Consider the following 56,222-nt stretch of genomic DNA (forward strand, 5'->3'; position numbering starts at 1 on the left):
GGCCGGAATCCAGGAGACGGGCCCGTGCACGGGCCCGTCGTCATTTTGGGCTGACCTCAGCAGGGTCAGCCCTGGCGGGCCGGAGCAATTGATCAGGCACTCTGGCGGCTATACCGGGGTATCTGCCTTCTCCTTCTTGAGGGCGCCGTAGACCTTGTGAAGCATGTGCTCCAGGGCCATCTTCCGGAACTCTCCGTCGCCCATGAGCCTGCTGAAGATCTCCTCGTTGCCCTCCATGCGGTCGATGACCAAGCCCTCGAAGGCCTTCTCGAAGACGTAGCGGAAATCGTCCTTGGTGTTGGTCGCCGCCGCCTTCTGGAGAGCGTCATTCTCGACGGCCTCCTCCTGGATCTGATCGAAGAACAACTGGTCGGCCAGGGTGAAGTCCGTCCCGAAGCGCTCGTTCAGGATGTCGATGAGTTCCGACAGGCGGATCTTCTGGTCCTGCTGGCCGGTGCCCACATCACTCGGCCCCTTCAAGGGTTTCCCGTCCCCGGTATCCAGGTCGATTCGCCCTTCGCTGATCTTTTGCAGCCGGTAGTATTGCAGCCCGATTTCATCTTCCAGGTGCAGGGCTGGTCCCGCCTCCCGCTTCGGCAGCTTGGTCAGCAGGAACCGGAGGTAGGTGTAGAGGCGCTCCAGATCCGAGTCCAGGTAAGGGATCACCTGGGAGAGGAAGGCATACATGTTGCGGAAGTTGACCAGCAGGGTCTTCGCCTCCTCCCGCTCCTCCTCCGGGCGACCCTTGAATCGCTCCACCGCCTTGTCCAGGATGCCGTTCATCTCGGCGCTGTCCTGGAAGGTCTCCTGGCGGTGCGGCCTGAAGTAAACGTCTGCGAACGTCTTGACCTCCTCCTCGAAGATCAGGTTGGTCTCCTCGATCTGGTGCTGGAGCCGATAGAGATGCTGAGGGTCTGTCAGCGGCTCCGTCGGTGTGTCCTCGTAGTAGGGCTTGAACGCCTTGAAGATCTCCTCGGGCTTGTTCCGGAAGTCCAGGATGAAGGTGTCCTCCTTCCCGGCGCAGGTGCGGTTCAGCCGGGATAGGGTTTGGACGGCCTGAAGGCCCGTCAACTTCTTGTCCACATACATGGTGTGGAGCAGGGGCTGGTCGAAGCCCGTCTGATACTTCTCAGCCACCAGGAGGACTTGATACTCCTGGGTGTCAAACTTCCCCGGAAGTTCGCTCTCCTTGATGCCGCCGTTCATGCCCACTTCTGTGTAGTTCTTCCCGGGGACCTTGGGGTCCACCACCGTGCCCGAGAAGGCCACCAAGGTCTTCACGTCCTGGTAGCCCTTCTTATTGATGTATTTGTCGAAGGCCAGCTTGTAGCGCACGGCATGTAGCCGGGAGTCGGTTACGACCATGGCCTTAGCCCTTCCCCCGATCTTGTGCCGGATGTGGGTCCGGAAATGCTCCACCATCACCTCGGTCTTGGTGGCCAGGTTGTGGGGGTGGAGCGTCAGGACACGGGCCAGGGCCCGGGCGGCCTTCTTCCGCTCAACATGCACGTCTTCCTCGGTGGCCTGGATGATGCGGAAGTAGGCCTCGTAGGTGACGTAGTGCTTGAGAACGTCGTGGATGAACCTCTCTTCGATGGCCTGCCGCATGGTGTAGAGGTGGAAGGGGGATTCCCCCGTGGGGCCGGGCTCGTCGAACACCTTCTTCGTTTTGTATTTAGGGGTGGCGGTGAAGGCGAAGTAGCTCAAGTTCGGCTGCTTCCCCCGCTTCATCATCTCCCGCACGACCCCGGCGAGGCGGTCGGGGTCCTCATCCTCCTCCGGTCCGTGCTCGGCGGCGTAGGCTGCCGCCTCTTCGGCCAGACGATCGGCATTGAGGACCCCCTTCAGCTCCGTGGCGCTCTCGCCGGACTGGGAGCTGTGGGCCTCGTCCACGATGACGGCAAACTGCTTGTCCTTCGTGGCGATGCTCAGGCCGTGGAAGCCTTCCTCCCGGAGTTTCTCCAGGGTCTCGGCGATGAAGGGGAACTTCTGCAAGGTGGTGATGACGATCGGCGTCCCATTGGCGAGCGCCTGCACCAACTGGCGGGTGTCCTCATCGACCTTCTGGACCACGCCGTCCTTGTGATCGAATTGGTGGATCGTGTTCTGAAGCTGCTGGTCCAGCACCCGGCGGTCTGTGACCACCACCACGCTGTCGAAGACCTTCTTGTCCTGGGCGTCGTGGAGGCTCGACAGGCGGTAGGCCAGCCAGGCGATGGAGTTGGACTTGCCGGAACCAGCGGAGTGCTGCACCAGATAGTTCCTGCCGGGGCCATGCTCCTGGGCGTGATGCACCAGACGGCGGACACAGTCGAGCTGGTGGTAGCGGGGGAAGATCATCGTCTCCTTGGTGATCTTCTTGATCCCCTCGTCGGTCAGGATCCGCTTCTCTTCCTCCTGGAGATGCAGGTAGCGGCCCAGGATGTCCATCAGGCTGTCCCGCTGCCACACCTCCCGCCAGAGGTAGGCGGTGCGGAACCCGCCATCGGTAGCAGGGGGGTTCCCCGCATGGCCGTGGTTGCCGAGGTTGAAGGGCAAGAAGAAGGTCTTGTCCCCGCTGAGCCGGGTGGTCATGAAGACCTGATCCGGGTCCACGGCGAAGTGGACCAGGGTGCGCCGCTTGAACTCGAAGATCAGCTCCCGGGGGTCCCGCTCGGTCTTGTATTGCTTCTTGGCGTGGTCCACCGTCTGGCCCGACATGGGGTTCTTCAACTCCGCCGTGGCGATGGGCAGGCCGTTGAGGAAGAGCACAAGGTCCAGGGACTTCGTGTGGGTCTCGCCATAGAAGAGCTGCCGGGTCACGCTCAGGACGTTCTTCCCGAAGAGGGCCAGCATGTCTGGGTTCATCCGGTTGGCGGGGGCAAAGGAGGCCACCCGCAGCTTCTTGCCGTAGCACTTGAACCCCTGCCTCAGCACCTTGAGGATGCCCTTGGTCTCCAGCTCCTTCCCGAGGTGGTCCAGGACGACCTTCTCGGTCTCGGCCTTGTGAATGGCCTTCAGGCTGTCCCAGGCCTTCGCCTGAGTGGACTGGATGAACCCCAGCACGAGAACGGGATCCAGCGCCCGGGCCTTGTCGTAGCGCCCGGGGGCGTTTCCCTTCTCCCGGTAGTCAACGAAGGTGTATCCCCCTTGTGTGGTCAGGTGGTCCACGATGGCGTCTTCGAGACGGGCTTCGGTGTGCTTTTTCATGACTGGGCCGGGGTGGGAATCGCCACATGACGCACATCGATCTGGCCGGTGGTGGCGGCGGTGATCAATGCAGTGCGGTAATCCGTGAGTTTTGTGACGGTCTTTCCGGCGGTCTCAACCAATCGGTCGAGATACTCCAGACGGCCTTCAAGGAACCGGACAATCACTCGTTGCTCAGCAATGGGTGGCACAGGGAAGGCGAATTTCTTGAGCGTGTCTGACTCCACCTTGAGGGTTCCGTGGGCGGACTCTTGGGCGAGGCTTGACAGGATTTTGGAGAATCCGGTCAGGCACCAGAAGAGGAAACGGGCGTCCAACTCGCCCCCGCAACGGAGAGCCTTCATGTCCTGGTTCACCGTCACCGGACGCTCCGTAATGCCCACTGGAAAGGAATGAGCGAGGATCATCCCTCGAACAACTACGAGAACAGCACCGTCCGGGATCAACGCAAGGCCAGTTTCCTCCAGGGCTTTCTCCGTGATGTGATCAATCGAGTCGGAGATCCTCTCTTGCTTCATGTCCTTGGGGGTGACCCATGGAATGTCACCCTCCCAATACTCTGCCTTCGACGTGCTTGGGGTCATACCCCCTGACATCGTCATCAAGAAGCCGAGGGGGACGATGTCCCAATGCCTTGGCACCCAACCAAGCCAATCGATGCAAGAGTCCCTCATGGGGGCGGACAGGTCCAATCCCTTGGTGGCGGCTCGGGTGATGATCGCCGTTCGCTTCTCCTTGAGCTTCTCGACCAGATCCGTCTTCTTGGTGATCAGGGCATCGATCTGACTTGTCTTCCAATCCAAGAAGGCTGCGATCTGCCTTTGCTCATCCAGCTGTGGAATGGGGAGATAGAGATCTTTGTATTTTTCGGCGCTGAAGTTCTCGATGGTGGCTTGGATCGATGTGGAACGAATGCAAGCCCAGTAACACGCTGTCTGACAGTAATAAAAAGCATACCTAGGAAGAATGACCGTCTGATCAGTTCGATATCGGATCAAATAGCCCGCATAGGCCGCTCTTCCCCAACTAGCAAAATACTGAAAACTCTTGCCGACGGTCCCGCTACGTGCAAGAAGGATGTCTCCATCTTGCAGTAAATAAGGTTCTGCAACGTGTTCTTCGAGGGAGCGGAAGGTGTCTTCATGAAGGGTGCCGTCTTCCTTCACATCAGTGATCCGAATGTAGCGAGGAAGTTGAGGATCATCTAGAACTGCGGCTTCATTCGCGCCATACATCAGAGTTTCCGATGCCGTGAACCGTAGCCGCCTAGATGACCAATGTCGAGGTAGGGCTCCCAGCCAGCCCGTCCAGCAGTCGGCGTATTCGGGGTAGGCCGGATACCTCACGCCCCACCTTCCTTCCCCTTCGCCTGCTTCTCAATGGCTTCCAGGGTCTTGATGTCCTCCGTGTCCGCATCAAGCGCCTCGGCTTGGCGGCGGTTCTGGTCGAAGGCCTCGTAGCGGTCGTGGGCGATAGCCTTCATGTCCTCGGTGCTGATGGACCCGGCGTGGGTCAGCACGGGGCGGTCGTTGAAGACCAGCAACCTGTCCACGTTCTCCCGCCAGTAGGCCAGGGTGAGGCTCTTCCGCTCCTTCACCCGGAGTTCGGCCTGCTCCAGGAAGATCACGACCAGGCGGTTCAGGGTGTCGACTTCCTCGGCGGAGAGGTAGTTCTTGGCGACGATGACATCCTGCTTGCGGACCCTGGACCCGCTCCAGGTGGTGAGGGCCATGTTGGGGGCGTCGGGGTTCGCCCGAGTGACCACGATCTCCGCCGCCGTCTTCTGGCACACGGCATAGAGGAGCTTGTTCTGCACCTCCGCGAAGAAGAGGTGGGCGTGGGTGTCGTCGGCCCGGTAGTCGTCGCTGAGGGCGAAGAGGTCCCGGACCTTCTGGTAGAAGCGCTTCTCGGAGGCCCGGATCTCCCGGATGCGGGCCAGCAACTCGTCGAAGTAGTCCCAGCCGCCGGGGTTCTTGAGGCGTTCGTCGTCCATGACGAAGCCCTTCACCAGGTATTCCGTCAGGTGGCTCGTGGCCCACTGGCGGAACTGGGTGCCCCGGGGGGACCGCACCCGGTAGCCGATGGCCAGGATCATCTCGATGCGATAAACCTTGACCTTGTAGTTCTTGCCATCCGAGGCAGTCGTCAAGGATTCCTTTACAACTGCCCCTTCCGGCAGCTCACCCTCCTCCAGGATGTGCTTGGCGTGGATGCTGACGTTCTGCTTGGTGGTATCGAACAGCTCGGCGATCTCCCCCTGGGATAGCCACACGGTGCCGTCCATGGCCCGGAACTGCACCTGGGCTTTGCCGTCCTCGCTCCGGTAGAGCACGACCTCGCCGCTCATGCCGTGACCCCTTCCAGCATGGCCATGATCTCCTTCTCAAGCGTCTTGATGTCGGCCTCGATCGCCTCCAGGGGGCGTGGCGGCTCATATTGGTAGAAGTGGCGGGTAAATGGGATCTCGTAGCCGACCTTCACCTTCTTGTGGTCGATCCAGGCGTCCGCCCGGTAGGGCAGCACCTCGGCCTTGAGGTAGGCCTCGCAGTGGTCCTTCACCAAGGCGATGAGCTTCGTGAGGTCCACCTTCCCCTTGTTCTTCTTGCCCTCGTAGTCCAAGGGGAGGGGCAGGGCGATGCCCGGAGGCAAGGGGACGTTCTCCGTGTCCCGAAGGTCCGCATCCGGCTCCTGGTTCCCCTTGGCGTCCAGGCAGGGCTTCGCCGTGGGGTCCTTCTCTCCGAGGCTCCCAGGGGAAACCAGGGCTGTTTTCAGGGTGCCTTCCAGCTCGGTCTCCGCCTGCTCGAAGGCCAAGGAGAGCTGTTTGAGGAAGGCCTTCCGGTCCTTCACCACGTGGCCATCCGTGAAGTCCGCCTTCATGCCTTCGAGGACCTCCAGGATGGCAGCCTGGGCGGCCTTCCCCTGTAACTCCTCCTCGGCCTTCTTTTTCTTGTTCTTCCGCTTGAGGGAGATCGCCAGATCCATGAAGGCGCTGGTCGCCTTGAACCGGGCGATGCGCTCATCGGTCACGGCGAAGTTCAGGCGCAGGGGGCGTTCGACGGTGATTCTCAGGAACCCGAGGTCCCGGTTGTCGAGCACTTTGCTGACGATCAGACCCTTGGTCTGGTCTCGCTTGGGATCGATGTTGGTCTGAATCTCTCCAACGGTCATTTGCACGTCGTGCTGGAAATCCCCGTAGAGCTTGGTGATCACCCCGATGTGATCGGGAGAACCATCCTGGCCATCCCCGATCTTCTTCCGCTTGTCGCCCAGGCTCTTCTTCATCTTCCAGGCGAAGTCCGTAGCATTGATGAGCTGGACCTTGCCCTTCCGGTGCTCCGGCTTTCGGTTGGTCACGAGCCAGATGTAGGTCGAGATGCCCGTGTTGTAGAAGAGCTGGTCCGGCAGGCCGACCACTGCTTCAAGCATGTCGTTCTCGATGATCCACCTGCGGATGTTGCTCTCCCCGCCTCCAGCGTCTCCGGTGAACAGAGGCGAGCCGTTGAAGACGATGGCGATGCGGGAGCCCTCGTCGTCCCCGGCGGGCCGCATCTTGGAGATCATGTGGAGCAGGAACAGGAGGGCTCCGTCGTTGATACGGGGCAGACCGGGGCCAAAGCGTCCGTTGAATCCGAACTCGTTGTGCTCCCGGGTGACGTGGTCCTTCTCCGGCTTCCACTCCACGCCGAAGGGAGGGTTCGCCAGCATGTAATGGAACTGCTCGTTGGGATGGCCGTCGCCATCCACGAAGCCTTCCTTGGTCTTCCCCGTGCCCAGGGTGTCCCCGAAGGCAATGTTCTGGGCATCTTCGCCCTTGATCATGAGGTCGGAGCCGCAGATGGCGAACGACTCGGGGTTGTATTCCTGGCCGTAGAGCCCAAGGGTGGCGCTGGGGTTCAGCCCCTTCTCCGGATCTTTGATCAGCTTCTCGGACTCTGAGAGCATCCCGCCCGTGCCACAGGTCGGGTCGTAGATCTTGATGACCTTCCCCTGGGTGTAGACCAGATCGTCGTGGGTGAAGAGGAGCTTCACCATGAGGTTGATGACTTCACGGGGAGTGAAGTGGTCCCCGGCCTCCTCGTTGGCCTGCTCGTTGAACCGCCGGACCAGGTCCTCGAACAAATAGCCCATGGCGATGTTTGGGATGGTGTCCGGATGCAGGTCCACAGCCGCCACCTGCTTGACGACCTCGAAGAGGCGGTTGGCCTCCTCCAGCTTCTCGATCTCCTCCTCGAACTTGAACTTTTCGATGATCTTCCGGGCCCGGGAGGAAAACCCGGCCATGAAGTTCACCAGGTTGGCGGCGAGCTTGTCCGGGTCCCCCAGGAGCTTCTGGAACGTGAAGTCGCTGGTGTTGTGGAAGGTCAGCTTGAACCTGTGGTTGATGGTCTTCTCGATGGTGTCCGGGTCCGACTTGCCGTCCGCCTGCAACTTCTTGTGCAGGGCGATGACGGCCTCCTTGCTGCTCTCCAGGACGCAGTCCAGGCGCCGGAGGACGACCAGGGGGATCATCACCCGTCGGTATTGGGGTGGCCGGTAGGGGCCCCGAAGGAGGTTGGCGATGTTCCAGATGACATCGCCCTGCTGCTTGATGGTGTCGAGGTTGGCCATGGATTTGTTTTCCGTGCGGCCTATGGCCGAAACTGGAGAGGATGAGGTCGGCGGAATGTATTTGAGCCTGGGCGGGGCAAGCCTGGAGACGCTGCATGACCCTTTAGGTAGATGACCTTCAGGTTAACGCAGGGCCTTGGGCATTCCTTGGCCGGAATCCCGGAGGGGGCGTTCTCGGCGGGGCAGTTTTGGTGGCGGGTGCATTACTTCCCTCCGATCCCCCTACTAGGCCCAGGGGCCCTGCCTGACGGCGAAGGTGACGAGCACGAGGCCCCTACCAAGCGGGGGGTCGTTGCGAGAGGGCTTCTGGATCCACGCCAAGACAGGTTCGTTCAAGCTCGTCGATGAACATGCCCGCTGGATCCAGCGACCCGAAAACGCCCAGGAGTTCGAGCTTCCCGACGAAGTCGTCCTGGCTCTTGGGGATCTGCGCTGGGACTTCAACGGGAAGGGTCGCCGGGACATCCTGCTGCTCGCCATGGACCAGGGGCTGATCCGCACCCGGGGGCACGGACCCGGGGCGGTGACGTTCGAGGCCACCTTGCCCATCGAGGAGATCATCCGGGGCAGCGCGAAGTTCATGCAGCTGAACTGCGGTCCGGCCACCCGGTGCACCGTCTCAGACCTCCGCCGGGGCGAGACCGTCGTCTTCACCTACGGCGACGCCAAGCCGGTCATCGAGGCCAGGGACTACCGGTTCCTCCTGCCGGTCTGGATGCGCCCGACCCAGGTCCTGCCCATGCCGCGCCCTTTTGTTCTGCTGGATGGGTGGGTAGCCAACGGGATCTGGACTTGCTCCGCGTTGCCGGGCGCTACCACCCCCAGCCAGCTCGTGGTCCTCCTGGGCGAGATGGGCATCGAGGGGTCCGGGTGGCTGGCCCTGAAGGACGGGCGGACCTGGAAGATGTCCCCATCGGCCCCGCCCTTGACCCCGGTTGACCCTGAGCGCTTGCCCAAGCACGTCCGGGTCTGTTCGGACTGCGGCTGGCCTACCACGGGACCGTCGTCCCCCTGCCAGTGCGGGAACACCCTCCACTGTCGTGCCTGCGGGCTGCCCAGGTTCTGGCCGGTGCCAGGGAAAGACATGGTGACCCTCGGTGGAGACTCTCTCCACGTCCCTCTCGTGGCCGGATATGGGCATCGGTGCCTCCGCTGGGGCTCTGTGAGTGTGATGCCTTTGGACGAGCTGATCCGGCGGGGGCGTTGAAGCCTATCTGGTTCGCGGTGGTCGCCCTCTGGGCTCTCGCCTGCCTTGGCATCCGGCTTCGACTCCATGGCCGTCTCCTTGTCGCCGGAACCTCGCTGAGGACCTCGGACTGGGTGCTTCGGGCCCTGGGCGCCCGGTGGCTGCCCAGGGTCAGCCTTGGCCTGCTGATCGTTCAGGGGATCCGGGAGCCCGGCGCCGTCGTCCACGCTCTCCGGGGCCTCGATGGGCGCAATGTAATTGCCGTTGTGGTGGGCGGGGCGTTCCGCTTGTTCGCAACGGCCACGCTCTGGGCCGAGTTCCGGGTTGTGGAAGAGCATCGGCTTCACCGCCTTGATCTTCGGGCCTCCCTGGTCTGGGAAGCTGCGTTCTGGGCCCATGCCTGGTTGACACTCCTTCCGACCGCGCTGTGGAGCTGACGTGGGCATCAACCTGATCCAGAACGACGAGCAGCACCCCGAAGGGAACCCCCCGTCCGCGACCATGCGGATCGAGGAGACCATCCTGCTCGACGAGCGCGTCCAGACCCTCCAGGGGCCTTTGGTCGACGCGGGCTTCGAGGTCACGCTCCTCCCGGTCTCCCAGAGGGGCACAATCCCCCAGCGTCGCCCAGGCATGGCCCCGCGCCCGCCGATCCTGATCACTGGGAAGGTCCGGGACTGGCTGGACCGGAACCCCGACCCGATGACCCTCGGGGTCAGCCTGATCAACGTGGCGGCCATCGTGGGCCATCCGGAGGGGTGCGCCGCCGTCCTGCTCCGGGCCCTGGCCGACCCGACCGTTCCCACCTACACCCTCTTCTGGATGGACTTCTCCCCGGACGGTCGGCGCCACCTGATGCTCTTCGTGCGGGAGTAGACCCTGATCCGCGTGACCGTGGACTACGGATTCGACCTGCACTCCATCAGCCTCATGGAGCCCGTCTTCGCCCAGATCCAGGTGGGTCTACCCGTGGTCGTCGAGGGGCAGGGTTTCCCGGTCGAAGGCGTCCTGGAGCAGGACCTGTGGGCCTTCAACTACGGCGCCGTAGGGGCCGTCCACGTGACGACCGACACGGGCCGCGAGGTGTTCGAGGGGGGTCTCGGGGACGCCGAGGTGGCAGTTCACTGGGACTGAAGGGGTGACCGTGGACGCCTCCACCTCGTCCAGGCCCACCACTGCCGCACCACCCCGGGTGGTGCGCTGCCCGGAACCGCCCCACAAATACACCACAACGGGTGGGTCTCGGGGGCCAAACAAAGGACTTACGAGCACCCGGGAGCACCGAACTGCACCCAGTTGCACTGGTGGTCCCGGACGCGAAAAAGCCCCGGAGATGCAGCATCCACGGGGCTTTCGATCTGGGGCGGCTGATGGGACTCGAACCCACGACACCTGGAATCACAATCCAGTACTCTAACCAACTGAGCTACAGCCGCCGTCGGACCATTCAGATTATCCGGGGCGGTCCCGGATGGCCAGCGGGAACCTTCGGGGGAGTGCGGTCATCGAAAGAAGCAGGCCGGAATTCGGCAAAGCGAGGAGTCTATGAATCGTCAGATGAAGCAGGTCCTGGGGTTGTCCGCGTTCGCGGCCGGCTGCATGGCCCTGGGGATGGGCCTCAGCTACGGTTGGCAGGCCCAGGCGCAGGAGGAAAAGCCGGTGACGGTGGAAGCGCGGGGTGCGGATCGCCTCCCGCCCATCGCGGAGGTGGCCGAGAAGCTGAACCCCACCGTGGTGGCCATCACCAACACCAGTTTCGTGAAGAATCAGCGCTTCCAGCACCCCCAGATCGGGGGCGATGACTTCTTCGACTTCTTCTTCGGCCCCGGCGGGCCGCAGCAGCGGCGGTCCCCGCGGGGCGGCGAGGACGAACAGCGTGCCGTTTCCGGCGGCTCAGGCGTGATCATCAGCCCCCAGGGCGAGATCCTCACCAACTACCACGTCATCGCCAGCATGGGCGGCGCCGCGGACAATTCCCTGGAGGTGAAGACCAGCGACGGGAAGAGCTACAAGGCCACGGTCCTGGGCAAGGACAAGGAGCTGGACATCGCCCTCATCAAGATCGACGCGGCCCACCTGCCCTTCGCCAAGCTGGGCGAATCGGATTCCCTCAAGATCGGCGAGTGGGTGGTGGCCATCGGCAACCCCTTCGGCCTCGAGCACACCGTCACCCAGGGCATCATCAGCGCCAAGGGCCGCAAGCTCGACACCGGCGTCAGCTCCTTCCTCCAGACCGACGCCGCCATCAACCGCGGCAACTCCGGCGGGCCCCTGCTGAATCTCAAGGGCGAGGTCATCGGCATCAACACCGCCATCAACCCCGCGGGCCAGAACATCGGCTTCGCCGTGCCCATCAGCCAGGTGAACCGCATCATCAAGGACCTCCGCAGCGGCAAGCCGGTGAGCCGGGGCTACCTTGGCGTGGGGCCGCAGGATCTGGACCAGGCCTACCAGGACGCCCTGGGCGCCAAGGAAGGCGTGGTGGTGAGCACCGTGGAGAAGGGCCAGGCGGCGGACAAGGCGGGCGTTCAGCGCCTGGATGTCATCACCGCGGTGGACGGCCAGCCCGTGCGCAGCCAGGACGAGCTGGTGAGCGCGATCTCCAGCCGCCGGGCGGGCGATTCCGTGAAGCTCAGCATCTGGCGTGACGGCAAGACCCTCACCCTGACCGCCACGCTGGGGGATCGGAAGGCCCTGGAAGAGCAGCGCCGACGCGATTCCGGCGAGGAATCCGACGAGGAAGGCGGCCAGGGCGCCCAGGGTGAGGTGAAGGGCGTGAACCTGGAGAAGCTCTACGGGTTCACGGTCGAGCCCCTCGACGTGAAGCGACGGCTCAAGGGCGTGGTGGTGACCTCCGTGGACCCCCGTTCCCCGGCGGCCGAGCGCGGCCTGGCCCCCGGCCTGGTCATTACCGAGGTGGGCCGGCAGCCCGTGAACAACCTGGCCGAGTTCAACGCCCAGGTGAAGAAGGCCGGCGGCAAGACCCTGCTGCTCTTCATCCAGAGCCCCAACGGGGCCCAGAAGATCACCCTGGCCATTCCGCCCCGCTGAACCTGGCCATGACCCGATCCGGAGCCCCGGTCCCCCCGGGGCTCCGGCCGTTCAGGGTAAACTCGAAGGTTCAACCAGGGTAAGGATCAATCATGGGCCTGCGCCTCCTTCTTGTGGACAGCGACCGGAGCTTCCTCAAGGAGCACAAGGTCAGCCTGGAGGCGGCCTTCGATCTGGAGGTGGCCAGCTCGCCGGACGGCGTGGTGGAGCGCCTGGAGCGGGGCGACTACGCGGCCGCGCTCATCTGCGTCGAGGTGGCGGACAACAAGGGCTACGCGCTCTGCTCGACCCTCCGGAGGCAGCCGGCCCTGGCCGCGCTGAAGATCGCCCTCATCAGCGCCAAGGCCACGGAAGAGGAGTACCGCAGGCACCAGAGCCTCAAGGGCCGGGCGGACCTCTATCTGCGAAAGCCCATCGCCCCCAGCGCCCTGGTGGCGGCCCTCTCGCCCCTGGTGCCCGCCCGCGCGGTGGATCCGGATAATCCCCTGGGCGACCTGGCGGACGTGGAGGGGGGTGACGACTGGCTGGACAACCTGCGGGGCGCGATGGCCCCGCCCGCCCCGGCACCAGCCCCGGCACCAACCAATGCGCCAACCCCGGCACCGACGTCTGTGTCGACGCCCAGCCCCGAACCGCCGCCGACCCCTCCCGTCCCCGCCGCCGCGAAACAAGGCCGGTCCACGCGGCCGCCGGACACCACCCGCGCCCATCTGCTGGAGGAGCAGGTCGTCGCCCTCCGGGAGGAGCTGCGGGTGAGGGACCAGCAGCTCCGGGAGGCCGAGGATTATCTCCACGAGCGCATCGGGGCCGCCACCCTGAACCTCGATGAAATCGCGGCCAGGGATCGCGATCTCGCCGCGGCCCGGCAGGAGGCCGAGGATGCCCGGGCGGTTTCGGACCGGCTCGAGAAGGACCTGGCAGCGCTGAAGTCCGCCATGCAGGTCCAGGAACGGGAACAGGCTGATCTCAAGGCCCGGCTGAAGCAGGCGGAGGCCAAGCTCGCCGCCAGCGTCGCCGGCGCCCAGGAGCGGGAGCAGGAGCTGCAGTCCAGCCAGGAGACGCTCCAGCAGCGCGAGAAGGAGGCCCTCCGGCTCACGTCCCAGGTGGCAGCGCTGCGTCAGCAGCTCGACGAGGCCCTCGTCCAGCACGATGGCGAGCGGTTGGAGCTGATGAACGGGATGGACCAGAAGGAGACGGAACTGGCCCGCCTGAAGCAGGAGCTGGCGGAACAGCGGGAGGCCCACGCGGTGCTCGAACGCGAGAAGCAGGCTGCCTATGGGCAGCTCTCCGAGCACCGGGACCGCCTCCGGAACCTGGATAACCTCCTCCGGGAGGTCCAGGATCACCTGCGGCGGGGATCCGACCTCGCCAAGGGCTGAGGATCCCGATGTCCCTCCTCGCAGCCCTCGTCTGCGTCGCCCTCCTCCTGCTCAGCGCGTTTTTCGTGATGGCGGAGTTCGCGGCCGTGCGCGTGCGCCCCACCCAGCTGGAGGCCCTGGCGGACACCGACTCCCGCGCCGCCTCCGCGCTGGAGGTCCATCGCGCGCTGGGCCACCATCTGTCCTCGATCCAGGCTGGCATCGTGCTTTGCGCTTTGGCCCTGGGCGCCGTCGGGGAGGAACTGTTCAGCCACCTCTTCCGGGCCTTGTTCGGCCACCTGCCCTGGCCCGCACTGGTGGCGCCCGTGAGTTCCGGTTTCGCCCTGCTGGTGATGACCACCCTGGACGTGGTGCTGGCGGAGCTGGTGCCCCGAAGCCTGGCCATCCGCGCCGCCCTGCCCTGGGCCCTCCGCACCGCCGCCCCCCTGCTGGCCTGGTCGCGCCTGGTGCGTCCCCTGACCTGGGTCCTCATCCGCCTGAGCCATCTGGTGCTGCGGGCCGTGGGCCTCCATCCCGAATCCAGCGCGGAGGATCTGGTGCCTTCCGAGGCCGAGTTCCGGCGCATGCTCGAGCGCAGCCAGGCGGAAGGCCGCCTGGACCTCGACCGCAAGGAGCTCATCGAGAACCTCTTCGACTTCAGTCGCCGCACCGTGAAGGAGATTGCCGTGCCCCGGGCGCAGGTCGTGTCCTTCGACCTCCACCAGGACCTGGAGGCCAACCTGGCCCTGGCCCGCACCACCGTCCACACCCGCATCCCGCTGGTGGAGGGCGACCTGGATCGGGTGGTGGGGGTCGTGCACCTCAAGGAGCTGCTCTGGGCCATGCAGGATGGGCCGGCGCCCGTGGATCTGCGGGCCCTGGCGCGGCCTGCCTTCTTCGTGCCGGAGATGAAGCCCATCCAGGGTCTGCTGCTGGAGTTCCAGCAGCGCAAGCAGCACCTGGCCCTGGTGGTGAACGAGCACGGCGGCGTGGACGGCCTGGTGACGCTGGAGGACGTGCTGGAGGAGCTGGTGGGCGAGATCCAGGACGAGTTCGACCGCGAGGCGATCCAGCTTCGGAAGACCCGGGGCGGGGCCTGGCTGGCCCAGGGCGACGTCATGCTGGAGCAGCTGGTGGATCACCTGGGGCTGGACCTCCAGGCCGAGGCGGGCTCCGTGAGCCTGGGCGGCTACTTCCAGGAACGCCTGGGCCGGGTGCTGCGTCCGGGCGACGAGCTGCGGCTCGAGGGCTGGCGCATCCGCGTGCTGTCCATGCGCGGCCTGGCTCCCGGCCAGTTCCTCCTGAAGCCCCTGCCGGCGGAGTCCGGCGCCACGGAAGACACTGATGCTTGAGCCCCTTGATGGGTTCCTCCTGGCCGCGGGCCTGGGCACGCGCATGGGGCCCCTGAGCGCCTGCCTGCCCAAGCCGGCTTGGACCCTGCGGGGGAGGGCGCTCCTGCAATGGGGGGCCGAGGCCTTGCGCCGATCCGGGGTCGCCCGGATCGCCTGCAACGCGCACCTGCACCCGGAACGCCTGCGCGCCGTGGCCGACGGGATCGAAGTCTGCGACGAGCCAGAGCTGCTGGGCAGCGCCGGCGGCCTGCGCCATGCCCTGGGGCGCGTGGCGGCCGAGCTGCTGGTGTGGAACGCCGACATCTGGGCTGATGAGGTGCCTTTCGACCTCTTGCGGACCCGGCATCGCGAAGCCAGGGCCACCCTCAGCTGGCTGCTGGTACCCCATCCCGGCGGCGACTGGAACCCCGTATGGATGGACCACGAGGGCCGGGTATTGCCGAAGGGCGTGACCGGCCCCTGGGGTCCCTACCACTTCACGGGGGCCGCCGCCTGGTCGCCGGAGGCGCTGGACCTCCTGCCCGAGGGCCCCAGCGAGATGAACGACCTGCGCCCTCGCCTGGCTTTCCACCAGGGGGTGGTGGCGGAGCCCTTCCCCTGGCGGGAGGTGGGGACTCCCGGCGCCCTCATCGAGGCCGCAGCGGACCTGGCGCCCGCCCAGGAGGGCCGCCTCCCCGGCTGCTACCTCCATGCCACCGCCCGGGTCTCCACCCAGGCCGAAGGCCGGCTCGCCCGGTGCATCCTGGGTCCCGGCGCTGCCCCGCCCTCCTCCATCACCGATGCGGACGCCCTCTGGTTCGAGGAGGGCGGCAACCAGGTGCGGCTGGGATTACCCTGAAGGGATGGACCCTCGTCTCGCCCGCGCCCTGGCGCGCTGGAACCTGTCGGATCCGCACTCCTTGGCGGGGGACGCGGGCGCGCGGCAGTACACGCGCGTGGCCCATCCCCAGCTGGGCACGGCGCTGGTGGTGCTGCATCCCCTGGACACCCCCGACAAGCCCGACGACAGCTACTTCGAGTTCCGGGCCCTGCAGGCCTACCTGGATCCGGTGCTGCGGGTGCCCACCATCCTCCAGTGCGACGATGGGGACCGCTGCCTGCTGGTGGAGGACCTGGGCGACACCTCCCTGGAGCGCCGCCTGATGGAGCATCCCGAGGAGGAGCTGCGCTGGGCCGAGCAGGCGGGCTGGCTGCTGGCCACCCTGGCGGGCCCCCTCACCCTGGGGGCGCCGGCCCATGCCTTCTTCATGGGGCGCTCCTTCGATCAGGCCAAGTTCGCCTTCGAGTGGGAGTACTGCCGGGTCAACTTCTTCCGCGACTTCCTCCAGAAGGATCCCCCCCGCTGGCTGGACCGCATGATGGAGGAGGCCCACGCCAGCCTGGAGACCCGGGCCCACTTCTTCGCCCACCGCGACTTCCACGTGCGCAACCTCATGGTCCACGGGGACCGGCTGGTGGTCATCGACTTCCAGGACGCCCGCCGGGGCGCCGCCACCTACGACCTGGCCAGCATCCTCTACGACGGCTACTGGGACTGGTCCCGGGAGGCCGGACGCGCCCTGGTGGGGCCCCTCCAGACCGAGCTGGGCTGGAACCACGAGGCCCTTCTGGAGGAGCTGAACCTCAGTGCCCTCCAGCGGAACCTCAAGGCCCTGGGCACCTTCGGCCACCAGCTCGTGCACCGCCACAAGTGCCACTTCGCCCCGGCCATCCCGCGCACGCTGCGCCACCTGCGCGGCCACTTCCAGCGCATGAACCACCAGGATGGCGTCCTGGCCGCCGAACACATGCTGCGCCTGGCCGAGGACCGGCTGCTGAAAGGTTAGGTCACAAGCCGCCGCCGGCGCGCTGGGAGGCTGGTGAAGCGGGTTATGCTCTTGGCCATGTCCTCCGTGGAGCGCGAGTCCAACCCCCTGATGCAGGCCCGGAAACTGGTCAGGGGCAAGGCGCTCTCCCAGCAGGATCTCCAGCTGCTGAAGGAGATCCTCCAGTTCACCGAAGGGGAGCTGGGCCCCCTGCTCGACTCGGGGCCCAGCCAGGCGGCGCCCGCGCTGGCAGCGCCCCAGCAGGCGAAGCTCCAGCGCTCCCTGGGCCTGTTCCTGGTCTTCCTCAACCAGCTCTCCGGCCCGAAGCAGGGGAAGGATCGCGTGGCCATGGGGCTGGTCCTGTCCCATGCCCTGAACGAGCTGAAGGCCCTGGCCCAGGAGGCCCACCTCGAGGTCCTCCAGACCCACAAGGAACCGGGCTGGGTGGTCTACCTCCTCGACCTGGTCGCCTCCCTCCGGACCATGGCCACCTCCTTCGGGCCGGAGGATCCCTACCAGCTCCTGGACGACTGGGCCGCCTTCCTGCAGGAGCGCCGGGACAGCTTCAAGGAGCTGCTGGTGGTCCTCGTGGATGGGCCCCGGGGTGAGGAGCGGGTATCCCAGCTCAACAGCCGCATGAAGGCCCTCAACCGGGCCCTCCAGGGTGCGGAGGGCCGGCCCATCGAGGCCATCCACCGGCTGGTGGACCTCCTGGAGACCTTCGTGCCCCGGGAGACCCTCTCGCGGGTCGAGCCCCTGCTGCTGGTCCAGCATGTGCTCGACACCCTCCGCCTGATCCTCCTGTGGCCCCTGGACCAGGGGATCAACTGGGGGGCCCTGGAGCAGATCCGCGGCAGCCTCACCTGGCTCTGGAACCACCTTGGCTGGTCGCTGCCCCGCTATGACAGCGGGCGCCTGGAATCCATGCTGACCCAGGAGGTCCGGGCCACCCTCAAGGGGGTGCGGGGTTCCCAGCCCAAGGCCTTCCGTGTGCTCGCCCACAGCCTGGCCTCCCATCTGACCATCCTGGGCCTCGTGGACCCGATCCCCCCCGCGGGGAACATGACGGAGCAGGAGCGCTACGCGGCGGTGCCCATCTATTTCGTCGTGGAACGGGAGCTGGCGCGGCTCGGAGATCAGCTTGGCCGGAGCAAGATCCTAGAGGGCCTCCCGAAGGGGACGGAAGAGACCCTGCTGCTGTCGGCCTTCCTCCAGCAGGCGGTGTTCACCCTGAGCCAGGACCTGACCAGCATCCACGAGCTGCTGCACGAGGCCCTGGCCCAGGCGGACGCCGACCACCTCGCGCTCACCCTGGACCACCTGAAGAGCGGGCTCATCAACCACCAGCGGCAGCTGATGGCCGATCTGGTGAGGACCTTCTCGGCGGAACTGCGGCAGAGCATGTTCCCGAATTCCCCCACGCTGAAGGACGAGGGCGACCAGCTGCGCCAGCGCCTCTACCGCTTGTGGGAGCAGCTCGCCCGGCTCCTGCCCAGGCTCCGGACCCAGGTCCGCGAGAAGGACTACCTGCGGCTTTCGCTCACCCTCTTCCAGGCCCACAACCACGTGAACGCCTTTCGCCGGAGCCCGGAGTTCTTCCTCATCCGGGCCCGGGACCGCTCGGAGATGGACCGGCTGACCGCGGCCTTCGGCCGCATCCTGGACGCCCAGAGCGACCTGGAGTTCGCCCTGGTGAGCGGGACCGAGCTGGTGGAGGAGCTGTTCGGCTACCTGGAGGAGTTCCTGGGCCGGATCAACGCCCGGATGCCCCTCATCAGCCATGACCTCATGGTGGCGAAGGAGGCCTTCCGGCTCAGCCAGCAGCTGCAGGAATCCCAGGGAGCGGGCCCGGGCCGGACGCGGCTGACCAAGATCCTCATCCAGTCCACCAAGAAGCTGGGCGTCCGCGACCCCCAGACCCTGTCCCTGCTGCGACGCTGGGTGCGCTCGGAGCGGGGCCGGCGGGAGACGCCGGATCCCATCGACGCCCTCAGCTCCCACCTGGAGCGCCTGGTCACACGCCTGGAAGCGGCGATGGGCTGAATGCCCCCTCGGGAGCGATAGGGCCAGGCTTCCTGACCGGTCAATCATTGACCGCCATGGACAGATTCTGATCTAAGGCCGGGATTCCGGATTCACCGACCCTTAATGTATAAACTCCATTATATGTGTTGATATATGTATGGGCCGGGATTGGCCGCCGATTTGCAATCCCGGCTGTAGTAGATGCCGGTTTTCGAACAGCACCGGGACGCGCTGACGCCCCGGTCCTTCTCGTGTTGAGGGCCCCCATGACCCAAAGGAAAAAAATCCTGCTCGTCGACGACTCCAGCACGGTGCTCATGGTCGAGCAGATGATCCTCAAGAACAGCCCCTTCGACATCCTGATCGCGCGGGACGGGGAGGCCGGGTTCGAGACGGCGCTGAAGGAGCGGCCCGACCTGATCCTCATGGACGTGATGATGCCGCGCATGGACGGCTTCGACGCCCTGCGGGAGATCCGCGCCCATGAGGAGATCAAGGACATCCCCGTGATCATGGTGACCACCCGCGGCGAGGGCGTGAACATCGAGACCGGCTACACGGTCGGCTGCAACGACTATGTCACCAAGCCGATCAACGGATCCGAGCTGCTGAGCAAGATCAACAACCTCATCGGTTCCTGACGCCTGGTGTCTTCCCGGTCCCGAACAACCGCAGCCGATAGCTGGAGCCTTCCGTGGCCAACGAACCCAATCAAGAATCCTACGTCCGCCGCGTTCTGGAGGAGACGCGCGAGTACGAGCGCCGCCTCCGCGAGGACAACGAGGGGCTGAGGGAGCTCGTCGCCACCCTCGAATGCGAGCGGGTGGCGCTCCAGAAGCGGGTCGAGGAGCTGGAGGCCGGCGCCAACCAGCAGATGAGTGAGCTGAGTGCCCTGCGGGAGCGGCTGACCGCCCAGGTGAACGCGAACCAGAAGTCCACCGAGCAGCAGCTGGCCATCGAGCAGCAGAACACCAACCTGGCGAACCTCTACGTGGCGAGCTACCGGCTCAACAGCGCCCTGGACCGGGCGGAGCTCGTGGACGCCATCCGGGAGATCGTCATCAACCTGGTGGGCTGCGAGGAGTTCGCGCTGCTCGAGCCGAACGGTGGCGGCGGATGGCAGGTCTGCGATTCCATGGGGCTGCCCGATGACTTCCTGGCCAGCATGACCCGTCCCGACGGGGTTCTGGCCGGCCACCTGAAGTCCCGGAAGATGCACGTGACGGATCCGGCGGTCCTCAGCATGGACGAACTGGACGTCTCCAGGCCCTCGGCCAGCATCGTGATGAGCGTCGGGGACGAAACGGTGGGCGCCGTCGCCATGTACCGCCTGCTGCCCCAGAAGTCCGGGCTCGAGCCCCTCGACCGGGAACTCTTCGACCTGCTGGCCGCGAACGCAGCCATGGCCCTCTACCGGCTGAAGCTTCAGGAATTCGTGAAGGGCGGGAAGTAGCCACCCGCCGGCGCTTGACCGCACCAAGGAGACCCATGCCCCACTTGCCCGCCCCTGGCTGGATCCCGGCTGATGCCGCCAGCGGTGGTGTATCGGTCTACCTGCATCCCGGGCACCTGCACGTGTCCCTCGTGCCCTGCACCATGACCACGATCCTGGGTTCCTGCGTGGCGGTCTGCCTCTGGGACCCCGTCTCGCGGGTCGGAGGCATGAACCACTTCCTGCTCGCCCATCATCCAGCGGGAGAGCCCGATTCCGCGCGCTACGGCGACTCGGCCACGGACCTGCTGATCAGCGCCGCGGCCCGGGCGGGCGGGTCCCTCGGGCGCCTCCAGGCCAAACTCTTCGGCGGGGCCTGCGTGCTGGGATCGGCGGCCCCCGGCGCCAACCACCTCGGGCTCAAGAACGTGCAGGTGGCCCGGGAACGGCTCGCTGCCCACGGCATTCGCGTGGTGAGCGAGGACGTGGAGGGCGCCCGCGGCCGGAAGATCCACTTCCAGACCCTGGATGGCGCGGTGTTGGTGAGGACGCTCTAGGAGGCCGCATGGACATCGATCTCAATGCCATCCGTGCGACGTTCTTCGCCGAGACCGGCGAACACCTGAACGAGTTCGAGGGGGCTCTGATCGAGTTGGAGCGTCAGCCCGGGGACAAGGCCCTGGCCAAGACCATCTTCCGGATCGCGCACACCATCAAGGGGGACGCCTCCATGGTGGGCTACACCGCCATGACGGAATTCGCCCATGGGCTGGAGAGCCTGCTGGAGAAGATCTCCGGGGGGGTGCAGCCCTTCACGCCCGCCCTGGCCACCATTCTCCTGCGCTCGGTGGACGCCCTTCGGGCCCTGGCGGGAGCCGAGGATCCGAGCCTGATGCCGGCCGGCATCCGGGAACTCCTGAACGAACTGGAAGGCGCTTCGCAGGGGGGCGGAACGCCGCAGCAGGAGCCCCAGGCCGGAGCCGAGCGGCGATCCCGGGCCCGCGACACGGCCAAGACCCTCCGGGTGAAGGTGGCCAAGCTGGACCGGATGCTGGACCTGGTCGGGGAGCTGGCCATCAGCCGCGGCCGCCTGGACACCCAGATCGCCACGCTCGCCGGCGCCAGGGCTTCCGCCATCCAGGACGCCCACCGTGACATGGACCGCCTCTTCATCGAGCTCCAGGAGCATGTGATGCAGGCCCGGCTCGTGCCGGTCGGCACCCTCTTCCAGGGGTACACGCGGGCGGTCAGGGACCTGGCTCTGCACACGGGCAAGGAGATCGACCTCGCCATCGAGGGAAGCGATGTGGAAGTGGACAACGCTGTGGTCGAGCAGCTGCGGGAGCCCCTCATCCACCTCCTCAGGAACGCCATCGACCACGGCATCGAGAACGGGGTGGAACGGCGCGCCGCGGGCAAGTCCCCCTGCGGGCACGTGAACCTGAGGGCCCGGCACGAGTCGGCTTTCGTGATCATCGAAGTCGCCGACGACGGCGGCGGGATGGCGCGGGAGAAGCTGTTGGCGCAGGCCCGGAAGTGGGGCGGCGTGGAAGACGTCGACCGGCTCAGCGACGCCGACCTCCAGGCCCTGATCTTCGAGCCTGGGTTCTCCACGGCCACCCGGGTGACGGACCTCTCCGGCCGGGGCATCGGCATGGACATCGTGCGGCGCGCCGTGGAGCGGCTGCGGGGGACCATCTCGGTGAAGAGCCTTCCGGGCCAGGGCACCACGTTCACGCTCCGGTTCCCGCTGACGCTCGCCATCATCGAGGGGTTCGGGGTCACCGCCGGGGATGAGTCCTACGTCATCCCGCTGGATGCGGTGGTCGAATGCGTCGACCTCCCCGCCGAGCAGCGCAGCGAGGTGGAAGGTTCCGGCGTGCTCAGCCTGAGGGGCGAACCGCTGCCCTACCTGGGCCTCCAGGAGCTCTTCCGCTTCGGGACGGGCGGCGAGGGCCGCCGGAAGATCGTCGTGGTCCACCATGGCGAGGGCCGCGCGGGGATCGCCGTGGACGACCTCCAGGGCGAGTGCCAGGCGGTGATCAAGCCGCTGGGCAACCTGTTCAAGCAGACCATCGGCATCTCGGGCTCCACCATACTGGGCAGCGGCCGGGTCGCCATGATCCTCGACGTCCCGGCCCTCCTGCGCGAGGCGGTGGCCCGCACCGCAGCCCGCGGCGAGGCGCCCTGAGCCGGCTCCGGCCGGAAGTCCCCCCATTTCCGCTTCAGACCCTGACCGTTTCATCCGTTTGTTAAGTAGAAAGGAGTCCCCATGTTCTCGATCCGAGACCTGAAGATCAGGACGAAGCTGTTCCTGGCGTTCGGGATCATCGCCGCCCTCCTCGTGGCCGTGGCCCTGGTGGGCAACAACGCCGTCGACCAGCTCAGCCGGGAAGCCAACAACATCCTGAGCCACGAGTACGTCCTCGCCGAGGCCTTCACGAACATCGGCACCGATACCCTCAACCTCCGCCGCTACGAGAAGGATGTGTTCCTCAACTTCGAGGACGCGGCCAAGCGGGAGGGCTATGTCCGGAAGTGGAAGGAGACCCACGCCTCCCTGGTCGAGAACCTCGATCAGATCGAGAAGCGGCTCGAGACCAGCGAGGACAAGGATGCCGTCCGGGCGATCCGCCTGGACCTCGGCACCTACAGCACGGAGTTCGAACGAGTCCTCCCCCAGATCGACATGGGCCTGTTCAAGACCTCGCAGGAGCTGAACAAGGCGGAGGATCCCTTCAAGGACGCCGTCCATCGCCTCGAGGCCACCGCGGAAAAGGCCATGGTCAGGCACGAGAAGGAGATGACCGCGAAGGCCCAGCAGATGCAGGGCTTCTCCCAGACCGTGCTCCGGATGGTCATGGTGGTCACGATCGCCTCGGTGGTCGCGGCGCTGGTGGTGGCGTGGCGGATCTCCCGGGGCATCTCCGTGCCCCTGCTCCGGGTGGCCGAGGGCATGCGGAAGATGGCCGACGGCGACCTGAGGGACAAGGTCGATGTGTCGGGCAAGGACGAGCTGGCCGAGATGGGCGCCGCGTTCAACCGCATGGTGGAGAACCTGTCCCAGACCATCGGGGAGGTGAGGACGGGCGCCAACGCGCTGGCCTCGGCGGCCCAGCAGGTGTCCTCCACCTCGCAGGGGCTCTCCCAGGGGACCAGCGAGCAGGCCTCTTCCGTGGAGGAGACCACCGCCAGCCTGGAGGAGCTGAGCAGCTCCATCGAGCAGAACGCCGACAACAGCCGCCAGACCGAGCAGATGGCCATGCAGAGCGCCCGGGACGCGGACGAGAGCGGCCAGAGTGTGGAAAAGACCGTCGAGGCCATGAAGATGATCGCCGAGCGCATCTCGATCATCGAGGAGATCGCCTACCAGACCAACCTGCTGGCCCTGAACGCGGCCATCGAGGCGGCGCGGGCCGGCGAGCACGGCCGGGGCTTCGCCGTGGTGGCCACCGAGGTCCGCAAGCTGGCGGAGCGGAGCCAGGGCGCGGCCAAGGAGATCAACGAAGTGGCTGGTGGCAGCGTGGGGGTGGCCATAAAGTCGGGCGAGCAGCTCAAGGAGCTCGTCCCCGCCATCCGCAAGACCGCCGAGCTGGTCCAGGAGGTCGCGGCCACATCGCGCGAGCAGGCCAGCGGCGTGAAGCAGATGAACAAGGCCATGACCCAGGTGGACCAGGTCACCCAGCGGAACGCCTCGGCGGCGGAGGAGCTCTCCTCCACGGCGGAGGAGCTCGCCTCCCAGGCGGAGGCCCTCCAGCAGCTGGTGGCCTTCTTCAAGGTGACGGGGGACGAGGCGGTTGCACGGCATGCCCCCGCCGTCCCCTTCATGCGTCCGGAACCCGCCCCGCTGGCGGGCAGGGCCATGAAGCCCGCGGTCGGCCTCGGCCAAGACCAGCACTTCAAGCGGTTCTGAGGGAGGCGGCGATGGACACGAGCGTTCTGGCCGACCTGGCCAACCACGACCAAAGCCAGTACCTGTCGTTCTTCATCGCGGACGAGGAGTTCGCGGTGAGGATTTTGAAGGCCCGGGAGATTCTGGAGTACGGGACGGTCACCAAGGTGCCCGGGGCCCCTCCGACGGTGCGCGGGGTGATCAACCTGCGCGGCGCGGTGGTGCCCGTGGTGGACCTGGCGCTGAAGTTCGGGCTTCCTGAGCGGGAAGTCACGAAGCGGACCTGTGTCGTGATCGTCGAAGTGGGCGCGGGCGAGGACAAGACGACCATGGGGGTGATCGTGGATTCGATCAGCCAGGTGGTCGACCTTCCGGAGGAGCAGATCGAGCCTGCGCCGGACTTCGGGACCAAGGTCAAGCTGGAGTACCTGCTCGGGATGGGGCGCTCCGGCAAGAAGTTCGTGATGGTCCTGGACATCGACAAGGCCCTCTCCCCGTCCGAGCTCTCTTCGGTCGCCGCCATCGCCGGGCAGGCCGCGGAGGCGCCGCAGGGCGCGGAACCCGGGTCGGGCGACTGAAAGGCCACCCTCAGCTATGGACCGACCGCGGCGTCCCGCCTCCCCCGCGTCTGAGGCCGTGGGGGACTACGCGATCCGGAAGGAGGAGTTCCGGGCCTTCCAGGACCTGATCCACCGGGAATCCGGGATCTTCCTCGCGGACCACAAGCTGGCCCTCCTGGGGGGCCGCCTCCACGCGCGGCTTCGCGCCCTGGGCCTGACGAGCTACGGGGAGTACTTCCAGGCCGTCCAGAAGGACGAGGCCGAGCGCATCGAGATGCTCGACCGGATCTCGACCAACGAGACCCACTTCTTCCGGGAGCCCCACCAGTTCGAATTCCTGAAGACCCAGGTGCTGCCCAGGTGGGTGGAGGATGCGCGGGCCGGAAGGCGGTCCAAGTCCATCCGGGTCTGGAGCGCCGCCTGCTCGACGGGAGAGGAGCCCTACTCCATCGCCATGCTCCTGCTGGACCAGCTGCCGTCGGCGGAGGGCTGGTCCATCGAGATCCTGGGCACCGACATCTCCACCCGGGTGCTGCAGAAGGCCAAGGATGCGCTGTGGCGCATCGAGAAGGCCGAAGAGATCCCCACGCCCTACCTCAAGGCCTTCATGCTCGAAGGGACGGGCCCCGAAAAAGGCAAAATGAAGGCCGGGCCCGAGATCCGATCGCTGGTGTCCTTCTCCCGGATGAACCTGAACAGCCGGCCCTACCCCGTGCCTGGCGGGTTCGACATCATCTTCTGCCGGAATGTCCTGATCTACTTCAACACGGCCACCAAGGCGGGGGTGGTGGAGGAGCTGCTGGCGCATCTGGCGCCGAGCGGCCTGCTGCTCCTGGGTCACGCCGAAAGCCTCCACGGCCTCACCGAACAGGCGCGCAGCGTGGGACCCACCATCTACGCGCCGCTCCAGTCCACCTACTTCAGCGGGCAGAAGCTGCCACGGCTGCGCTGACCGTGATTTCAAGGGCCGGGTCCGGCCGCCGATAAGATCCCTGACGTACGTATTCTCTTGTCTCGCGGCATCGGGCCACGTACTTCTTTAGCCAGGCCAGGACCACGCAGGCAGGTGGAGCGCGATGCCAGAACTCCAGCGGAACCCCGGACAGCCCCCGATCCAGGTCCTGGTCGTGGACGATTCGGCCGTGGTCCGGCAGGCGCTTACGGCCGTCCTGGGCCAGGAGCGGGACATGCGGGTGGTGACCGCGCAGGATCCCATCTTCGCCCTCCAGAAGATGCAGACGCTGAGACCGGACGTCATCGTCCTGGACCTCGAGATGCCCCGCATGGACGGCATCACCTTCCTGCGCCGGCTGATGAAGGACGATCCCCTGCCCGTGGTGATCTGCTCGAGCCTCGCCGCGCGGGGAGCGGAAGCGGCCATGCTGGCCCTCGAGGAAGGGGCCCTCTCGGTCATCACCAAGCCCCAGCTCGGGGTCCGGGACTTCCTGCACGAGTCGGCCATGCAGATCATCGACACGGTGCGCGCCGCCGCCCACTCCCGCCTGCGCCGGAGGCGGGCCGCGCCCCTTCACCGGCCCCCCATCGAAACCGGCGCGCCGGTGCTGGGGACCACCACGGACCAAGTGGTGGTGGTGGGGGCGTCCACGGGGGGAACGGAGGCGCTCCGGGAGCTGCTGTCGGCCATGCCAGTGGATTGCGCGGGCATCGTGGTCGTCCAGCACATGCCAGAGCTGTTCACCGCGGCCTTCGCCAAGCGGCTCAACGAGGTCTGCCGGATCGAGGTGAAGGAGGCCGAGGACGGGGACGGGATCCTCGTGGGACGCGCCCTGATCGCGCCTGGGAACCGCCACACGGAGGTGGCGCGGTCGGGCGGCCGCTACGTGGTCCGCGTGAGCGACGGGCCCCTGGTCTCCCGCCACCGCCCGAGCGTGGACGTCCTGTTCCACTCCGCCGCCCGCGCCGCCGGGTCCAACGGGGTGGGCGTGATCATGACGGGGATGGGGGATGACGGCGCCAATGGCATGCTGGAGATGAGGCGGGCCGGCGCCTACAACCTGGCCCAGGACGAAGCCTCCTGCGTGGTGTACGGCATGCCCAAGGAGGCGGTGGAGCGGGGCGGAGTGGATGCCGTGGTGCCGCTCCAGGCGCTGCCGAAGGCCATCCTCGACGCCGTGCGGCGGGGGCGGCGGGGCTGATACGCCCCTTCGGCCCCTATTCAGCTTTGATGCGCACCGAGAAGGAATACATCTTCGAGTTGGAGTACCGCGTGACCACGCGGAAGTTCCGCAGCAGGTACCAGCACCGGGCCTTCACGTTGCCGTCCGGGGTGGAGGACCAGAGGTTGGATTCGTCGTCCGGATTCAGGAAGTCGCCGTACGGGTTCCGGTGACCCACGAAGGGGATCTGGAGGATGGCCTGGCCGTTCGCCAGGCGGCTGTTGTCGCTCAGCCCCGGGATGGCTTCGAAGATCGTGCCCCACTCGTCGTCCGAGGGGATGCGGGATCCGAACAGCTTCATGGCGGCGTGCCAGGTGAACAGGATGTTCCCGTTGAACTCGTAGATGCCCTCGCGGTGGTCCGGAGCGGCGGCTTCGTTGTGGCGCCGGAGCCTGATGCCCCCCACCTCGACGGAATCCGGGTGGACGGTGATGGCATGGACCTTGGCCAGCTCTTCCGGGGTGCTGGCGTAGCGCTCCTCCAGCTCCTGGAGGAACTGGACCACGGGGTCGTCCGCCGGGGCGGTGTGGCGCGCGGGAGAGGGCGCCGAGGCGGGCCTGTCCGGCTGGAGGCGGACGGTCCCCAGCAGGAGGTCCGCCTCCTGCTGGAAAGTGGACAGGGGCACCTGGATGCCCGCCTCGATCAGCTTGGCGGCCCGGGCGATGCGTTCGGTCAGCACGCCGTGGATCAGGAGCGCCTCCTCGTGGAGGCGAAGGATCTCCGGGGTGTCCAGGGGGGGCGGAGGGCTGGGGGCCGGGTGGAACAGGAGCTGGGCGCCTGCGGGGGTCAGCTCCCTCTCCCTGGATGGCTCGACGCTGGGGTGCGTGTCTTCGTGGAGCAGCTCTGGCGGGAAGGTCCTGGGGGGCGGTTGGATGACGGGGGGGATCCGGCCGGAAGTCAGGGAAGGGGCCGAGCCCTCGACCGGCGAGCGCAGGGCCTCATCCCGCAGCCTCAGGCCCTCCAGGAGCACCATGGCCGTGCTCTCCCGGATGGAGTGCATGGGAGCCTCGATGCCCTCCTGCATGTCGAAGTTGCCGCCCTTCCAGGCGATGAGGTCGTAGACCGCCTGGGCCCCCGTGATCTGGTCCCGGACCGCGTGGACCACCTGGCCGTCCTTGAGCCAGACGCGGCCCGTCTGCCGGCCCAGCCGCACGGTCAGGCAGCCCGTGTTCCGGGTGGCGGAGTACAGCTGGACGAGGTCCACGAACCCCAGGCTCAGGGAACCGGTGAAGCCGCCCTGGTTGGACTGGATGGCGAGGTCGACCTCTTCGATGAGGGCCTTGGGGGCGAACGGCTTCTCGACGAAGCCGAAGGCGCCCCGCTGATCGATCTCCTTGCGCATCTGGGGGCTGCCGAAGGCCGTGATGAAGATGATGGAGAGGTCCGGCTGGATCTTCTGGGCCTGGATCATCAGGTCGATGCCGTTCACCACGGGCATCTGGAAATCGGTGATCAGGACATCGACCTTCTCCCGATGGAGGAGGGACAGGGCCTCCATCGGGTTGGAGCAGATCTTGAAATCCACGGTCGGGCGCTCGCGCGCGAAGTGCTGAGACACCGACCAGAGGAGATCCTCTTCGTCATCCACCATCAGGACACTGGCCATGGTCGAATGGAATGCAACGGGGACGCCAAGTGTTTGCATGCTGCTAATCGAATATATAATTTGGCTTAATGGTTGGATAGGTCGGGCCTGGGACGGCGATCCGGATCATTTATTAACCAGGTGATCAGTCTTTGACCGGGTAGGCGCCGGCCTTCCGGAGCCAGGACCGGAGGGTCACCCGGGTCACGCCCAGGGTCCTCGCGGTCTGGCTGAGGTTGCGTCCGGAGGCCTCCCAGGCGTCCACCATCCGGCTCCGCATCGTGTCCTCCAGGCGCTCCTGGGGCGCGGGCGGCAGGGGACCGGCGGAGGAGCCCGCGATCTCGGGGGGCAGGTCCGCCAGCTGGATCTCGGCCCTGGGCGTGAGGATGGTGGCGCGCTCGAGGACATTGCGCAGCTCGCGGATGTTCCCGGGCCACCGGTAGCGAGTCAGGGCCGCCATGGCCTCGGCGGAGCAGCCCGAAGGAGCGGTGCCCATGCTCTCCCGGAACTTCGCCAGGAAGCAGTCCACCAGGAGCGGAATGTCCTCCAGCCGCTCCCGCAGCGGTGGCAGGTGGACGGCCAGGACCTTCAGGCGGAAGTAGAGATCCTCCCGGAACCGGCCGGCCTCCACGAAGGCGGAGAGCTCCCGGTGGGTCGCGGCCACGATGCGGACGTCCACCTGGATCTCCCGCTCGCCGCCCACCCGGCGGAAGGGGTGCCCTTCCAGCACCCGCAGCAGCTTGGGCTGGAGGTCGAGGGGAAGCTCCCCGATTTCATCCAGGAAGAGCGTGCCCCGGGAGGCCAGCTCGAACAGGCCCCGGCGGGCCGACTTGGCGCCGGTGAAGGCGCCGGCCTCGTGCCCGAACAGCTCGGATTCCACCAGCTCCTTGGGCATGCAGGCCGCGTTGACCACCACGAAGGGGCCATCCTTCCGGGGACTGGCGCGGTGGACGAAGCGGGCGGCCAGCTCCTTGCCGGTGCCCGTTTCTCCCGTGATGAGCACGGGGGCATGCACGGCCCCGGCCGCCTGGGTGAGGGCCCGCATGGCCCGCTGGAAGGCCGGGGCCGAGCCCACGATCCCCTCGCCCGCCATGGACTGGCGCCGCATGGCCTCGAGGCTCCGACGGAGGGTGCTCTGCTCGAGGGCGGCCGAGAGGCTCGAGAAGAGCGTCTCGGCTCCCACCGGCTTGGTGAGGTAGTCCGCGGCGCCGAGGCGGAGGGCCCGGATGGCGGAAGCTGCTTCGTCGCGGGCGGTGAGGACGAGGACGGGCGTGGTGGGGTCCTGGGCCAGGAGGCCCTTGAGCAGGTCGTGACCGTCCTCGTCGGGCAGGCCGAGGTCCATCACCACCAGGTCGTGGAGGGCCCGGGCGGCCAGGCTCCGCGCCTGGGCGGCCGTGGCGGCGCGCTCGACTTCGTACCCCTGGCGGCTCAGCAGCCCGCCGAGGGCGAAGGCCAGGTCATCGTCATCTTCCGTCAGCAGCACCCTGGGCACGAGGGGCCTCCCGTGGGAGCGAGAGCAGGAGGCAGGTCTCCTGCTGGGGGATGGAGGTGGCCACCAGGCTGCCCTGGTTCTCCAGGGCCAGGCGATGGGCGATGGCCAGCCCGATCCCGGTCCCCTTGGGCTTGGTGGAGAAGAAGGGCGAGAAGATCTTGGTCAGCAGCTGGGGCGGGATGCCGGGGCCGTCGTCGCAGATGCGAATGTGGGTCATGGTCTGGCCCCGGAGGGTTCCCGCGGAGGCCGCCTCGATCCGGATGCGGGTGGGATCCTTCACGGCGTCCAGGGCGTTCTCCAGGAGCGCCACGAGGATGCTCACGGTCTGCACCTCGTCCGCGTAGACCGTGAGGCCACCGGGCGGAACGGAGAGGGTGGGGCTGGTGCCGAAGGGGCGCAGGCGGCCCTCGAGGCTCTCCATGGAGCGGAGCACCATGGACTTCACGTCGAGCACCTTGGGGGTGGGCACGGATGGGCGGCTGAAGTCGAGGAAGACCTTCATGAGCGATTCGATGCGCAGGGCCAGCTTCTGGAGGCGCTCCACGCACTCCAGCTGGGGGCCGGGCTGGAGGTCCTGGTTCAGGAGCTCGCAGAGGGTCCGGATGGAGGCGAGGGGGTTCCGGACTTCGTGGGCGAAGGAGGCCGCCAGCTGCCCCAGGTCCGAGTAGCGTTGGCGCTGGCGCTCGTTCTCCTGGAGGTTCCAGAACTCCGCCTTCTGCCGGATGGCGGCCGAGAGCCCTTCAAAGAGGACATCGGGCGTGACGGGCTTGGTGAGGTAGTCCGTGGCGCCATACCGGAGGCCCCGGATGGCGGAAGCCGCGTCGTCGCGGGTGGTCATGACGAGGATGGGCAGGCTGGGGTGCTGGTAGGACAGCCCGCGCAGCAGCTCGAACCCGTCCTCGTCCGGGAGGCCCAGGTCCATGATCAGCGCATCGTAGGCCGTCCGCGAGAGGCAGTCCCTCGTCTCCGAGGCGTTGGCGGCCCACTGGACCGAACAGCCGCGGGTCCTCAGGATCTCCTCGGCCATCATCGCCGTGACCGGATCGTCTTCGGTGAGCAGAATCGAGTACATGGGATCCAAGAGTGGGCCGGGCGGGCCGATGGCGCGCGTGGCCTGACGCGGGTTTCTCCAGGGTACCGCAAAGGCGGGGCCGGGCCCCGGGTTTCCGGGCCGGGGAAAACAGGGGATCATGTCTTTCGGCCACCGCCATGCAACCGCCCTCCCTGCCTCCCGATGAAGCCTTCCGTCTGGAGGTGGTGCGGAGCCTCGGCCTCCTGGACACCCCGGCGGAAGCGCGCTTCGACCGCATCGCCCGGGCGGCGGCCCGGTTCTTCCGGATGCCCGTCGCCTTCGTGGGCCTGGTGGACGCCACCCGCCTGTGGCTCAAAGCCAGGCAGGGGCTCGACCAGGCCGAGGCGCCGCGGGACCTGTCCTTCTGCGGCCACGCCATCCTGGCCTGGGAGCCCTTCGTCGTGGAGGATGCCCGCCTGGATGAACGGTTCGCCGACAACCCCCTGGTCGTCGGCCCTCCCTACATCCGGTTCTACGCGGGCATGCCCCTGCGAGGCCCCGGGAACGCCCTGGTGGGAACCCTCTGCGTGATCGATCGGCTTCCCCGCACCTTCTCGCGCTCGGATCGGGAGTACCTGCTGGATCTGGCTGCCTGGGCGGAGCTGGAGCTGATCCATCCCCCCGCGGGGGCCGGGAATGCCGTGGCACCCGCGGGAGCGGCCGCCCATGCCCCGCAGGCGCTGGACCGGGACGCCCACCTGAAGCTCATGCTCCAGGCCCTGCCGGACTTCCTGTTCCGCCAGGATCGCCAGGGGACGTACCTGGAGGTCGTGGCGCGCTCCACGGGTGACCTGGTCAAGCCTCCCGAGCAGCTCCTGGGTCACACCATTTCAGAGGTCCTGCCTCCGGAGGAGGCCATGGCCTTCCTTCAGGGCATCGGCGAGGTGCTCGACACCGGGGAGACGCGCACCATCGAATACCACCTCACCATCGATGGGCGCGGGGAGGATTTCGAGGCGCGCATCGTGCCCTGCGAACCCGGCCAGGTCCTCAGCATCGTCCGCAACATCTCGGCCCGGCGCGATCACGAGCGCATGCAGGAACGGTTCCTGCGCACGGTCATCCACGAGCTGCGGACGCCCCTCTCCAGCATCAGGAGCAGCCTGGAGCTGATGCTCGAACAGGAACGCGTCGACGGCCTGTCCGGGAAGGCCCGGGATTTCGCAGCCATGGCCCACACCAACACCGTGCGCCTCGCCCGCATCGTGGACGAGATCCTCGGGCAGGCGAAGCGAGGCTACCTGTCCGTCTCCCTGCGGCGCTGCGACCTCCGGGACCTCGCCCGCCAGGCCGTGGAGATGGTCCAGGCCTACAGCGATTCCTTCGGCGTGCGCCTGCCCTTGCAGCTCTGCCCGCAGGAGGCCGACGTCCGCGCGGACCCCGACCGGGTGATCCAGATCCTGGTGAACCTGCTGTCGAACGCGGTGAAGTACAGCCCTCCGGGGGAATCCGTGGTCACGCGCGTCGTGTCTTCCGGGTCCGGCTGGGCGGTGGAGGTGGAGGACCACGGTCCCGGCATCCCGGCGGCCTTCCAGCCCAGGGTCTTCCAGGAGTTCTCCCAGGCCGGCGGTCCCCACCAGCAGCCTGGAAGCGGGCTCGGCCTATCCATCTCCCGGTCCTTCGCCCAGTCCATGGGGGGCGCCATGGCCTTCGAGTCCGAGCCCGGGCGCACCATCTTCCGCCTGGAGCTTCCGGTGCCGCTCCGCCCCTCCGTACCGGACGATGGTGGGCCCGAGGGGCCCACTGCCATCCTGCATGTGGAGGACGACGATGTGGTGAGCGAGCTTCTGGCCAGCGCCCTGGAAGGCGTGGCGAGCGTCGATCACGTCAGCACGCTGGAGGCGGCCCGGCGGCGGATCCCGGAGGGCCGCTGGGGCCTGGCGGTCCTGGACGGCATGCTGCCCGACGGGGCCGGCGTCGACCTGCTGCCCTTCTTGCGCGAAGCCTATGGCGCCGACTTTCCGGTGGTCCTCTACACCGGGGACAGCCAGTCGGTGGAATCGGACGGGGAGTTCGTCCATGTGCTCATGAAAGGGCGTTGCGGGCCCGACGAGATCCGTCGGGTCGTCCAGGGAGCCCTGGAAAGCCGCCAGCGGCGCTGAGGGAGCCGGCCCGCCCGGGTCCCCGGATCACTGCGGCGCGTGGGCCCTGAGGTGGTCGCGGAAGGCCTGGATGGAAGCGGCGCCGACCTCCTGGAATCCTGCCAGGGCTGACCGGCAGGCCGTCGGATCGCCGCCCTTCGCGGCTGTTTCGATGGCCGCGGCGCGGGACCGGAGCGTCGCCAGTCCGATGCTCCCCGAGGAGCCCTTCAGGCGGTGGGCGGAGGCGCGCACCCGCCCAAAATCAGCGGCCTCGAGGGCCTCCCGCAGGTGGCGGCCCTCCTCGGCGAAGCGGCACTCGAACAGATCGACCATCTGGAGGAGGCGCGCCTCGGGGATCCCGTGCTGGAGGCAGGTGTCCAGGTAGGCGCAGTCCAGGAGGGGGGACCGGGGACGAGCCCCTTCCGCCTCCTGACCTGAAGGGCGCTGTCGATCGGACATGCCCGCCTCCTCAAGGAATAGTCTAGGCCGTTCAAGCCATTTCCCGGCGGCACGATCAGATGACTCAGGAATCTTCTATATTCAATGAACCGCCTCGAGATCTGCGCACCCGGTGCGGCGTCCGACCCCGGGGGCCGACGGATGTCGCACCCGGCAAAAAATGTCGCAACTGCTTCCCCCACCCTGCGGGTTCCGCCCAGGCTAGACTGGCCGATCTCCTTCCACCGCCGACCCGCTCCTCCGCGCCTTCGCGCCGGGCCCCCGGCGACGGCGGGAGGCGCTGGAGGCATCCATGTCCATCACGCGATCCCTGGGGTCATCGGCCCTCACGCCGGCCCTCAGGCTGGCCCTCACGCTGGCTCCGGCCGCGGGGCTCATGGCCCAAGGCCCGGGCCTGCCGAGCGAGATGCCGGCCGAATTCAAGGAGGCCTCGGGGAGCTGGGACCACACGCGCCGGGAGGTGATGATCCCCATGCGGGACGGGGTGAAGCTGAAGACCATCATCCTGATCCCCAAGGGCGCCAAGGACGCGCCCATCCTCCTGACCCGCACGCCCTACAGCGCCGCCGTGCAGACCAGCCACGCCGCCAGCGCCCACCTGGGGCCGGTGCTCCAGGGCTATGACAACGTGACGGACCTCATCGTGGAAGGCGGCTACATCCGCGTGATCCAGGACATCCGCGGCAAGTACGGCTCCGAAGGCGACTACGTCATGAACCGGCCCCTGCGCGGGCCCCTCAACCCCTCGGAGGTGGACCACAGCACGGACACCTGGGACACCATCGACTGGCTGGTGAAGCACCTGCCGGAGAGCAATGGCCGCGTGGGCATCCTGGGCATCTCGTACGACGGCTTCCTGCCCCTCATGGCGCTGGTGGACCCGCACCCGGCCCTGAAGGCGGTCGTGCCCATGAATCCCATGGTGGACGGCTGGCGGGGGGACGACTGGTTCCACCACGGCGCCTTCCGCGCCCAGAACCTCAGCTACATCTACGAGCAGCAGGCCACCCGCGGGAACGACCTGAAGTGGTGGACCGACGTCTTCGACGACTACGACCTGTTCCTGCGGGCGGGCTCCACGGGGGCCCTGGCCGCCAGCCGGGGCATGGAGCAGCTGGGCTTCTGGCGCAAGATCACCGAGCATCCGGCCTACGACGCCTTCTGGCAGCAGCAGGCCATGGACAAGGTGCTGGCGAGCCGGCCCCTCCGAGTGCCCACGCTCCTGGTGCACAGCCTCTACGACGCCGAGGACATCTACGGCGCGCTGGCGGTGTGGAAGGCGCTCAAGCCCAAGGACACGACGGGCGACCGCCTCTTCCTGGCCATGGGCCCCTGGAGCCACGGCGGCGAGATCGGGGAGGGCAGCAGCCTGGGCCCCCTGAAGTTCGGCCAGGACACGGCCCTGCAGTTCCGTCGCGAGGTCCTGAAGCCCTTCCTCGACCAGCACCTGAAGGGCGCCGCGAAGGCGGACCTACCTCCCGTGAGCGCCTTCGAGACGGGCACCAACACGTGGCGGAAGCTCCCGGCCTGGCCCGTGGCCGGCGAGGGCAGCGCGGTGCGCGGAACGCCCTTCTACCTCGAGGCGGGGCTGAAGGTGTCCACCACTGCCCCGAAGGCCGGCGGCGCCTCGTACGAAGCCTATGTATCCGACCCGGCCAAGCCCGTGCCCTTCCGGGCCCGGCCCATCCAGCCCGTGGGCTACGATCCGGCGCACACCTGGTCCCAGTGGCTCACGGACGACCAGCGGGAGGCCTCCGGCCGGCCCGATGTGCTGGCCTTCGTGTCCGAGCCCCTGAAGGAGCCCCTCCGCATCGCCGGCGAGCCCGTGGCGAACCTGGTGGCTTCCACCACCGGCACCGACGCGGACTGGGTGGTGAAGGTCATCGACGTCTACCCGGACGAGGTCGCGGGCCAGCCGCAGATGGGCGGCTACCAGCTCATGGTGTCGGCAGACATCTTCCGGGGCCGCTACCGCGAGGGCTGGGACAGCCCGAAGGCCCTGAAGCCCGACGAGCCGCTGACCTACCGCTTCGCCCTGCCGGCGGCGAACCACGTGTTTCTGCCGGGGCACCGCGTCATGGTGCAGGTGCAGTCCACCTGGTTCCCCCTCTACGAGCGCAATCCTCAGACCTTCGTGCCCAACATCTTCTTCGCGAACCCCGGAGACTACCGGAAGGCCACCCAGCGCGTCTGGCACACGCCAGGCCGGGCCAGCTTCGTGGAGCTGCCGGTGGCGAAGTAGGAGGGAATTTTTGCCCTGCCCGGGAGTAGGATGGGCGCAGGATCCCCTCCTGAACCAGGCCCTTGGACGGAGACGCCCCGTGTCGTTTCGATCGCTGCTGAGTCGACTGCTGCCCCGGAAGCCCGCGCCCACCGCCGGCACCTGGGAGCGGCCGAGGGCCCTGGACCGGGGCCGGGTGGGTCGGCCGCAGATCGCCATGGACGACCAGGGGAACGCCCTGGCGGCCTGGCATCACCGGAGCGCGGACCACGAAGGCGTCTACATCTGCCGCTACCACGCGGACCAGCGGAGCTGGGACGTGGTGCCCCGGCGCCTCGACAGCGCCCGCACCCAGGCCCAGGCGCCGGAGATCGCCATGAACTGCCGCAGCGAACTGGCGGTGGTCTGGCACGAGCAGGAGGGGGACCAAGTCCGGGTCTGCGCCCGCCACATGCTGGGGAGCCAGGAAACCTGGGTGCCCTACCCCATGACCCTCCAGGCCGCCCCCGGCGAGGTGCACAGCCTGCACACGGCCATGGACCTCCAGGGGAACATCCACGTCGTCTGGTGCCATGGGACCCCCGGGGCCTACCGCGTCTACACCAGCGGGTACCGGGCCGATGACGGGGGATGGGACCCGCAGCCCATCCCGCTGGGAGATCCCTCCTCCGAGCCCATGTTCCCCCAGCTGGCGGTCAATGACGCGGGCCAGGGCCTGGTGGCCTGGGATGCTGGCGGGAACCGCATCGTGGCCTGCCACTACGATCCCGGAGGCCGCTGCTGGAGCGATCGCCCCACGCGAGTGGCCGAGGGCCGCTCCATCTACCTCCGGATGGCCGTGGACGCGCGGGGAAACGCCATCGTGCTGTGGGTGGAGGAGGGGGATGCCGGCATCCGCACCCTGCAGGCCAGCCACCTGGACGCCCGCCGGATCGAGTGGACGCGGGCCCCGCGCCTCAGCTCGGGCCGCGCCATCCTCTGGCCCCAGGTGGGCATGGATGCCCGGGGCGGCGCCCACCTGGTGTGGCGACAGGAGGCGGCGGGCCTGATGAAGCTCTACGCCAAGCGCTTTGCCGAGGGGCGCTGGGACGAGCAGCGCACCCTGCTGGTGGAGGATGCCGGCCACAGCCAGGCCCACGCCCTGGCCGTCAATCCCGAGGGTCACGCCGTGGTCCTCTGGCTCCAGCGCCAGGCCGCCCAGGCCATGGTCTGCGTCCGGCGCTTCGATGGCCGGGCCTGGAGCGCCCGGCCCCTCCTCCTGGGCACGCCCAGCCGCAAGGACATCCAGAACCCCGGCGCCGTGCTGGCTCCCGGCGGCCACGTGGCCGTCATCTGGCGCCAGGGCGACCCCCAGGACGGATTCATCCTGAGCGCCATGGGCCAGGCCTAGGTCCGCAGGAGCTCCTCCACGAAGGCCGGCACGAGGTCCGTGGCCCGGCCCGCGCGATGCTCCCGGAAGGCGTCCACCACGCGGCTGGGCTCGAGGTTGAGCTCCACCGTGCGGGCCCCGGGACGCACGGCCGCCACGAAACCCGCGGCGGGGTAGACGTGGCCGCTGGTGCCGATGGCCGCGAAGAGGTCGCAGCGCTCCAGGGCGCCGAAGATGCGGTCCATTTCCAGCGGCACCTCGCCGAACCAGACGATGTGGGGGCGCATCCCTCCGCGCCGGCAGACGGGGCAGCGGCTGTCGGCATCCATGTCGCCGGGCCAGTCCAGGACCGCCCGGCAGGCCAGGCAGCGGCCCTTGAGCAGCTCGCCGTGCATGTGGAGCAGGTTCCTCGATCCGGCGCGATCGTGGAGGTCGTCCACGTTCTGCGTGACCACCAGCACCTCGCCGGGCCACTCGCGCTCCAGGCGCGCCAGGGCCGCGTGGGCCGCATTGGGCCGAACGCCCGGCAGGCTCCGCCGCCGCTCGTTGTAAAAGCGGTGCACCAGGGCGGGGTTGCGCTGGAAGGCCTCGGGGGTGGCCACGTCCTCCACCCGGTGGTTCTCCCAGAGGCCGTCGGCGTCCCGGAAGGTGCGCAGGCCGCTCTCCGCGGAGATCCCCGCGCCGGTGAGGATCACGAGGGAGGCATCGCGGGTGAGGGCCATGCCGGAATCCTAGCGCCTCGGCAGCAGGTCCAGCGCCCGGCCGTCCACGGGGCCGGGCTTCAGGCCCAGTTCCCGGGCGAGGGTGGGGGCGAGGTCGACGGTGCGGACGGGCTCGGGTCGCTCGCCGGCCTTCCAGGGGCCCCAGAAGATCAGCGGGACCCGCCGGTCATAGGCATAGGGGGTCCCATGGCCCGTGGGCCATTCCGTGGGGGGCACGCCGAAGACCGTCCAGGGCTTGAAGGCCACGAGCACGTCGCCGCTGCGCCCGGCGGCGAAGCTGCGACGCAGGAGGACGCGGAGGCTGGAGTCCCGCGGGCTGCCCGTGGCAGCAGGATCCGTGACGGCCAGCTCCTCGGCGGTGAAGGCGTCGGCCACCTCGGGCCGGGCACGCAGCCAGGCCTGGACCTTCGCAATCACGGCCTTCCGGTCCAGCCCGGCGGCCTTGAGGGCAGCCTCCCGCAGGTAGAGATCGTTCGGCTCGGGCGAGTCCTCCACGAGGTCGGCGTCCACCTTGAAGGCGGCCTTCAGCGCCTCCCGGAGTTCCTTCAGGAAGGCGGGCACATCGATGCGCCGGGCGGGGAACCCGTTGTCGGACAGGGCCTCGGGAATGTCCATGCCGCCGTGATCGGCGCAGAGCACCACCCAGGCGCCCGGGTCCCGGCGCCGCACGGCCTCCAGCAGCCGGGCCAGGGTGCGGTCCAGGCGATGGATCTGGTCGCGCATCTCCGTGCCCAGGATCCCGTAGCTGTGGCCGATGTAGTCCGTGGCCGAGAAGCTCACGGTCAGCAGGTCCGTGGCCGGGCCCCGGCCCAGGTGCTCCGCCTCCATCAGGGTTTCCGCAGCCTCCAGGGTGACCTCATCGAGGAAGGGCGACTTGCGGAACCGGGTCTCGAAGCGCTTGTCGAGGGGCATGCCCGCGCCCTGGACGAGGCGGGGCAGGGCGCCATTGCGGATGACCTGGCCGGGGAAGGTCCAGGTGGCCACGCGGCCTTCGGGGGTCGACGGCTCCTTCCTCCAAAGCCAGCTGCGCGTGGCGAAGCGCTCCTTCAGGCCAGCGTCGAAGGTCATCATCCACGCGGGGAGCCGCTCGGCGTAGGCCGGAGACGTGATGAAGCCGGCGGTTCCGGAGAACCAGTAGACCGCCGTGGGCCGGCGGCCCGCCATGAGGATGGCCGCGCGGTCCTTGCCCGACACCGAGAAGGCGCGGCTGCCGGGGGCCTGGGCCTGGAGCCAGTCGCCCAGCGTCTCGCCCAGGAAGCGCGCGTTGGTGGAGGTGGCGGAGCCGCCGCCCTCCCCGTTCTCCACGCAGTAGACGAAGCGGCCGGACGCGCGCTCGAACCAGCGGTTCTCGACGATGCCCGTGTGCGCCGGGAACCGGCCCGACAGCAGCACGGAGTGGCCCGGACCGGTCTCGGTGAAACCGTGGTCGTGGTAGGCCTCGGTGAAATAAGTCCCTTCGCGCATGAGGCGGGCCAGGCCGCCGGTCAGCTCGGGCCCGTAGGTCTGCATCAGCTCGGCGGAGAGCTGGTCCACGGAGACGGCCACCACCAGCCGGGGGCGCTCGGCGGCGGTGAGCGTAAGGGTGAGGGTCGCGGCCAGGATGCCGGCGAGATTGGGCAGTCGCCGCATCAGAAGGTCACTCCCACGCCGAAGGTCCACATCCGCTCGAACTCCTGGCCGCTGCCCTGGGCGGTGAAGTAGGCGCCCAGGTCCGAGGCGCTGCCGAGCTGCACCGGATGATCCTTGCTGACCGGCTGCTGGTAGCTGGCGGCCAGATAGGGATGGACCAGCACGCTGGGAATGCGCCAGCGGGCCCCCACCCGCAGCCAGGTGCGGCTTAGGTCCTTGGCGCTGGAAGCCCCCGCCGTGTCCACGGTGTAGCGCTGGAAGCGCTGGATGAGGCCAATCTCGCCGGCCAGGCCCACGAAGGGCACCCACACCTGAGCGTTGAGACCCACCCCCACGCCCTGCTGCTTCAGGGCGGTGCCCTGGGCGGTGGTGCCCGTGGCCAGGCTGCCGTCCGCCTTGAACTGCGAGTATTCCAGGCCGCCCTCCAGCTTCAGCAGGGGGCCCACCTGGAAGATCTGGTGGTTCACGGTGGCGATGAAGCCCTTGCCCGTGTCGAAGTCCCCGGCCACCAGCTGGCCCGTGCCCGAGATCAGGGTCTGGGGCAGGTTCTGGCCCGAGGGCCGCGGCAACTCCAGGCGCAGGTCCCACTGGGCCGAGAGGGGCAGGGCGGTGGCAAGCAGGGCGGGCAGGACGGCAAGGCGCATCGGGGCTCCGGCAAAACCTCGATCATACCGTCCGCAGATTCCAGGCCCGCAGGGGCGTGTAACTTCCCTGCGGGCCGCTCTCGAAAAGCACCAGCCGATCCGCCGTGAAGCTGACGGGAGGTGGCGCGTCGACCCCCCCCAGGGGCCGGGGCCGCCGGAGCCGCGCCAGCGTGAGGTGCGCCCGGAAGGGTTTGGCGTCGAAGGCCTCGCCCGCCGCCGCCAGGGCTCCGCGCAGGTCCGCGGCCAGGGCCTCGAGGGCGGGGCTGGGAGCCAGCGCCAGCCAGAGCACCCGCGCCCGGGGGCCTGCCATGAAAGGGGGGACCGCCCGCTCGCCAAGGCTCACTCTGCGTCCCCCCTTTGACCCCCACGTGATGCCTGAGCCAAGCCCAGGCATCACGTCTGCAGGGAAGGTGCCCAGCCCGGCCGTGGCCAGGAGGAAGGCCCGATGGCGGCCGGCGACCTCGGCGCCAAGGGCTTCCAGAGCGGACAGGCCTTCCATCGGGCGCTCGCCCAGGAAGGCCAGGGTCAGGTGCAGGCCCTCCGGTCGGGACCAGCGGTCGATCCCCGGGTGTGCGGCCTGCCAGCGCCCCAGGGATGCCTGCAGCACTGGCGGGAGCGGCAGGGCGAAGAAGAGCCTCAGCGATGATTCCGCCATTTGATGCTGCACCCCATGCTCGGATGCTGGACCTCCAGGGGCTCCTGGCCCGCCAGCACGCGGTCGATGGCGGCCTTCAGCTCCCGCCGGGTCACGTGGGCCGCGTCCTTCCAGTTGTCGTCCAGGCGGCCGCGGTAGACCAGGTGGCGGTGCTGGTCGTAGAGGAAGAAGTCCGGCGTGCACACGGCGCCGAAGCTGCGTGCCACCGCCTGCTCCTCGTCCCAGAGGTAGGGGAAGACGTAGCCCTTGGCCGCCGACCGGGCCCGCATGGCCTCGAAGCTGTCCTCCGGGTAGGTCTCCGCGTCGTTGGCATTGATCCCCACCACCGCGCAGCGCCCCTGGTAGGCCTTCGCCAGCGCGTTGAGGCGGTCGTCCACGGCCTGGACGTAGGGGCAGTGGTTGCACATGACCACCACCAGCAGGGCGGGGCAGTGGAAGTCGCGCAGCGACCAGAGCCGCCCGTCCACCCCGGGCAGCGTGAAGTCCGGACAGGTTGTGCCGAGCGGGACCATGGTGGATTCCGTCAGGGCCATGGGGACCTCCGGGGTGCTCCTCCAATGTACGCCCAGGGGCAAGCAGACCATGCCGAGGTCATTTTTTTGACTTGACCCGGCGTTCCCTGCCTCTAGGCTGAATCCAACCCAGGAGCCCATGACCCAGCTGCCGCGCCTTCACTGGTCCACCCTCGGCGAAGACACGGGGGGGCTGGAGCATCGGTGGGCGGGCCTTTGGGATGTGACGGTGGACCACAGCTCCTCGCCGGCCCTGCCGCCCAGGGATACGGACCTGTGGGTGATCAGCGCCAAGGGCGCCTGGCCGCCGCCGGAGATGACGCGCCTCATGGCCGAGGTGATGGCCCTGCCCATCCTCCTCGGCTTGAAGCCGGATGCGCCGCCCATGGATTCCAAGGCCCTCGCCGAGTGGGGCGCCCTGGGCAGCGTGCGCTGGGGCCTGCTGGGCCCCGAGCCGCCCATGCCGGGCCTGCGGCCGCGCTCGGGCAACACCACGCAGCTCAGTGCCTCCCAGGCCCTGGCCTTCGGCCTCATCGGCACCAGCCCCGCCATGCAGGAGGTGCTGGCCCGGGCCCGCAACGCCGCCGCCACGCGGGCCACGGTCCTTCTGCTGGGGGAGAGCGGCACGGGCAAGGAGGTCATCGCCCGGGCCATCCACCGCATGAGCGCCGATGCCGCGGAGCCCTTCGTGGCCGTGCACTGCGGCGCCATCCCCGAGAACCTCCTGGAGTCGGAGCTCTTCGGCTACAACAAGGGCGCCTTCACGGATGCCCGAAAGGACACGCCCGGCAAGTTCCGCGAAGCCCAGGGCGGGACCATTTTTCTCGATGAAGTCGGGACCATGCCCCTGGCGGCCCAGGTGCGCCTCCTGCGGGTGCTCCAGGAACGCGAGGTGCAACCCCTGGGCGGCGGCGCACCCGTGAAGGTGGACCTGCGGGTGGTGACGGCCTCCAACGTGGACCTGTGGAAGAAGGTGCAGGACGGCAGCTTCCGCGAGGACCTGTTCTATCGCCTGGAAGTGGTGCCCATCCTCATGCCGCCCCTGCGGACGAGGGTGGAGGAGATCCCCTTCCTGGCCCAGCACTTCCTCAACCGCAAGGCCCGCGAGCACCGCCTCTATCCCAAAGCATTGCATCCCAGCGTGGATCCCCTGCTGATGTCCCTGCCCTGGCCCGGCAACGTGCGTCAGCTGGAGAACGCCATCGAGCGGGCCATCGTGCTCTCGGGCACCCGGCCGGTGCTCACGCGGGAGGACTTCACCTTCCTCGCGGACCGGATGGGGCTGCCTTCGAATGGCGCCGAACCGCCGGCCCCGAACGTGGTGCCGGCCACCTTCGTACCTCCGGCCTTCGTGCCCCCAGCCTTCGTACCTCCGGCCTCGGCCTCGTTCCCGCCCCCGGCGGCGGCCTTCGGGGTGGACCTGCCGCCCGAGGGCATGGACCTGAACCAGGTGGTGTCGGACATGGAGAAGACCCTCATGCTCCAGAGCCTCGCCATCACCCGGGGCAACAAGAAGCGCGCGGCCGACCTGCTGGGCCTGAAGCGCACGACCTTCCTGGAAAAGATGAAGCGGCTGGATCTGGAGGATGCGGACGGGGCCGAAGCGGAGGCCTGAGGCGCCCCTGTTAACCTGAGGGCATGACGGACGCGACGCATCTGAGGTGGAAGCTGGAGGTGCCCGACCCCCAGGAAGAGGCGCTCTGCGCCTGGCTGGAGGAGCGGGGATCCTCTGCCTTCTACCGCGAGGCCGATCCGCCGCGGGCCTGCTTCGCCTATTTCCCCCCGGACCAGAAGCCGCCGGATGCGGCGGGCCTGGCGGCCTTCCCCGGTGTGCGCCTGCTGGAGGCCGAGGCCTTCGGCGACGAGGACTGGCTGGCCAAGAGCCGGGAGGGCTTCGGCGCCTTCGAGGTGGGCACGCGCTTCCACGTGCGGCCCCTCTGGGACGCGGCGCCCGGTCCGGCGGATCGCCTGGACCTGGTGGTGAACCCGGGCCTCGCCTTCGGCACCGGCGGGCACGAGACCACGCGCCTCTGCATGGAGCTGCTGGAGGAGCTGGCCGCCGCGGGCCGCCTGAAGGGGCCGGTGCTCGACATCGGCGCGGGCACGGGCATCCTCTCCCTGGCGGCCTTCCTGCTGGGCGGGCGCGGCCTCACGGCCTTCGACATCGATCCCGACTGCGGTCCCGCCATGACCGAGCTGATGGAGCTGAACGCCCACCTGCTGAAGGGGATGGCAGCCGGAATCCGGCCCTACGAGAGCTTCGTAGGCACCCTGGACCACCCGCAGGTGCAGGGCCCCTACGCGGGCCTCCTGGCCAACATCCTGCTGGAGACCATCCAGGAGCTGCTGCCCCGCATGGCGGAGGTGGCCGCCCCCGGCGGCTGGCTCGTGGCCAGCGGCATCCTGGCCGAGCGCACGGACGAGGCCCTGGTGAGCCTCGTCTCGCACGGCTTCAAGCCGGAGAAGGTGCTGAAGGAAGGCGAGTGGATCGCGGTGCTGGCGACGCGGGAACCTTCATGAGCCGTGCGGATCGCCCGATTGGCGTCTTCGACTCGGGCATCGGGGGCCTGACGGTCATCCACGCCCTCCGCCAGCTCGTGCCCCAGGAGGAGCTGATCTACCTGGGCGACACGGCGCGGCTGCCCTACGGCAGCAAGAGCCACCACACCATCGAGCGCTACACGCTCCAAATGGGCGAGCTGCTCCAGCGCCACGACCCCAAGCTCATCGTCATCGCCTGCAACACGGCCAGCGCCCATGGCCTGCCCGCCCTCCAGGCCGTGAGCCCCTGCCCGGTCATCGGGGTCATCGAGCCCGGCGCGGAGGCCGCGGCGGAGGCACCCGGCGCTGTGGGCGTCATCGGCACCCTGGCCACCGTGGGCAGCGGGGCCTACGAGGCGGCCATCCGCCGCCGGGACCCGGTAAAAATCATCCACAGCGTGGCCTGCCCCCTGCTGGTGCCCCTGGCGGAAGAGGGCTGGTTCGACGATCCCGTCACCGACAGCGTCTGCCGCCGCTACCTGGACCTGCTGCCATCCGATGTGAAGACCGTGGTGCTGGGCTGCACCCACTACCCCACCCTGCTGCCCAGCCTGGAGCGCTGCCGCCCTGGCACCCACTGGATCGACAGCGGCCGGGTCACCGCCAAGGTGGTGGACCGCCTGCTCCAGGGCAGCCTGGGCTACCGCACGCAAAGCGCCCGAGGCAGCCTCCGCGTCCAGCTCACGGACGCCAGCAGCCGCCTGAAGGAGGTGGGAAGCCGCTTCCTGGAAGAGGCGCTGGGGGACGTGGAAGTGGTGGACATCTGACGGCGGGGAGGGCGGGGATGGACCAGGACCTGTGCATCCGTGAGCTCCGGGAAGACGAGTCCGAACGGCTCGGCCGGCTGATGGTCGAGGTCTATTCGGGCCTGGCGGGCTTCCCCACGCCGGAAGAGCAGCCCGGCTACTACGCGATGCTGGCCCGGATTGGAGAATTCGCGGACAGGAAGGACGCCAAGGTGCTCGTGGCCGTCTCGTCCTCGGGCGAGCTGTTGGGCGGTGTCGTCTATTTCGGGGACATGGCTGAGTACGGCTCCGGCGGAACCGCCACGGCGGTCACGAACGCCTCTGGCATCCGCCTGCTCGGCGTGGGCCCGAAGTTCCGGGGCATGGGGATCGGCCGGGCCCTCACCCAGGCCTGCATCGGGTTGGCGAGAGAGCGGGGGCACGCCGAGGTGGTCCTGCACACGACCGAGGCCATGGGGATCGCGTGGGGGCTCTACGAGCGGATGGGATTCGAGCGCTCGCAGGACCTCGACTTCATGCAGGGCGCGCTGCCGGTCTTCGGGTTCAGGCTCCGTCTGAACGCTTAGGCCGCGCCCGGAAGGGTAAACACCACGCAGGTGCCCTTCCCCTCCACGCTGTCGATGCGGATGTCGCCGCCGTGGCCGCGGACGATCTCGCGGCAGATGCTGAGTCCCAGGCCCGTGCCCTTGCCTTCGGGCTTGGTGGTGAACATGGGGCGGAAGACCTGGCTCAGGAGCTCGGCGGGGATCCCCTGGCCCGTGTCCTGGAAGCGGATCTCCCACCACAGGCCGTTGGGCGTGCTCTCTTCGGCGGGCCTGGCGGACACCCTGATCGCGCCGCCCCCGGGCATCGCGTCCACGGCGTTTTTCATGAGGTTCAGGAAGAGCTGCTCCATCTGCTTGCGGTCCACATTCAGGCGGCAGCCGGCGGGCAGGTCGACGTCCAAGGTGATGCCATGCGAGGTGAGGGTAGGCGCCCAAAGCTGATGGAGGTCCTCCAGCAGCTCCCCGAACGCCTGGGCCACCTGGTGCAGCTGGGGCCGGCGGGTGAGGTCGAGCATGCGGCGGACGATGCCGCTCACGCGCTGGATCTGGGCCTGGATGACGCCGAGGCGCTCGCGCACCTTGTCGGGCAGGTCCTTCTGGCCCTCCATGAGCTGCAGGTGGCCATTCACCAGGTTGAGCGGGGTGCCCACCTCATGCGCGAAGGTGGCCGCCAGCTGGCCCGCCACCGCCAGGCGCTCCTGGCCGCCCAGCTCCTCCCGCAGGAGGGCGTTGCGCTCGGCCATGGCGGCCAGCTCGACGTTCTTGGCCTGGAGCTCTGACAGGGCGGCGTCGATGCGGTCCTGGAGGTTGGCGTTGAGGCCGCGGATCTCGCGGATGAGGGATTCGCGTTCCTCGCCGGCCCGCTGGAGCTGGACCGCCATGCCGTTGAACTGGGCCGCGATCAGGCCCAGCTCGTCGCTGCGCCGGATCGGGATGCGGGCCCCGGACTCGCCCCGCTCCAGCTGCTCCATGGCCAGGACGGTGGCCTCGATGGGATCGCTGATGAGCACCCGCAGGATGAGCCAGAGGAGGATGAATTCGCCGAGCAGGACCCCCGGAAGGGTGCGGTAGGTCCGCTTGAGGTTGGCGTCCCAGACCACCTCCCAGCGCTCCAGGTCGCAGTAGACCCGGATGAGGCCCAGGGTTGGCTGGCCGGGCCGGTGAAGGCGGATGGGCTGGTAGACCTTCCAGGCCCGCCCGCCGGTGTTCAGGTCCACCAGCTCCGCCTGGGGTTTGGTGAGCGTCAGATAGGAGCCGATTTCCGGCCCCCATTCCACGGTCGCCTCGTCCCCGGAGGAGCGCACCAGCTCCACCTCGTTGCTCCTGCCCACCCGCCTGAAGACATCAATCTGGAAGATGCTGCGGTCGGGGCCCGCGATGCTCTCCAGCAGCTGGTCGAGCTTGTCCGCGTCCCGGAAGGAGGGATCCCGCTCCACGATGTCCGTCTCCACCGTGCCCGCGGTGTCGATGGTGAGCTGGCGGGAATAGCTCTCCAGCTCGCGGCGACTGTTGCGGGTGATGGAGTAGGCCACCGCCACGGTGAGCACGCTGGTGACGAGGCCCAGCAGCAGGAACAGCTTGGCGTGCACACTGCGCAGCCAGGCCAGGGGGCGGATCCTCACGCGCCAGAAGCTCATGGGTGCGTTCCCTCCAGCCCAGGCAGGCCCAGGGCCGGGCGCACGGCCCCAGCGAAGGCGGCGGGGCCCTGGCTTCCGGCGAAGGCCTTGAAGCGGTCAAAGGCGGCCTCCCGCAGGCGGCCGGTCTCCTCCAGCAGGGCCCTCACGCCACTCGCCAGGAGGTGACGGCCTCGGGTCTGAAGCTGTTCCTCCTCCGCCCTCAGCAGGGTCTCCAGGGCCGCGAGGTCGTGGTACTCCCCCAGGATGGTCTGGAGCGCCCGCAGATCCTTGAGCACGGACTCGGGCAGGGCCGAGAAGGCCCCCTCCAGGGCTTCCACGGTGTAGCGCAGCTTCTTGATGCGGATGCGGGCCTTGTGGAGGGCGGGGGCGTCCTCGAGGGCGGCCAGGGCTGTCAGGCCTCCGAGGGCGGTTTCGGCGCGGGGCGCGAGGCAGGCCCAGGCGGCCTCCTGCAGGGAGGCCCGCTGGAAGGGGGCCGGAAGGCTCGGCACCTCCAGGAGCCGGTCCAGATCCGGCAGGCGCAAGTCCTCCAGCTCCCGGTGCATGGTCCGCCGGGCTCGGGTCCGGGCCCGGTCCACCCGCTCCTGCAGGTGCTCGATCACGGCAACCTGGACGGGGTCCGAGGCGGTGTGCCGGCGCGTCTCCAGCCAGGCGGCGTGGACATCCAGCTCCCGGGGGAGGCCCAGGGTGTCCACGAGCCGCTTCAGGGCCCGCCGCTGCCGCTTGTGGCCGGGGTAGGCCTCGGGGTCCAGCAGGTCGAGCACGGCCCCCAGGCGCCGGGTCGCCACGCGCACCTGGTGCAGGGGCTCTTCCTCCGAGGCCCACCCCTCGACGGCCAGGAGCGCCTGGAGCGCCGCCAGCCGCACCTCCAGGGCGCGGTGGAGCAGGATCGCCAGCTCGGCCGGATGCATCAGACGATTCTAGACGCACTCCGCGAAAGCGAAAAAATGGCGTAAACTGGGAGGCCTATGGAACACATCCACATCAAGGGCGCCAGGGAGCACAACCTCAAGAACCTCGATTTGTCCCTGCCGCGCAATCAGCTGGTGGTGATCACGGGCCTGTCGGGCTCGGGCAAGTCCAGCCTGGCCTTCGACACCCTCTATGCCGAAGGCCAGCGCCGCTACGTGGAGAGCCTCTCGGCCTACGCGCGGCAGTTCCTGGACCGAGGCTCCGTCTCTGCGATCGCGCCCTAGGGCGCGGGAGCAGGAGGACAGCGCGGGGCGCTGTCCGATAGACGGAGTGGAGAAGCCCAACGATTGATCATTCAGGAAGTCAGGTTGCTGCCATGGAACACATTCACATCAAGGGCGCGAGGGAGCACAACCTCAAGAACTTGGATCTCTCGCTGCCGCGCAACCAGCTGGTGGTGATCACGGGCCTGTCGGGCTCGGGCAAGTCCAGCCTGGCCTTCGACACCCTGTACGCGGAAGGCCAGCGCCGCTACGTCGAGAGCCTCTCGGCCTACGCGCGGCAGTTTCTCGACCAGATGGAAAAGCCCGATGTGGACAGCATCGACGGCCTCTCCCCGGCCATCTCCATCGAGCAGAAGACCACCAGCAAGAACCCCCGCTCCACCGTGGCCACGGTGACGGAGATCTACGACTACCTGCGCCTGCTCTTCGCCCGCACGGGCCGGCCCACCTGCGTGGCCTGCGGCGAGGCCATCGCCAGCCAGACCATCCAGGAGATGGCGGACCAGATCCTGGCGAAGCCCGAGGGGACGAAGCTGCAGATCCTGGCCCCCGTCGTGCGGGGCCGGAAGGGCGAGTACAAGAAGCTGCTCCAGGACCTCATGAAGCGCGGTTACATCCGGGCCCGCGTCAACGGCCAGATGCTCGACCTCACCGAGGGCATCCCCGACCTGGACAAGCAGAAGAAGCACACGCTGGAGGTGGTCATCGACCGCCTGAAGGTGAGCCCCGCCATCCAGTCGCGGCTGGCGGACAGCCTGGAGATCGCCTGCAACCTCGCCGAGGGATCGGCCCTGGTGGACCTGGACGGCACCGAGCGGCTCTTCTCCAGCAAGCTGGCCTGCAACAACGCGAAGTGCGCGAAGTTCGGGCTGGGGCTGCCGGAGCTGGAGCCGCGCTCCTTCTCCTTCAACACGCCCTACGGCGCCTGCCCCACCTGCGACGGCCTGGGCTTCAAGCGCCAGTTCGCCGAGGAGCTGATCGTCCCCAACCCGGCCCTCTCCATCAACGCGGGCGCCATCCAGGCCAGCGGCTGGAAGAGCGTGAGCGACGACGGCTGGCGCTCCCAGATGCTGGACCAGCTGGCCCGGAAGCTGAAGTTCAGCCTCGACACCCCCTGGAAGAAGCTGCCCGCGGACATCCGCCGCCTGCTCCTCCACGGCACCGAGAAGGAGATGCGGTTCACCTACGAGGGCAAGAAGAGCCGCTACGACTTCGTGCACCACTTCGAGGGCATCATCGGCAACCTGGAGCGCCGCTACCGGGAGACCACCAGCGAGGAGATCCAGGCGGAGCTCGAGGAGTCCATGCAGGTCATCCCCTGCGAGGCCTGCGAAGGGCAGCGCCTCCGGCCGGAGGTTCTGGCGGTCTACGTGAGCGGCCTGAACATCGCCCAGGTCGTGACCCAGAGCGTGCGCGAGGCCCGGACCTGGTTCGCCGACCTGGCCCTGGAGGGCAAGGACGCTGTCATCGCCGAGAAGGTGCTGAAGGAGATCCGCGAGCGTCTGGGCTTCCTGGACGACGTGGGCCTGGGCTACCTCACCCTGGACCGCAGCGCGGCCACGCTTTCGGGCGGCGAGGGCCAGCGCATCCGCCTGGCCACGCAGATCGGCAGCAAGCTCCAGGGCGTGCTCTACGTGCTGGATGAGCCCAGCATCGGCCTCCACCAACGGGACAACCTGCAGCTCATCCGCACCCTCAAGGAGATGCGGGACCTGGGCAACACGGTCCTGGTGGTGGAGCACGACCTGGAGACCATCCTCGCGGCCGATCACGTGGTGGACATGGGCCCCGGCGCCGGCGAGCACGGCGGCCTCGTGGTGGCCCAGGGCACGCCGGAGGACATCAGCCGCACGCCGGGATCCATCACGGGCGACTTCCTGTCGGGCCGCGACACCATCCCCGTGCCCAGGACCCGCCGCAAGGCCAAGCGCGGCCAGCTCTCCGTGGTGGGGGCCGAGGAGAACAACCTCAAGCAGGTGGACGCGGACTTCCCCATCGGCCTCTTCACCTGCGTCACGGGCGTCTCGGGATCGGGCAAGAGCACCCTGGTGAACGAGATCCTCTACAAGGCCCTGGCCAACCAGCTGCACCAGGGCGTCCACATCGTCGGCAAGCACAAGGCCATCAAGGGCCTCGAGGCCGTGGACAAGGTCATCGACATCGACCAGGCGCCCATCGGCCGCACGCCTAGAAGCAACCCCGCCACCTACACCGGGCTCTTTACGCCGCTGCGCGAGCTGTTCGCCCAGCTGCCGGAGAGCAAGGCCCGCGGCTACGCGCCGGGCCGCTACAGCTTCAACGTGAAGGGCGGCCGCTGCGAGAAGTGCGAGGGCGCCGGCGTCCTCAAGATCGAGATGCACTTCCTCCCGGACGTCTACGTCACCTGCGAGCAGTGCAAGGGCAAGCGCTACAACCGCGAGACCCTGGAGATCCACTACAAGGGCAAGAGCATCTCCGAGGTGCTGGACATGACCGTGGAGGAGGCGCTGGAGCTCTTCGCGCCCATTCCCGTGCTGGCCAACAAGCTGCAGACCCTCGTGGACGTGGGCCTGGGCTACGTGCGCCTGGGCCAGAGCGCCACCACGCTCTCGGGCGGCGAGGCCCAGCGCGTGAAGCTGGCCAAGGAACTGAGCAAGCGCCCCACGGGCCGCACGGTCTACATCCTGGACGAGCCCACCACGGGCCTGCACCTCAAGGACATCCAGAAGCTGCTGGAGGTGGTCAACCGCCTCGTGGAGACGGGCAACACCGTCATCGTCATCGAGCACAACCTCGACGTCATCAAGACCGCCGACTGGGTCCTGGACCTGGGCCCCGAGGGCGGCGGCGAGGGCGGCCGCGTCATCGCCGTGGGCACCCCCGAGGACATCGCCAAGCGGAAGGTCAGCGTGACGGGGAAGTACCTGGCGCCGTATCTGAAGTAGACGCCGGCCTCAGCGCCGCCCGCTCGCCCAGATGATCTCGTCGGAGGCGTCGCCGTTCTCCACCGCCTGGTGGGCGCCCTCCTCGAACACGGCCCAGAGGGCGTCCAGCCGCTTGCGGCGGAAGCGCGGGTTGGGAATGGTGCGCTCCAGGGCTTCCTTGGTGGCGGGCGGGTGCTCCAGGCGGGCCATGAGCCATCGGTTGCCAAGCTCCATGACGGCGGCCACGTCCCCTTCGTTGCCCCAGGCCCAGCGCAGGGCCGTGAGCTTCCGGGCGCGTTCCACCGCCAGGTCGCCCAGGTGCTTCACCTTCTCCACCACCGGGTCGTGCTTGGGGGGGGCATAGGCCCGCACCCGCTTCAGCAGGTGGCGCATCTCCTTGGGCAGGGCCGCCAGGCGCGGTCCGATCTCCGGGTGATCCCGCTTGGCGTCGGCCTCGTCGGCCAGGATGCGCAGCAGGGGCAGCAGCAGGGCCGCGTCCCGGCTGGCGTAGCTGATCTGCGTGTCCCGCAGGGGGCGCAGCATCCAGTTGGAATCCTGCTCCTCCTTGGGGATGTCCAGGCCGAGCTTGAGCTTGGCCATGGTCTTGAGGCCGGGCTGGGGGTAGCCCAGGGCGCGGGAGAGCAGCATGGTGTCGAAGATGCTGGCGGGCACCACGTCGTAGAGGCGCTTGAACACGATGCCGTCCCCGGAGAAGTCGTGGACGATCCAGGGCACCTGGGCCATGGCCTGCAGGGCCGGTCGCATGAGGCCACCGAGGGGGATCGGATCCACCAGCCAGGCCTGATCGTGGGTGGCCACCTGCAGCAGCGCGAGCAGGCAGTGGTGCATGCCCGTGAGGCTGCACTCGATGTCCACCGACAGCACACCCGCCGCGTGCCACAGGGGCAGCGCCTCCTGGAGCTTCTCGGGCGTATCCACGTAGGTCGTGGGAAGGTCGAAGTGGTCGAGCACCATCCGATCAGTATGGCAGTCCGGTACCATGATCCTTCGTCACGATCTGCGAGGACTCATGAACCGCTCCCTCTTCTGGACCACCTTCGCCACCGTCTTCCTCGCCGAGGTGGGCGACAAGACGCAGCTCGCGGCCATGACGGCGACGGTGCGCAGTGGGCAGATCTGGACCGTGTTCCTGGCCGCCAGCGCCGCCCTTGTCTGCGCCACGGCCATCGGCGTGGCCCTGGGTGGCGTGCTGTTCAAGTACATTCCCGAGGCCGCCATCAGGTGGGTGGCGGGGGCGGCCTTCATCGGGGTGGGCCTGTGGGTGCTGATCAAGGGCTGAGCCCGGGCCAGAACCCGGGCCAGAACCCGGGCCAGAACCCGGGGCCGGCCCGTGTCTTCTACGACGGTGGCTGCGGCCTCTGCCAGGGGGCGGTGCGCTTCGCGGCCCGGCGCGACACCTTCGGGCGCCTCCGCTTCGCCCCCCTGGACGGCCCGACCTTCCGGCGGACCGTGCCCGCCGAGGCGCGCCGGGATCTGCCGGACAGCCTGGTGGTCCTCACGGTCGAGGGCGCGGTGCTGTCCCGCTCGGGAGCCATCCTCCACCTGCTGGGGCGGCTGGGATCGCCTTGGCCCGCGGTGGCCGCCGCCCTGGCTTGGGTGCCCGTTCCGCTGCGGGACGGGATCTATCGCCTGGCGGCCCGCCTCCGGCGTCGCCGGACTGCCTGTGATCTCGCCCCGGCCGGAGATGACCGGTTCGAGCCATAGAAATTTTTAAGTGTCACAAAGCCCCCCGGACAGGCACTCCAAAGGCTGACGACAGCACCACAGTCCCAATCCCCCAAAACCGGGGGAGGGACTTCGTCCCACCAGCGGGGCCGCTCGGCCCCAGGCGCGGCCCTGGCCGCAAGGAGGATTCATGATCACCAAACTCATCGGGGCGGCCACCCTGTTCGCAGCGGGCTCCCTGGTCGCCGGCGCGCCGGCCACCCTGGGCGCCGCGTCCGTCGAACCTTTCGGCGCGGACGCCGCCCTCAGCACCGCCGCCGGTTGCGGCGCCAAGGACGCCAAGGACGCGGGCAAGGCCCCCGCCAAGGATGCGAAGGCCAAGGAGGGCTCCTGCGGCAAGGGCTCCTGCGGCAGCAAGGACGCCAAGGCGAAGAAGGGGTCGAAGGACGGCTCCTGCGGCAAGGGCTCCTGCGGCAGCAAGGACCCCAAGAAGGACGCCCCCGCGGACAAGAAGTAGCGGGGCGACGCGTGGCTCAGGGCAGATCTCCCGGATCCTTCCAGGGCGTGGGCCTGGGACTCCGGCGCGCCCACCTCGAGGAGGTGGCGGGCCAGGAGGGCCACGGCGTCCCCTTCTGGGAGACCTGCCCGGAGAACCTGATCGGGGATGGCGGCCGCCACCACCGGCTGGCTTCCGCCATCCTCGACCGGGATCCGGTCCTCACCCACGGCCTGGCCATCTCTCTCGGCGGCTTCGATCCCTGGGATGGGGACTACCTGCGGGAACTGGACCGCTTCCTGGTCCGCACGGGGACGCCCTGGCACTCCGAGCACCTCTGTTTCACGGGCGTGGACGGCAGCTGCCTCCACGAGCTGCTGCCCCTGCCCTTCACCCGCGAGGCGGCCCGGCACGCCATCGCCCGGGCCAGGGACCTCCAGGGCCGGCTGTCCGTTCCGCTCCTGCTGGAGAACATCACCTACTACGCCCACCTTGGCGAGCCCGAGATGGATGAGGCGGCGTTCATCGCGGAGGTGCTTGAGGGCGCGGACGTGGGCTGGCTGCTGGACGTGAACAATGTCTACGTGAACGCCCTCAACTTCGGCTTCGATCCCAAGGCCTGGCTGGCCCGCATGCCCCTGGACCGCGTCGCCCAGATCCACATCGCCGGCCACAGGAAGTTCGGATCCATCACCGTGGACACCCACGGGGCGGACGTGATCGACCCCGTCATCGAGCTCATGCAGTGGACCCTCGCCCGCCTGGGGCGGCCCGTCCCGGTGCTGCTGGAGCGGGACAACCACATCCCGGACTTCGGGGACCTCCTGGCGGAGCGGGCCCGGATTCAGGTCGCCTACGATGCGGCGCTGGCTCCAACGGAGACCGCGCCGGCGGAGGCCGTCCATGCCTGAGTCCCCTACCTTCCGTCTCCAGCGGGCCATGGCTTCCCTGATTCTGGACGAGGAGCCGGAAGACTTCGGCGCGCCGGCGGAACGCCTGGGGCTCCCGGCGGCGGACCAGCAGGCCTTCCGCGAGCAGCCCGAGGCCATGGACCTGTACCGGGAGCTGGCCCGCCTGAGCCTCACGGAACCCCTGGACACCACCTTCCCCGTGCTGAAGGCCCTGCTCGAGGGAGCGGAGGTCTGGGCGTCGTGCGTGCAGGCCTTCCTGTCGGCCCGGGTGGTGCGGAGCACCCACTACCGCGACATCGCCCCCAGCTTCCTGGGCTGGCTCGTGGATACGGGCTGGGGCCAGGACCGCTGGCCCTTCCTGGCGGAGCTGGCCCACGCGGAGCTCCTGGAGGTGCTGGTGGCCCGCTTCCCGGAGGCCGACCCGCGCCAGGATCTCCATGATGACCCGAGGCCCGGGGATACTGTGTGGCTTGACCCCGGAACCCAGGTGGTGGCCTACGCCCACGCCGTGCATCGGGCCACCGAGGCGGCTCCCGTGCCCGAGGCGCGGCCCACCCACCTCCTGGCGTTCCGGGACGCGGAAGGGGAGGCCCGCGTCATGGAGCTCACGGCGGCCACCGCCGCCTTGCTTCTCCAAGCCCGCACGCGCCCCCTGGCCGAATCCGCGGCGGCCCTGGGCTTCGCCGATCCGGCCCCGGCGCTCGACCTCCTCCGGGACCTGCGCCGGCAGGGCGCCGTCCTGGGTTTCCGCGCGCCCCACTGATTCTTGTCCCCCCTGTCATCCCCCAGCCATCGAGGTCCCCATGCGACTCCGCGCCTTCGCGCCCCTGCTTCTGCTGACCCTTTCCCTCACGGCCCAGGGCCGGACTTTCCGGGTGGACACCACGCACACGGTGCTGGGCTTCAAGGCGTCCACCCTGCTCTTCGACGTGCCGGGCCGCTTCACGCGCTACAAGGCCGACATCCAGGGCGATCCGGCCACGCTGGAGGGCGCGAAGGTCCGCCTGGACATCGACGCCCGCTCCGTGGACACCGCCAACGGCACGCGTGACGAGCACCTGCGCTCACCGGATTTCTTCGACGTGGCGAAGCACCCCGCCATCACCTTCGTGTCGCGGGAGGTGAAGCGGGACGGGGACAAGGTGGTGGTGCGCGGCACGCTCTCGATGCATGGGGTGAGCCGGGAGCTGAGCCTGCCCTTCACGCCCGCGGAGGGCACGAACGGGGCCGGGGCCCACACATGGGCGTACCGGGCCACGGTGCCGCTGGATCGCCTCGACTACGGCCTGGGAGCCGACAGCGTGGCCGCCAAGATCAGCCTGAAGCGGCAGGTGGAGCTGGACCTGATGCTGGTGGGCTTCTTCGACCCGCCGGGAAAGAAGTAGATCAGGCCCGCCTCAGCGTGAAGATCGCGATCTCCGGCGGGGCGGCGATGCGCAGCGGGAGGCCCACCACGCCCAGGCCGCGGCTCACGTAGAGCACATCCTCGCCCTGGCGGTAGAAGCCCTGGGTGCGGGGGCCGATGAGGTGGGCGCTGCTGACGCCGGGGATGGGATTGATCTGGCCGCCATGGGTGTGCCCGGACAAGGTCAAGCGGGCGCCCGCGGTCAGGGCCTCCTCCCATTCGCTGGGGCGGTGGTTCAGGCAGAGGCGGAAGGCGTCGACGGGCACGTCGCGGGTGGCCTCCGCGGGCCGGGGACCGGGCCCGAAGACCATGCGCCGGAACCGGCCGTTCCGGGCCATCGGGTCCTGGAGGCCCATCACCGCCAGGGTGCTGCCATTCCGGCGGACCAGGGCGGAGGCATTCTCCACGCAGCGGATGCCGGCGGCCTCCAGGTCCCGCCAGATGGGCCGGGGATCATCGAAGTAGTCGTGGTTGCCGAGCACGGCGAAGGTTCCGAAGGCCGCCGGGAAGCCCGCGAAGGCGTCGACCACCGGCCCCAGCTCGTCGGGCCGGCTGTCCACCAGGTCGCCGGTGATGAGGAGCAGGTCCGGCCGCTCCCGGGCCGTGAGGTCCCGCCACCGGCGCACCAGCTCCGGGCCCACCAGGGGGCCGGAATGCAGGTCGCTGAGCTGGGCGAGGCGGAGACCCTCGAGCCCCGGCGGGAGGTTCGTGAAGGCCAGCTCGTGGCGGGTGATGACCGGATCGCCATAGGCCTCCCGCGCGCCCCGGGCGCCGAAGGCCACCGCGGCTCCCGTGCTCGCCAGGGCAGCGGTCCGAAGGAAGGCGCGCCGTCCGGGGTCCAGGGCCTCGCCCGGGGGCTCGGGCTTGTGGCGGCTCCACAGGTGCCAGAGGCCTTCGGCCGCCATGCCAGCCAGCAGGTGGAGGACCGTGAAGGCCTGGAAGTAGAACCCCCCTCGGGCCATGCCCCGCAGGAGGGGCAGGGCGCCATGGCCGCCCAGGCCGATGATGCGGAGCCCGGCGAAGAGGATCAGGGGGATGTGGATGAGCCCCAGGATCCAGGGCAGCGCCCGATGGTACCGGCTC

General features: G+C 68.4%; 49 protein-coding genes and 1 tRNA gene (1 of these 50 only partly in view). 32 read left to right on the forward strand and 18 right to left on the reverse strand.

The features are described from left to right. Window positions 1-108: 108 nt before the first annotated feature. The 4 genes from ML539_RS14885 to ML539_RS14900 all read right to left on the reverse strand — a co-directional run bounded on the left by ML539_RS14885 (window position 109) and on the right by ML539_RS14900 (window position 7,797). Window positions 109-3,189 (reverse strand): type I restriction endonuclease, encoded by a 3,081-nt coding sequence (locus ML539_RS14885; protein ID WP_243325168.1) that lies wholly within the window; start codon window positions 3,187-3,189, stop codon window positions 109-111. Further along, window positions 3,186-4,424: a restriction endonuclease subunit S gene (locus tag ML539_RS14890; protein ID WP_243325169.1), complete on the reverse strand. Its 1,239-nt coding sequence runs from the start codon at window positions 4,422-4,424 to the stop codon at window positions 3,186-3,188. The genes ML539_RS14885 and ML539_RS14890 overlap by 4 nt, the downstream gene beginning before the upstream one ends. Before the next feature lie 107 nt (window positions 4,425-4,531). After that, on the reverse strand, window positions 4,532-5,536 hold the full coding sequence (locus ML539_RS14895; protein WP_243325171.1) for a virulence RhuM family protein: 1,005 nt from the start codon (window positions 5,534-5,536) through the stop codon (window positions 4,532-4,534). Further along, window positions 5,533-7,797: a class I SAM-dependent DNA methyltransferase gene (locus ML539_RS14900; RefSeq protein ID WP_243325173.1), complete on the reverse strand. Its 2,265-nt coding sequence runs from the start codon at window positions 7,795-7,797 to the stop codon at window positions 5,533-5,535. The genes ML539_RS14895 and ML539_RS14900 overlap by 4 nt, the downstream gene beginning before the upstream one ends. A 292-nt stretch (window positions 7,798-8,089) precedes the next feature. On the opposite strand from ML539_RS14900, the gene ML539_RS14905 reads away from it, so the two are divergent. From ML539_RS14905 to ML539_RS14915, 3 genes are all read left to right on the forward strand, one after another. After that, a complete protein-coding gene (locus ML539_RS14905; protein WP_243325175.1) occupies window positions 8,090-9,004 on the forward strand; it encodes a protein mss51 in 915 nt (304 codons plus the stop codon). A gap of 417 nt (window positions 9,005-9,421) precedes the next feature. Continuing rightward, a complete protein-coding gene (locus ML539_RS14910) occupies window positions 9,422-9,859 on the forward strand; it encodes a hypothetical protein (RefSeq protein WP_243325176.1) in 438 nt (145 codons plus the stop codon). A 12-nt stretch (window positions 9,860-9,871) separates the two neighbouring features. Further along, a complete protein-coding gene (locus tag ML539_RS14915; RefSeq protein WP_243325178.1) occupies window positions 9,872-10,117 on the forward strand; it encodes a hypothetical protein in 246 nt (81 codons plus the stop codon). Between the two features lie 225 nt (window positions 10,118-10,342). Here ML539_RS14915 and ML539_RS14920 read toward each other — a convergent pair. After that, window positions 10,343-10,419, reverse strand: a tRNA-His gene (locus ML539_RS14920). A 121-nt stretch (window positions 10,420-10,540) separates the two neighbouring features. On the opposite strand from ML539_RS14920, the gene ML539_RS14925 reads away from it, so the two are divergent. From ML539_RS14925 to ML539_RS14990, 14 genes are all read left to right on the forward strand, one after another. Then, window positions 10,541-12,034: a Do family serine endopeptidase gene (locus ML539_RS14925; protein WP_243325180.1), complete on the forward strand. Its 1,494-nt coding sequence runs from the start codon at window positions 10,541-10,543 to the stop codon at window positions 12,032-12,034. A 92-nt stretch (window positions 12,035-12,126) separates the two neighbouring features. After that, window positions 12,127-13,413, forward strand: a complete 1,287-nt coding sequence (locus tag ML539_RS14930) for a response regulator (protein ID WP_243325182.1) — start codon at window positions 12,127-12,129, stop codon at window positions 13,411-13,413. An 8-nt stretch (window positions 13,414-13,421) separates the two neighbouring features. Beyond that, on the forward strand, window positions 13,422-14,744 hold the full coding sequence (locus tag ML539_RS14935) for a hemolysin family protein (protein ID WP_243325184.1): 1,323 nt from the start codon (window positions 13,422-13,424) through the stop codon (window positions 14,742-14,744). Continuing rightward, a complete protein-coding gene (locus ML539_RS14940) occupies window positions 14,737-15,582 on the forward strand; it encodes an NTP transferase domain-containing protein (protein ID WP_243325186.1) in 846 nt (281 codons plus the stop codon). Before ML539_RS14935 ends, ML539_RS14940 begins: the two co-directional genes overlap by 8 nt. Window positions 15,583-15,586: 4 nt before the next feature. Further along, window positions 15,587-16,570, forward strand: coding sequence for a phosphotransferase (locus tag ML539_RS14945; protein WP_243325188.1), 984 nt, complete (start codon window positions 15,587-15,589; stop codon window positions 16,568-16,570). 57 nt (window positions 16,571-16,627) lie between these two features. Continuing rightward, entirely contained in the window at window positions 16,628-18,592 is a 1,965-nt protein-coding gene (locus ML539_RS14950; protein ID WP_243325191.1) for a hypothetical protein, read from the forward strand. Between the two features lie 248 nt (window positions 18,593-18,840). Continuing rightward, window positions 18,841-19,215: a response regulator gene (locus ML539_RS14955; RefSeq protein ID WP_243288580.1), complete on the forward strand. Its 375-nt coding sequence runs from the start codon at window positions 18,841-18,843 to the stop codon at window positions 19,213-19,215. 53 nt (window positions 19,216-19,268) lie between these two features. After that, window positions 19,269-20,027: a hypothetical protein gene (locus ML539_RS14960; RefSeq protein WP_243325193.1), complete on the forward strand. Its 759-nt coding sequence runs from the start codon at window positions 19,269-19,271 to the stop codon at window positions 20,025-20,027. A gap of 35 nt (window positions 20,028-20,062) precedes the next feature. Beyond that, on the forward strand, window positions 20,063-20,563 hold the full coding sequence (locus ML539_RS14965; protein ID WP_243325195.1) for a chemotaxis protein CheD: 501 nt from the start codon (window positions 20,063-20,065) through the stop codon (window positions 20,561-20,563). An 8-nt stretch (window positions 20,564-20,571) separates the two neighbouring features. Then, window positions 20,572-22,197, forward strand: coding sequence for a chemotaxis protein CheA (locus ML539_RS14970; protein ID WP_243325198.1), 1,626 nt, complete (start codon window positions 20,572-20,574; stop codon window positions 22,195-22,197). Window positions 22,198-22,278: 81 nt separating this feature from the next. After that, entirely contained in the window at window positions 22,279-23,919 is a 1,641-nt protein-coding gene (locus ML539_RS14975) for a methyl-accepting chemotaxis protein (protein ID WP_243325200.1), read from the forward strand. Window positions 23,920-23,930: 11 nt separating this feature from the next. Further along, window positions 23,931-24,476 (forward strand): chemotaxis protein CheW, encoded by a 546-nt coding sequence (locus ML539_RS14980; RefSeq protein ID WP_243325203.1) that lies wholly within the window; start codon window positions 23,931-23,933, stop codon window positions 24,474-24,476. Window positions 24,477-24,492: 16 nt separating this feature from the next. Then, window positions 24,493-25,410 (forward strand): protein-glutamate O-methyltransferase, encoded by a 918-nt coding sequence (locus ML539_RS14985; RefSeq protein ID WP_243325204.1) that lies wholly within the window; start codon window positions 24,493-24,495, stop codon window positions 25,408-25,410. Window positions 25,411-25,534: 124 nt separating this feature from the next. Next, window positions 25,535-26,614: a chemotaxis response regulator protein-glutamate methylesterase gene (locus ML539_RS14990; RefSeq protein WP_243325206.1), complete on the forward strand. Its 1,080-nt coding sequence runs from the start codon at window positions 25,535-25,537 to the stop codon at window positions 26,612-26,614. 16 nt (window positions 26,615-26,630) lie between these two features. On the opposite strand, the gene ML539_RS14995 is transcribed toward ML539_RS14990, so the two are convergent. The 3 genes from ML539_RS14995 to ML539_RS15005 all read right to left on the reverse strand — a co-directional run bounded on the left by ML539_RS14995 (window position 26,631) and on the right by ML539_RS15005 (window position 30,784). Continuing rightward, a complete protein-coding gene (locus ML539_RS14995; protein WP_243325208.1) occupies window positions 26,631-28,241 on the reverse strand; it encodes a response regulator in 1,611 nt (536 codons plus the stop codon). Window positions 28,242-28,365: 124 nt separating this feature from the next. Continuing rightward, the gene (locus tag ML539_RS15000; protein ID WP_243325209.1) at window positions 28,366-29,712 is read right to left on the reverse strand and encodes a sigma-54 dependent transcriptional regulator; all 1,347 of its coding nucleotides are present in this window, start codon (window positions 29,710-29,712) and stop codon (window positions 28,366-28,368) included. Beyond that, window positions 29,684-30,784, reverse strand: coding sequence for a hybrid sensor histidine kinase/response regulator (locus ML539_RS15005; protein ID WP_243325212.1), 1,101 nt, complete (start codon window positions 30,782-30,784; stop codon window positions 29,684-29,686). The genes ML539_RS15000 and ML539_RS15005 overlap by 29 nt, the downstream gene beginning before the upstream one ends. A gap of 137 nt (window positions 30,785-30,921) precedes the next feature. Between ML539_RS15005 and ML539_RS15010 the strand changes: the two genes are divergently transcribed. Beyond that, window positions 30,922-32,886 carry an ATP-binding protein gene (locus ML539_RS15010; protein ID WP_243325214.1) on the forward strand — a complete coding sequence of 655 codons (1,965 nt, stop codon included), beginning with the start codon at window positions 30,922-30,924 and terminating at the stop codon, window positions 32,884-32,886. 27 nt (window positions 32,887-32,913) lie between these two features. On the opposite strand, the gene ML539_RS15015 is transcribed toward ML539_RS15010, so the two are convergent. After that, on the reverse strand, window positions 32,914-33,324 hold the full coding sequence (locus ML539_RS15015) for an Hpt domain-containing protein (RefSeq protein ID WP_243325216.1): 411 nt from the start codon (window positions 33,322-33,324) through the stop codon (window positions 32,914-32,916). Between the two features lie 292 nt (window positions 33,325-33,616). Between ML539_RS15015 and ML539_RS15020 the strand changes: the two genes are divergently transcribed. Both ML539_RS15020 and ML539_RS15025 read left to right on the forward strand, forming a co-directional pair. Next, on the forward strand, window positions 33,617-35,566 hold the full coding sequence (locus tag ML539_RS15020) for a CocE/NonD family hydrolase (protein WP_243325218.1): 1,950 nt from the start codon (window positions 33,617-33,619) through the stop codon (window positions 35,564-35,566). Window positions 35,567-35,645: 79 nt separating this feature from the next. Beyond that, on the forward strand, window positions 35,646-36,935 hold the full coding sequence (locus tag ML539_RS15025) for a hypothetical protein (protein ID WP_243325220.1): 1,290 nt from the start codon (window positions 35,646-35,648) through the stop codon (window positions 36,933-36,935). Here ML539_RS15025 and cobB read toward each other — a convergent pair. The 5 genes from cobB to ML539_RS15050 are packed head-to-tail and all read right to left on the reverse strand — an operon-like array spanning window position 36,932 to window position 41,097. Beyond that, a complete protein-coding gene (gene cobB, locus ML539_RS15030) occupies window positions 36,932-37,636 on the reverse strand; it encodes a Sir2 family NAD+-dependent deacetylase (protein WP_243325221.1) in 705 nt (234 codons plus the stop codon). The two genes, ML539_RS15025 and cobB, sit on opposite strands and share 4 nt — an antisense overlap. A 9-nt stretch (window positions 37,637-37,645) precedes the next feature. Beyond that, the gene (locus tag ML539_RS15035; protein WP_243325223.1) at window positions 37,646-39,265 is read right to left on the reverse strand and encodes an alkaline phosphatase family protein; all 1,620 of its coding nucleotides are present in this window, start codon (window positions 39,263-39,265) and stop codon (window positions 37,646-37,648) included. After that, window positions 39,265-39,909 (reverse strand): hypothetical protein, encoded by a 645-nt coding sequence (locus tag ML539_RS15040; RefSeq protein WP_243295412.1) that lies wholly within the window; start codon window positions 39,907-39,909, stop codon window positions 39,265-39,267. The genes ML539_RS15035 and ML539_RS15040 overlap by 1 nt, the downstream gene beginning before the upstream one ends. A 22-nt stretch (window positions 39,910-39,931) precedes the next feature. Beyond that, complete coding sequence (locus tag ML539_RS15045; protein WP_243325225.1) at window positions 39,932-40,564, reverse strand: 2'-5' RNA ligase family protein; 633 nt, start codon at window positions 40,562-40,564, stop codon at window positions 39,932-39,934. Further along, window positions 40,546-41,097, reverse strand: a complete 552-nt coding sequence (locus ML539_RS15050; RefSeq protein ID WP_243325228.1) for a thioredoxin family protein — start codon at window positions 41,095-41,097, stop codon at window positions 40,546-40,548. Before ML539_RS15050 ends, ML539_RS15045 begins: the two co-directional genes overlap by 19 nt. A 118-nt stretch (window positions 41,098-41,215) precedes the next feature. Here ML539_RS15050 and ML539_RS15055 point away from each other — a divergent pair, with 118 nt between their 5' ends. From ML539_RS15055 to ML539_RS15070, 4 genes are read left to right on the forward strand one after another with little or no spacing between them, the layout of a single operon-like run. After that, entirely contained in the window at window positions 41,216-42,691 is a 1,476-nt protein-coding gene (locus tag ML539_RS15055; protein WP_243325230.1) for a sigma-54 dependent transcriptional regulator, read from the forward strand. Window positions 42,692-42,714: 23 nt separating this feature from the next. Beyond that, window positions 42,715-43,596, forward strand: a complete 882-nt coding sequence (locus tag ML539_RS15060) for a 50S ribosomal protein L11 methyltransferase (RefSeq protein ID WP_243325231.1) — start codon at window positions 42,715-42,717, stop codon at window positions 43,594-43,596. Continuing rightward, a complete protein-coding gene (gene murI / locus ML539_RS15065; protein ID WP_243325232.1) occupies window positions 43,593-44,384 on the forward strand; it encodes a glutamate racemase in 792 nt (263 codons plus the stop codon). Before ML539_RS15060 ends, murI begins: the two co-directional genes overlap by 4 nt. A 17-nt stretch (window positions 44,385-44,401) precedes the next feature. Next, window positions 44,402-44,929 (forward strand): GNAT family N-acetyltransferase, encoded by a 528-nt coding sequence (locus ML539_RS15070; RefSeq protein ID WP_243325233.1) that lies wholly within the window; start codon window positions 44,402-44,404, stop codon window positions 44,927-44,929. Here ML539_RS15070 and ML539_RS15075 read toward each other — a convergent pair. Both ML539_RS15075 and ML539_RS15080 read right to left on the reverse strand, forming a co-directional pair. Beyond that, complete coding sequence (locus ML539_RS15075) at window positions 44,926-46,545, reverse strand: HAMP domain-containing sensor histidine kinase (RefSeq protein WP_243325235.1); 1,620 nt, start codon at window positions 46,543-46,545, stop codon at window positions 44,926-44,928. The genes ML539_RS15070 and ML539_RS15075 overlap by 4 nt on opposite strands. Further along, window positions 46,542-47,453, reverse strand: coding sequence for a CHAD domain-containing protein (locus ML539_RS15080; protein WP_243325237.1), 912 nt, complete (start codon window positions 47,451-47,453; stop codon window positions 46,542-46,544). The genes ML539_RS15075 and ML539_RS15080 overlap by 4 nt, the downstream gene beginning before the upstream one ends. A 57-nt stretch (window positions 47,454-47,510) precedes the next feature. On the opposite strand from ML539_RS15080, the gene ML539_RS15085 reads away from it, so the two are divergent. Then, window positions 47,511-47,738 (forward strand): ATP-binding cassette domain-containing protein, encoded by a 228-nt coding sequence (locus ML539_RS15085; protein WP_243325238.1) that lies wholly within the window; start codon window positions 47,511-47,513, stop codon window positions 47,736-47,738. A 92-nt stretch (window positions 47,739-47,830) separates the two neighbouring features. After that, window positions 47,831-50,662, forward strand: coding sequence for an excinuclease ABC subunit UvrA (gene uvrA / locus ML539_RS15090; RefSeq protein ID WP_243325240.1), 2,832 nt, complete (start codon window positions 47,831-47,833; stop codon window positions 50,660-50,662). A 9-nt stretch (window positions 50,663-50,671) separates the two neighbouring features. On the opposite strand, the gene ML539_RS15095 is transcribed toward uvrA, so the two are convergent. Next, window positions 50,672-51,616, reverse strand: coding sequence for a hypothetical protein (locus ML539_RS15095; RefSeq protein WP_243325242.1), 945 nt, complete (start codon window positions 51,614-51,616; stop codon window positions 50,672-50,674). A gap of 55 nt (window positions 51,617-51,671) precedes the next feature. Here ML539_RS15095 and ML539_RS15100 point away from each other — a divergent pair, with 55 nt between their 5' ends. The 6 genes from ML539_RS15100 (at window position 51,672) to ML539_RS15125 (ending at window position 55,119) form a co-directional block, all read left to right on the forward strand. Continuing rightward, window positions 51,672-51,941 (forward strand): TMEM165/GDT1 family protein, encoded by a 270-nt coding sequence (locus ML539_RS15100; RefSeq protein ID WP_243325245.1) that lies wholly within the window; start codon window positions 51,672-51,674, stop codon window positions 51,939-51,941. Beyond that, complete coding sequence (locus tag ML539_RS15105) at window positions 51,920-52,366, forward strand: DUF393 domain-containing protein (RefSeq protein WP_243325247.1); 447 nt, start codon at window positions 51,920-51,922, stop codon at window positions 52,364-52,366. The genes ML539_RS15100 and ML539_RS15105 overlap by 22 nt, the downstream gene beginning before the upstream one ends. Window positions 52,367-52,517: 151 nt before the next feature. Next, entirely contained in the window at window positions 52,518-52,844 is a 327-nt protein-coding gene (locus ML539_RS15110; protein ID WP_243325249.1) for a hypothetical protein, read from the forward strand. Between the two features lie 11 nt (window positions 52,845-52,855). Then, window positions 52,856-53,734, forward strand: coding sequence for a DUF692 domain-containing protein (locus ML539_RS15115; protein WP_243325251.1), 879 nt, complete (start codon window positions 52,856-52,858; stop codon window positions 53,732-53,734). Next, window positions 53,727-54,497, forward strand: a complete 771-nt coding sequence (locus ML539_RS15120) for a putative DNA-binding domain-containing protein (protein WP_243325253.1) — start codon at window positions 53,727-53,729, stop codon at window positions 54,495-54,497. Before ML539_RS15115 ends, ML539_RS15120 begins: the two co-directional genes overlap by 8 nt. 40 nt (window positions 54,498-54,537) lie before the next feature. Next, window positions 54,538-55,119 (forward strand): YceI family protein, encoded by a 582-nt coding sequence (locus ML539_RS15125; RefSeq protein WP_243325255.1) that lies wholly within the window; start codon window positions 54,538-54,540, stop codon window positions 55,117-55,119. 1 nt (window position 55,120) lies between these two features. On the opposite strand, the gene ML539_RS15130 is transcribed toward ML539_RS15125, so the two are convergent. Beyond that, window positions 55,121-56,222, reverse strand: the 3' portion of a protein-coding gene (locus ML539_RS15130; protein WP_243325256.1) for a metallophosphoesterase. The gene runs 77 nt beyond the window's last position; only the last 1,102 of its 1,179 coding nucleotides appear in the window; its start codon lies beyond the right edge, outside the window; it ends in the stop codon at window positions 55,121-55,123.

It is taken from the genome of Geothrix sp. SG200 (genome assembly GCF_022808935.1).
GTDB classification, from domain to species: Bacteria; Acidobacteriota; Holophagae; order Holophagales; family Holophagaceae; genus Geothrix; species Geothrix alkalitolerans.

Excerpts from the sequence above, each read along its gene's own strand:
- ML539_RS15075 (WP_243325235.1), bottom strand. The coding sequence starts at position 46,545 with ATGAGCTTCTGGCGCGTGAGGATCCGCCCCCTGGCCTGGCTGCGCAGT.
- ML539_RS15020 (WP_243325218.1), top strand. The coding sequence starts at position 33,617 with ATGTCCATCACGCGATCCCTGGGGTCATCGGCCCTCACGCCGGCCCTC.
- ML539_RS14985 (WP_243325204.1), top strand. The coding sequence starts at position 24,493 with ATGGACCGACCGCGGCGTCCCGCCTCCCCCGCGTCTGAGGCCGTGGGG.
- ML539_RS15125 (WP_243325255.1), top strand. The coding sequence starts at position 54,538 with ATGCGACTCCGCGCCTTCGCGCCCCTGCTTCTGCTGACCCTTTCCCTC.
- ML539_RS15010 (WP_243325214.1), top strand. The coding sequence starts at position 30,922 with ATGCAACCGCCCTCCCTGCCTCCCGATGAAGCCTTCCGTCTGGAGGTG.
- ML539_RS14995 (WP_243325208.1), bottom strand. The coding sequence starts at position 28,241 with ATGGCCAGTGTCCTGATGGTGGATGACGAAGAGGATCTCCTCTGGTCG.
- ML539_RS15045 (WP_243325225.1), bottom strand. The coding sequence starts at position 40,564 with ATGGCGGAATCATCGCTGAGGCTCTTCTTCGCCCTGCCGCTCCCGCCA.
- ML539_RS15040 (WP_243295412.1), bottom strand. The coding sequence starts at position 39,909 with ATGCGCCTTGCCGTCCTGCCCGCCCTGCTTGCCACCGCCCTGCCCCTC.
- ML539_RS14885 (WP_243325168.1), bottom strand. The coding sequence starts at position 3,189 with ATGAAAAAGCACACCGAAGCCCGTCTCGAAGACGCCATCGTGGACCAC.
- ML539_RS15050 (WP_243325228.1), bottom strand. The coding sequence starts at position 41,097 with ATGGCCCTGACGGAATCCACCATGGTCCCGCTCGGCACAACCTGTCCG.
- ML539_RS14990 (WP_243325206.1), top strand. The coding sequence starts at position 25,535 with ATGCCAGAACTCCAGCGGAACCCCGGACAGCCCCCGATCCAGGTCCTG.
- ML539_RS15095 (WP_243325242.1), bottom strand. The coding sequence starts at position 51,616 with ATGGTGCTCGACCACTTCGACCTTCCCACGACCTACGTGGATACGCCC.
- ML539_RS15055 (WP_243325230.1), top strand. The coding sequence starts at position 41,216 with ATGACCCAGCTGCCGCGCCTTCACTGGTCCACCCTCGGCGAAGACACG.
- ML539_RS14945 (WP_243325188.1), top strand. The coding sequence starts at position 15,587 with ATGGACCCTCGTCTCGCCCGCGCCCTGGCGCGCTGGAACCTGTCGGAT.
- ML539_RS15070 (WP_243325233.1), top strand. The coding sequence starts at position 44,402 with ATGGACCAGGACCTGTGCATCCGTGAGCTCCGGGAAGACGAGTCCGAA.
- ML539_RS15005 (WP_243325212.1), bottom strand. The coding sequence starts at position 30,784 with ATGTACTCGATTCTGCTCACCGAAGACGATCCGGTCACGGCGATGATG.
- ML539_RS14980 (WP_243325203.1), top strand. The coding sequence starts at position 23,931 with ATGGACACGAGCGTTCTGGCCGACCTGGCCAACCACGACCAAAGCCAG.
- ML539_RS15060 (WP_243325231.1), top strand. The coding sequence starts at position 42,715 with ATGACGGACGCGACGCATCTGAGGTGGAAGCTGGAGGTGCCCGACCCC.
- uvrA (WP_243325240.1), top strand. The coding sequence starts at position 47,831 with ATGGAACACATTCACATCAAGGGCGCGAGGGAGCACAACCTCAAGAAC.
- ML539_RS15110 (WP_243325249.1), top strand. The coding sequence starts at position 52,518 with ATGATCACCAAACTCATCGGGGCGGCCACCCTGTTCGCAGCGGGCTCC.
- ML539_RS14975 (WP_243325200.1), top strand. The coding sequence starts at position 22,279 with ATGTTCTCGATCCGAGACCTGAAGATCAGGACGAAGCTGTTCCTGGCG.
- ML539_RS15015 (WP_243325216.1), bottom strand. The coding sequence starts at position 33,324 with ATGTCCGATCGACAGCGCCCTTCAGGTCAGGAGGCGGAAGGGGCTCGT.
- ML539_RS15035 (WP_243325223.1), bottom strand. The coding sequence starts at position 39,265 with ATGCGGCGACTGCCCAATCTCGCCGGCATCCTGGCCGCGACCCTCACC.
- ML539_RS14940 (WP_243325186.1), top strand. The coding sequence starts at position 14,737 with ATGCTTGAGCCCCTTGATGGGTTCCTCCTGGCCGCGGGCCTGGGCACG.
- ML539_RS15120 (WP_243325253.1), top strand. The coding sequence starts at position 53,727 with ATGCCTGAGTCCCCTACCTTCCGTCTCCAGCGGGCCATGGCTTCCCTG.
- ML539_RS14950 (WP_243325191.1), top strand. The coding sequence starts at position 16,628 with ATGTCCTCCGTGGAGCGCGAGTCCAACCCCCTGATGCAGGCCCGGAAA.
- ML539_RS15085 (WP_243325238.1), top strand. The coding sequence starts at position 47,511 with ATGGAACACATCCACATCAAGGGCGCCAGGGAGCACAACCTCAAGAAC.
- cobB (WP_243325221.1), bottom strand. The coding sequence starts at position 37,636 with ATGGCCCTCACCCGCGATGCCTCCCTCGTGATCCTCACCGGCGCGGGG.
- ML539_RS14900 (WP_243325173.1), bottom strand. The coding sequence starts at position 7,797 with ATGGCCAACCTCGACACCATCAAGCAGCAGGGCGATGTCATCTGGAAC.
- ML539_RS14890 (WP_243325169.1), bottom strand. The coding sequence starts at position 4,424 with ATGTATGGCGCGAATGAAGCCGCAGTTCTAGATGATCCTCAACTTCCT.
- ML539_RS15080 (WP_243325237.1), bottom strand. The coding sequence starts at position 47,453 with ATGCATCCGGCCGAGCTGGCGATCCTGCTCCACCGCGCCCTGGAGGTG.
- ML539_RS14935 (WP_243325184.1), top strand. The coding sequence starts at position 13,422 with ATGTCCCTCCTCGCAGCCCTCGTCTGCGTCGCCCTCCTCCTGCTCAGC.
- ML539_RS15100 (WP_243325245.1), top strand. The coding sequence starts at position 51,672 with ATGAACCGCTCCCTCTTCTGGACCACCTTCGCCACCGTCTTCCTCGCC.
- ML539_RS14930 (WP_243325182.1), top strand. The coding sequence starts at position 12,127 with ATGGGCCTGCGCCTCCTTCTTGTGGACAGCGACCGGAGCTTCCTCAAG.
- murI (WP_243325232.1), top strand. The coding sequence starts at position 43,593 with ATGAGCCGTGCGGATCGCCCGATTGGCGTCTTCGACTCGGGCATCGGG.
- ML539_RS14970 (WP_243325198.1), top strand. The coding sequence starts at position 20,572 with ATGGACATCGATCTCAATGCCATCCGTGCGACGTTCTTCGCCGAGACC.
- ML539_RS14955 (WP_243288580.1), top strand. The coding sequence starts at position 18,841 with ATGACCCAAAGGAAAAAAATCCTGCTCGTCGACGACTCCAGCACGGTG.
- ML539_RS14925 (WP_243325180.1), top strand. The coding sequence starts at position 10,541 with ATGAAGCAGGTCCTGGGGTTGTCCGCGTTCGCGGCCGGCTGCATGGCC.
- ML539_RS14965 (WP_243325195.1), top strand. The coding sequence starts at position 20,063 with ATGCCCCACTTGCCCGCCCCTGGCTGGATCCCGGCTGATGCCGCCAGC.
- ML539_RS14895 (WP_243325171.1), bottom strand. The coding sequence starts at position 5,536 with ATGAGCGGCGAGGTCGTGCTCTACCGGAGCGAGGACGGCAAAGCCCAG.